The sequence below is a fragment of the Actinokineospora terrae genome, assembly GCF_900111175.1.
Taxonomy (GTDB): domain Bacteria; phylum Actinomycetota; class Actinomycetes; order Mycobacteriales; family Pseudonocardiaceae; genus Actinokineospora; species Actinokineospora terrae.
In genome coordinates, this window is record NZ_FOGI01000010.1 from 229789 (window position 1) to 287459 (window position 57671).

Genomic DNA, 57671 nt, shown 5'->3' on the forward strand with positions numbered 1-57671 from the left:
CGGCTCCCGGCACGGCGGCGCGCAGGCCAACATCGAGGCGTTCACCGAGACCCAGTGGGTGACCCTGCGCGGCGATCTGCCGAAGTACCCGTTCTGACCCCCGGGACCGGAAGGCAGTTGTGGAGGAATGGTGATGGCGTGCGGAGGGTCTGTGGTGACCCGCCCGCACGCCTGATCCCGCGCCGTATCCTCCGATCGCCCGGCTAGCGGCGGGCAGCTGACTTCTCCAGTCACGGGGGGCACCGGACATGGCCGACATCAAGGTTCTCGAGGCGCAGCAATGGGTCAACGCGACCTACGGCGCCGTCCCGGGGTACGTCCGCTGCCCCGAGGACGGCCGCACCGCGTGGAGCACGATGTTCTCGCTCACCCGGGCGCTGCAGCACGAACTCGGCATCACCTCGCTGTCGGACAGCTTCGGCCCGACGACGCTGTCGCTGCTCGCCCAGCGCGGCGACGTCGGCCCCGGCTACAGCAAGCCGAACATCGTGCGGATCGTGCAGCACGCCCTGTTCTGCAAGGGGTACTGGGGCGGCACGGTCAACGGCGTGTACGGCCAGCAGACCCTCACCGCCGTCGCGCAGCTCAAGTCGGACATGGGCCTCGGCGGCGACGGGACCGTGCCGCCCAAGGTGTTCAAGGCCCTGCTGACCATGGACGCCTACGTGCTGCTCTCCGGCGGCGACGAGCAGGTGCGGGCCATCCAGAAGTGGCTCAACAGCCGGTACCTGGCCAAGTCGACGTTCTTCGTCATCCCCTGCGACGGGCACTACTCCCGCGACGTGCAGAAGGCGCTGATGCGGGCGCTGCAGTACGAGTTCGGCGTCCCGGAGGACCAGGCGACCGGCAACTTCGGACCCACCACACAGGAGGGTCTGCGCACGCACCCGGTGTCGCAGGAGCAGTCCGGGGTGTTCGTGCAGCTGTTCAGCGCGGCCTGCGTGTTCAACGGGCCGGTGCCGGACGACACCATCCCCGGCAACAACTCGCTGCCGGTGCGCGCGGTGTTCAAGTCCACTTTCGACGCTGACCTGAAGCGGTTCGTCGAGTTCTTCCAACGGTTCTCGTCGTTGCCGGTCACCGGGTACGGCGACTACCCGACGTGGGCGCAGCTGCTCGTCTCCAGCGGCGACGACACCCGGCCCGCCACCGCGTGCGACACCCGGTTCCACATCAGCGTGACCCGCGCGCAGGCCCTGCGCGCCGCCGGGTACACAGTGGTCGGACGCTACCTCGACGAGGACGCCAGCAGCACGCTGGACAAGGAGTTGCAGCCCGGCGAGCTCGAGGCGATCTTCGCGGGCGGGCTGCGGGTCTTCCCGATCTCGCAGTACAACGCCCGACTGCTGGGCGACTTCACCTACGAGCAGGGCTACCAGCACGCCTTGCGCGCGCACGCCCGGGCGGCGGGCTACCAGTTCAACCGGGGAGCGGTGATCTACTTCGCGGTCGACTACGACGCCACCGACGAGCAGATCGACAGCAACATCATCCCCTACTTCCGCGGGGTGCAGGCGGGTCTGGCCAGCCAGGGCAAGTGGTACATCGCCGGTGTCTACGGGTCCCGCAACGTGTGCGCGCGGGTGACCGACGAGGCCTACGCCCGGTTCTCGTTCGTCTCCGGGATCTCGTGGGGCTTCTCGGGCAACCTCGGGTTCCCGCTGCCCGCGAACTGGTCGTTCAACCAGATCAAGGAGTTCTCCTTCGTCGCCGGGTCCGACCGGTTCGACCTCGACCGGGTCGTGCACCGGGCGGGCAGCGACCCGGGTGTCGGACCGGAGGGCGTCGGCGGGCAGCAGTCCCCTGTGGACGCCTACCTCCGGTACATCGACGACCTGTACGCGACCGCGGTTCGCTACGGCAAGGGGGATCCGAACCTGCGGGTCGCGGAGTTCCTGCGGTACCCGACCTATGTGGACCTGTACTCGGGCTGGCAGAACCTGATCGGCGACGTGGACCGGGACTGGATCGCGTACGCCGCCACCAAAGGGCCCGCCAGGGTGAACCGCTACGCCGACCCCGGCTACGGCGTGGACATCGGCGTCGACCACTTCGGGGCGACGGTGAACGCCGTGCTGCTGCGGGGAACCGGGTCGGGCACCACCGCCGACCGCGGCGACTTCGGCGGCTGGGGCGGGGACCTGGCCACCTTCTACGGCGAGTGGCGGGCCAACGGCACCGAGTACGCCTCCGGGTACGCGTTCTGCGCCGAGCGCCTCGCCAAGATCAACGTGTGCTCGTCGTTCCCGTTCAACGACCTGGTCGAGGACGTCGACGGCTACCTGGTCGGCACCGCCGTGCGCGCGGGCACCCCGATCAACACCGCCGTCCGCGATCACCTGACCGGCGGCTGCCTGTCCCGGTTCCGCCGCTTCGTCGACCTGCGCCACGGCGGCCGCGCCGACAACGTCATCGCCACCGCCCGCTCGCTGCTGGGCAACGCGGGCGACACCGAGCTCGCCGCACTGCGCACCGCGGCCATCAAGAAGACCGGCGGCTGGGACGCGCTGCTGCCCGGGCACATGCCCGACAGCAAGCTCGACCCGTTCCTGCAGGGCTACGCCGACACGCTGCTCGGCCTGGTCGGCCAGGAGAACGCGCGCAGGGCCCGGCTGGGCTGATGGACCTGCCCGGAGCCGTCGCCACCGCGGCACCACTGCTCGCCGTCACGGCTGTGGCGACGAGCCTGGTGCACCGCGCGCTGCGGCAGCTCCCGGGTTCGGTCCGGCCGTGGGTGGCGGTCTGCGCTGTGGCGGGGTTGCTGACCGTGGCGACCTACGGCTGGGGCGCGGCGCATCTGTACACACCGGACATCGCCGAGACGTGCGCCACCGTCCACCGGGTCGCGTGGGACGGCCACTTCGGCACGACGAGCCTGCTGCCGCTGAGCAGGCTCTGCGCGGCGGGGGTGGACCTGGTGCCGGGGTACGTCAACCCGGCCCTCGCGGCGTTGGCGGCGGCGGTGGTGGCGTCGCTGGGGATGGCCGTGCGGGCGCTGCGGCGCGTGGTCCGGGTGTGAGTTGGCGTGGCCGGTCTGGTGCCGGGCACGTGTTGGGGTGGAACGGGTCTGGAGGGGTTCGGGCATGGAACAGTTGGGGCGGCGGGGTTTTCTCGTCGGTGTGGGTGTGGTGGCGCTTTCGGTCGGGATGGCGCTGCCCGCGTCGGCCGACCGGTGGCCGGGGCGGTACTCGGCCAACGGCTGGCCGATCCGGGCGAAGGGGCTGACCGAGGTCGGGGTCGAGGGCTCGGCCGCCGCGATGACCGTCCTCGGCGGCGCCGTCGCCACCCTGCTCGGCCACGTCGCGCGCCGCTTCCACTACGAGATCGCCGAACTCGGCCCCGGCGACATCCACAGCCACACCACCGACCCGCGCGTCGGCGCGCCCCTGGAGTCCAACCACCTGTCGGGCACGGCCATCGCGATCCTGCCCACCCGCTTCCCCCTCGGCGCCACCGACGGCCTGTTCCCGCACGAGATCGCCCTCATCCGCGACATCCTCACCGACTGCTCCGGCACCATCCGCTGGGGCGGCGACGACCCCACCACCCCCAAACAAGGCCACTTCCAACTCGACGTCCCCCCACCCGAAGCCGCCAAAGCCGCCCACACCCTCACCGGCGCCGGCGCCATGCCCGACCCGTTCGTCCCCACCCGCCGATCCCGAGCCCTAGCCCTCGAACGCCGCCAACGCCGCCGCTGACCTGACGCCTTCGCGGGTGCAGTGGGTTGTCCCCATGGTGTCGGGTTGTCCACAGCCCCCTGCCGGGGCCTATTGACGGATCGGCCATCGCGATAGGTTCAGAGATGGGGCCCCGGGCCCCGGGAGGGTGGGCCCCCGGAGCCGAGTTGATCTTGATCCGGGACGGCGGATTGGGCTTGTAGGGGCCAGGAGCCGGTCGGGCCGAGTAGGCGCGAAAGGTCCGGGGCGCAGTAGGTCCGAGCAAGCATGTCCACGGCAAGGAATCCCTCGTCGTGAAGCCACGGGCTCCTTTGACCGAGTTCGTGGCGGGTGGTGAGCGTGAGTGGACTGGGTTGTCCCCATGGTCTTGGGTTGTCCACAGGGTGGTGTGTGGGCCTATTGACAGTTCGACCACCGCGATAGGTTCAGAGATGGTGCCCCGGGCCCCGGGAGGGTGGGTCCCCGGAGCGGAGTTGATCTTGGGCCGGGGTGGGGAAGTGGGGCTTGTGGGGGCTAGGAGCCGGTCAGGCTGAGTAGGCGCAGGAGGTCTGGGGCGTAGTAGGCCTTGGCGTAGGGCTTTTCGTCCAGGCGGTGGAGGACGCCTGCGTCTACCAGGCGGGCGCAGACGTCGCCCGCGTTCTTGGTGGTGATGCCGTGGCGTTCGGCTACCTGGCGGTGGTTGGTGACGGGGGTGGCGATCAGGGTGGTGAGGACCTTGCGGATGTTGCCGGTTCGCCTGCCGGGCAGTCGGCGCAGCAGGGCCTCGTGCGCGGCCTCCAGTTCGGTGATCAGCCGCAGTTCGTCGCGGGAGACCACGCGGATGCCGTCGGCGAAGAAGGCGATCCACTGCTCGTAGTCGCCCTCGTCGGCGAGGCGGCGGATGCGGGCGCGGTACTCGTCGAGGTTGCGGTCGATCCACGTCGACAGCGGCAGGACCTGGCCGCGCAGCACCCCGGACCGCGCCAGTTCGAGGCCGACGTAGAGCCGCGCGATGTGCCCGTTGCCGTGCCGGAACGGGCGGACCACCTCGTGGAAGAAGTGCCCCAGCGCGACCTTCGCGAGCACCGGGATCTCCGTCTCGCCCGACGACCACGCCGAGAACTGCTCGAACGCCGCCCGGCTCGCCGCTCCCGGTGGGCTGGCGAGCAGGAACGGTTCGGTGCCGCCGAGCCAGGAGTGGTGGGTGCGCCAGATCCCGGTCCCCGCGTGGTCGACCCCAGCGAACGCCTCCGCCACCGACGACATCAGCCGCACGTGGTCGGTGACGCCCGCGCCGACCGCCGCGAACCCGGTGTCACCCGCGCGCAGGTAGCTGCTGATCGCGGGTTCCACCGCCGTCTCCGGGCGCACGCCGGGCAGTTGCGAGACCAGCACCTCCAGCAGCGCCGTGCTGATCCCGTCCAACCGGGCGGACCGCTGCACCTCGCGCACCTGCGTGGCCCGCACCAACGCCGAGGTGTCGAGCAGCCGCACGGTCGCCTCGTCCAACCGCCCCAACGCCTCCTGCGCGTCGGCCAGGCCCCGGTGCGTGCGCGAGGACAGCGCGACGTCGGACGGCAGGGGTTTGGGGAGGAACGCCCCCTCGCCGAGCAGCCGCGCGGGCACCCCGTCCCACTCGTCGTGCACCGGGATCCACATACCCGCGGGAGATGACCGCGTCGTCGCCATGGCCGGAAAGCCTCCAAGACCCGCCCGGATATCCACAAACGGTGCGATCTCCACTTCGCCGCCCCGCCCTACCCGCCGAATCCCCGAATTGGTCCACCCGAAGATCCCGACTACCCCCAGATCACCTCACACATCTGTTCGCCGCACCCGGCAGGCGCGACCGGCAGTGGTCCACCCCGCCGAGTCGATCACCCGCCCCGCACGAGCCCTTTGCGTGTGCTCCTTCCCGTGCAACCTGCGAAGTTCACCCGAAGGACGCAATTGTCCCGCCACCGCCGGGCAGCCCCGGAGAAACGGCGCAACCCATTCGGCTTATCGCAGCACCACCCGCTACTCCCACTCCCTCCGGCCGCTTCCTCACTTCACGCCCCAACTCGACAGCCGACACACGACAAGCCCCAGATCCCCGCCGCCCTGGCGACTGCACCAGCCACCACACCTCGAGCGGTCATCGCGCACGAGCAGAACGCTCACGCAAGATCTGCCGAAAGCCACCCACGCTCATCCCGCCCGCCCCGCCGCGAAACAAGCCGCCCGGCCCCAGCGCCGCTCGCCGCCCGGCCCAAGATCAACTCTGCTCCGGGGGCCCACCCTCCCGGGGCCCGGGGCCCCATCTCTGAACCTATCGCGGTGGCCGATCTGTCAATAGGCCTCGCCAGGGGGCTGTGGACAGCCCGGGACCATGGGGACAACCCCACGCTCATCGGGCCACTCCCGCACCGGCCTGCCGCCCACTCCCGCGCCGACCTGCCGCCCGCGCCTGCTCTGCTCCGCCAGCTCCCGTCCAGTCCTGCCGGCCCCGCCCTGCCAGCCTCGCCCCGAGTTCGCACCACCTGCACCACTAGTAGCTCCGCGACCCCGCGAGCGGCCGGTGCGGGACGCGACTCGGCGTCCCGCACCGGCCTTCCCCCTACCCCACCAACCGGTCGAAGCGAGTCAGCACGTAGCGGCCCACCGCGCGCCCCAGGTCGGCACCAACCTCGTCCGCCACCCGCGTGTGGATGCCCGACCACACCCGGGCATCGATGTTGTCGCGGGTAAGGTCTCGCCAAGCCTGGTACTGGATCGTCACGCCAGGAGCCGTGGGGCTGGTCAAACTGAACACCTGGTGGGAGCGCGGACCGGTCAGCGAAGTCAGCACCTGCTCCGAGAAGCCCGCATACGTCGCATGGCCGCTCGGGTAGTCCGGATGCGCAGGAGTGACGTGCAGCGGAGTCCACGAAGGCTGCCCGCCCGCGCGCAACGCGGTCACCGGACGCCAGAGCTGGTACGCGTACTTCGCGTCAGACGTGGCGATCTGTGTGTCGACCGCGGCGACGTTGTAGGCGGCTACGAGTTGGACGCGGTCCGGGAGAGGGGCGCGGGACTCGGAGAGTGCCACTCGCAGCGGGGTGATGAAGGCTGGTTGTGAGCCCTGGTACCAGAACGACGCGATCCGGGTCTGGGACTCGGTGCGGACAGTGCTGTCGACCGAGCCGTAGTCGCGGACCTCGGCGAGGTCGCGGCGGTACCGCGCGGAGTCCAGGGCGGGCGGCGGCGCGGGGCGGAACTGGTCGGCGCGGCGCAGGGTGAAGGGCTTGGCCGCGCGGTTGCCGTACTGGATGGCCGGGGCGTACGCGGGCGGAGTCGGTTGCCACACACCGGGTCCGGCCGCCGGGCCGGGGAACGGCGCGTTCACCGACGCGGGGTCCAGACCATCGCCCTCGCGCTCGGCCAGGGTCCGCCGGGCCTGGGCCGAACCAGCCGCGACACCGCGCGCTCTCGCCGGACTCTCGGGGATGCGGGCCAGTGTGCGCGCCAACGCCCCGTCCACCTCCGCCGCCCGGCTCGGCACCAGGCTCACCAAGGAGTCGTGCACGGCCGAAGCCACCGCGGCGTCGGTGAACGCCCGGTCGTGGCCGTGCCGGACCGCGCGGGCGGCGGCCAGCCAGCCGATCGCCCAGGTCCGGTTGTTGGTGATCTGCGTCGGCGCGGGCGCGGCGGCCAGCACCCCCGCGGTGACGTCGTACCACTCCACCACCACGTCAACCCGTTGCCGCGCCTGGGCTTGCGGCGCGGCCACGACCGCGCTCACCACCACCGCGGCCGCCAACCCACCAAGTCGGTATCGCACGTGCCCTCCCCGTTTCCGAACACCCGTCGCCACCGTTCAACCACGCGCGGGCACCGCCCGTCCAGGCGGCCCACTGGGTGGATCGGGGTTGCTCGCGGCGCTGGGAACCGGCAAACGCGCCCGGCCGTCGGCCGCGCTCGGTAACATCGGCCACCCCTGGCGTGGCGGTCGCGCCGACGAGAGGAGCGGGTGCGGTGATGGCCGACAAGGCCCCGTTCAACCCGTTCGTCCCGCCGCAGCGCCGGGTGGGCAAGGCCATGCTGAGCCTGCGTCCCATCGACGACCCCGCGCACGACCAGCACTACGTGGACGTGTGCGGCAGTGCCCGGGCCTACCGGCGGCTCACCGACTCGCCGGACGTGGTCGAGGACATCCTGACCACCGGCGGGTACGTGCTGGCCTTCGGCGAGTCCGGCTGCGGCAAGACCGCGCTGGTCAACCGGTGCGCGAACTGGGTGCGCGCCGCGCTGCGGGAGGCGTTGGACGCCAAGGTCCTCGTCGTCGACCTGCGCCGCCACGCGTTGGCGCTGGAGTCCTCCAGCGTGGCGACCAGGATCGGCTGGGCGTGCGGGCGGCTGGTGCGGGCGTTGCGCGACGAGGACGCGCTGGTCGACCCGGCCGCCCCCGAGCTCGACTCCGGCGACCCCGACCTGATCCTCCCCGAGCTCGACACCCTGCTCGACCCCAGCCTCGCGCTGATCGTGCTGCTGCCCGACCACCTCGACCTGGTCCGCGAGGTCCTGCTCTACGCCAGCGGCATGCTCAGCCCCCGCGTGCTCTACCTGGCCGAGTCCGCGCTGCTCACCGACGCCCAGGTGCGCAAGATCGAGCTGGCGCTGGAGGACACGCGGCCGCCGATCGTGCTCCGGTTGCGCACTCTGACCAGGGCGGATGTGGCGCGGTTCGTCGACGACCGGCTCCGCCGCCACCGCGCCGCAGGCCGCTACCCGGGGGTCGCGCACACGGCGCTGACCGAGCTGGTGTCCACCAAGTCGGTCAAGACGCTGCAGCGGACCCTGGTCGGCACGTTCGAGATGTTGCGCGGAGAGGCCGTGAACTACAGTGAGTCCTACGCGGTGACCCTCGAGGATCTGAATCGATACACCAGAGGAATCCAGTCATGAGCGGCCTCGATCCGACCCGGGGGCGGGAGCACCGGCGCAACCCGTACACCGCGATGGCGGTCGCCACCACGTCCGTGGTCGACGGCGACGCGGACACCGCCGACGTCACGGTGGTCACCGACGCCATGCGCCGCGCGTACCGCACGCTCGACGACTACCTCGAAGCGGGCCCCGGGGCGTCCTCGGGCGTCGTGATGGCCCTGCTCGGCGACTACGGCCTGGGCAAGACGCACCTCGCGGTCCGGCTGGTGCGGCGCGCGCGTGCCGCGCTCGGCGGCCAGACGAAGGCGATCTACCTCGACGCCAACGCCGAGGACTTCCTGTCGCTGTACCTGCGGTTCATGCGGGAGGTCGGCAAGGAAGCCCTGGTGGCGCAGGTCCGCGACTACTACGCCGACGTGGTCGCCGCCGCGTTGCAGGAGACCGGGCTGTCCGGGGACGCGTTGCAGGCGCTGACCGCCGGGCAGGTGACCCCGCAGCGGGTCATCCGCGAGCTGGGGATGCTGGAGAGCGCGCTGCTGCGGCGGGTGCAGGAGACACTCGTCGGGGTCACCGGCGACCACGACTACAGCACGGTGCTGACCCTGTTGCTGCGCAACGGGTTCGACGACGCCGTGTGGCAGTGGCTCACCGGCGGCGAGCCGGACGAGATCCTCCTCGACCGGGGCATCACGCGCCGGATCGACGACGAACTCGTCGCGCTGGAGGCGTTGCGGGTCATCGCGCTGCTGTTCTCGGGGCTGCGCAACCGGTTCGTGCTGGTGATCGACGAACTGGACAAGATCTTCTCCGCCCGGCACCGTCCCAGTGAGACGCTGATGGCCCGGTTCCAGGACCTGCTGGCGGTCAGCGCGCGCACCGGCGCCTTCCTGGTCCTGTGTGGACTCCCCGATGTCTGGGAGGTGCTGACCCCGGCCGTGCGCGAACGGATCCCGGTGCGGGTCGAACTGGCCGGGCTCACCGACGCGGAGATCTCGGAGTTCCTGCTGGAGTCGCACCGCTCGGTGCTGCACCAGGACGGGATCGAACCGTTCACCGCCGTCGCCGTGCGCACCATCGGGCGGCTGACGCGGGGGTACGCACGGGACGTGATCAGGTTGTGCCGCAAGGCCTTCCGGCTCGCGGACAACGCCTCGGTCGCCGCGGGCGACGAGGTGCTCGTCGACGAGGCGGTGCTCCAGGCGGCGGCCGCCGACGAGTTCGGCGCGCCCAACCTCGACGACGTCGTCCACCAGATCTGGCGGCTGGCCGAGGGGCAGGGCTGGAACCCGCACCGCGACCACGTGCTCGGCGCGGCCCCGGCGGCCAGGGCGGACTTCTGGATCACCTTCCCGGAGTTCGACGGCGGCTGCGCGCTGCTGGTCACGCCGTCGCTGGTCTCCGCCGCGGAGGTGACCGGGCTGCTCGACCGGATCGCCGCCCTGCGCGCGGCGGCGCCGGGGGCCGAGGTCGTGGTGGTCGTGGTGGGCGTGCCGACCGACGTGGCCGTGGTGCGGGTTCGTGACGCGCTCGACCGCGACCCGCTGGTGGTTCGGCCGGACAGCGTGGCCGCGGATGTGCTGGCAGCGCTGGAATCCGCCCGCACCCGCCTGCCCCGACGCGACGACACCGACGACGTCAGCGGCCTGCGCAGGCAGATCGACACCTGGCTCGCCCGCATCGCCAACGGCCAGCGCGAACTGGCCGACACCCTCACCCGCCGCGTCGACGACATCGCCGCGACCGTGCACCCGGCCGCCGTCCAGGACGCCACCCTGCCCCCGACCCTGTCCGACCTGTTCGACGAGGCCACCGCCGCCCTCTCCGACCTCGCCGAGATCCGCGTCGCCCCGGAATCCTTCGCCCACGACGTCATCACCGCCGCCGACCCGCTGGTCGTGGACCTGCGGCAGCAGTCCGTGGTCGCCGCCACCGGCTCGGCAGTCCTCCTGCGCCAGGTCATCGAGGCGTTCCGGGTCGTCCTCGCCCAGTGGTACCGCGCCAACACGCCCTACGTGGACACCACGGCCCGCGCCGTGCTGGACCGCATGTGCGACACCTACGACAACATCGCCGACTCGCTGCCGTCCCGAGGCTCCCTTGTGGAACTGGTGCGGTCGGGCCTGCTGGCGGGGTCGGTGCGCCAGCGCGCGGAGCGGGCATTGGCGGACTTCAGCTTCCGGGTGCGCGAGGCCGTGCTGGACTCGGTCGCCAACCGCTGATTCCCGGGTCCACTGTGGATGTCCGGGTGCGGTCCTGCGCGCCCGCGGCCTTGTCGTCTCCGTGCCGGGAGTCAGGGGGAGGTCAGGTGCTCGGCCAGGGCGTGCATCCGGTGGTCGGTGTGGCGGACTCGGGTCTGGTCGAGGGTCACGCCGACGAGGTAGTGCTGGCGGGGGAGGCGGCGGTAGTAGATGGCGCCTTGTTGGACGTCCAGGACTATGCGGTGCAGGGGGCCGCCCAGGGCTTCCGAGGTGGCCTGGTTGAGCTGGTTGGCCAGGCCCGCGAGTTCGTGGCCGAGGGTGTTGTAGAGGGCTCGGCGGTCGTCCGGGGTGGCGAGTTCGTGGAAGCGGGACAGTTCGGGGGAGTCGAAGCAGTCGGCTGCCGCCAGGCGGTCGCCGCGGGCGTAGTAGGCGAGGCCGTGCAGGCCGTCCAGGCTCAGGGCGGGGAGCAGGGCGGCCAGGATGTCCTCGGGGCCGCTGGAGCGCAGGACGGGTTCGGTGGCGGGGATGGCGGGTCCCTCGTCGGCGAAGCCGCCGTGGTTCTGGGTGGGGAGGCGGTCCGCAGCGCGCAGGTGGTCGACGACGCCCGCCAGCGCCGCGTCGGCCCGTTCGCGCTCCGCCACCGACGCCGCGGCCGCCACGGTCCCGATCACGTGCCGCCCCGGCCGCACGGTCTCGCAGAACACCGCGCCACCCTCGGCGTCCAACACGGTCCGGATCAACCGCCCCGTCCGCAACGGCTGCACCTCCCGGTCCAACCCCCGCCACGCGACCGCCAACCGGACCCCGAGCCGCAGCAAGGCGTCCCACCGATCCGCGCCCGCCACCCGGTTCACCCCGTACACGAAGTCGTCCTGGTCGAAGAACCCGACGCAGTCCAACCCCGGCGCCGCCGCGATCGCCCCGCGCAACTGCTCCGGCACCTCGGTCGGCACCTCGGCCTGCTCATCCGCCGTCTCGACCCGCCAGCCCGGCTCAGACATCGGCCACCTCCCGGGACCCGGTGTTGGCACCGGCCTCAGATCTGCGGGATGTCGACATCGATCACCTGCCAGGGGCCGGGGGCGCCGTCGGCGACCTGGGTGTTGGTGGTGGCGGTTGTGCTGAAGGGGTGGTCGAGGGGGAGGTACTCCTCGCAGGCCGCGTGGGCGGTGGTGGCGATGGTGAGAGCATCGGGGCGGTTGCCGGTGGCGGCGGTGGCGGCGGCCAGGTTGATCGTGGCGGCCAGGGTCCACGGGTGTGCCCTGCCGAGGGCGGACTCCAGTGTGGACTGTGCGGCGCGGATCTCGACCAGGCCCGCGTCGGCCGCGCCCCTGGCGTCCAGCGCGAGGCCCAATCCCAGCTTGCCCAGTGCCACGAACGGATGCGAGGGAGCCAATCCGATCGTGTCCACCAGGCCGGTCAGCGCCGACCTGGCCAGGCGCTCGGTCTCGGCGGGTTCCCAGCCGTAGACGCGTTGGGTGGCGGCGAGGGACAGCATGCAGGCGAACCGGTCCGGGTGGGTGTCCCGGCGGACGGCGGTGAGGTGGCGCAGCGCGTTGGTGATGTCCGCCCGGGCCGACCGGGGGTCGCGGCCGCGCTTGGCGATGCCCAGGTGCCACTCCATGCTGCCGCGCAGTTGCAGGTCGCCCCAGTGCGTGTGCCGGGCCTGCCTGCTCGCCTCTTCCAGGTACGCCTCGGCCTCCGGCAACCCTAGCTGCGAGGCGTAGATGCCCGCCTTGCCCAGCGCCCACACCGTGTCCTTGTGGTCGTCGCCGTACAGGCGGGCCAACCGCTCCAGGTGCGCGCGCTGGGTGCGCAGCGCGGACCCGGCGTCACCGGCGAGGAACTCCGACACGGCGAGGTTGTTGGTCGCCCACTGGGTCTCCGGGTGGTCCGGGCCGAGCACGGCGACGTGGTGCTGCCGCGTCACGGTGTCCTGCACCAGGGCGTCCGCGAACCGCCCGAGGCCGCGCAGGTTGCCGCCCCGGTCGCGCGCGGTGGCCAGGGTGCGCGGGTCGGCCACCCCGTGCACCCGCTTCTGCACCCGCAGCACCGCCTCGTCCAGCGCCAGCGCGCCGTCGCGGTCACCCAGCTCGCGGCGCAGGTTCGCCAGCTGCGTGCCCATCCGCAGCCGCAGCTCGTCCTGCTCGCCGAAGCGCTCGGTCCACGACTCGAACACCTCCTGCCCGGACGCCAGCGCCGCGCGCCGCACCCCCACCCCGCCGAAGGCGAAGAAGAACCTGGCCTGGTTGACCAACCACCTGCGCACCGCGGGATCGTCGCTGCCCGTCGCCCCGGACGGCCCGATGTGGGTGCCCAGCTCGACGAACCGCGCCCGGTGCCCGGCGTTCACCTCGAACGGCGCGTACCCGGCCAGCGCCCGCAGCACCGCGGTCCGCCGCGCCCGCCTGGTCGCCGGGTCGATCAGCTCGGCGATGGTCGAGCGCAGCACGTCACCGACCCGCACCCGCTCCCGGCCCCAGTCGACCTCGAACAACCCGTAGCGCTCACCCAGCCACAACGCCCGATCGATCAACGGCGGGAACACCAGCAGCTCGTCGGCCGCCGACCCGATGCCCACCCCGAGCTCCGCCCGCCACGGCAGCGACCGCACCAGGTCCAGGGCCGCGCCGAGCGGCGACAGGAACGCGCCGAACTCGGCCACCAGCGCCGCCACCGCGCCCAGGTGGCGGTCGATCGGGGCCAGACCGGGGATGTCGTGGTCGCGGGCGGTGGCAAGAGTCAGCCGGGCCATTCGATGGATGGCGGTAGGGCCAGCGGTGTCCGCGCGTAGTCGGGACAACAGGTCCGTGCCCGCTACCTCGGCCGCTTCAAAGACGTCCAGGTAGCTCGACCTGGTGCCGTCTGTCAGAACGGTGATCTGCTCGCTGAGCCAGCACGCGGCCAGGTTCAGCGCTAGAGGCCAGTGGTCGAGCTCGGCGGCGACCTGCGCGGCCATCACGGGCGGCAACCCCGTCGCACCTCGGCGGACCAGCGCGGCCCCTTGCTCGGTGGACAATCCCTTCACCGGGATCTCGGCGTCCACCTCGTCGCCCTCGCCCACGCTCGCCACCGTGATGATCACGTGGCCCCGACCGCCCTTCGGCAGCAGGTCGACGATCGCGGACACCTCGGGCACGCCGTCGTAGACCAGCAAGAACCGCAAGCTGGTGTCAGCGGCGAACCGGTCGAGCGCGGCCATGCTGCCGTAGTGCTCCGGCTCGGCACGTAGGCGACTCGCCAGTTCCGCTAGCTGCACCAGGGTGGCTTGCGGCTCATGCGCTGGTAGCCACCACACGACGTCGTACGCGAAGGCGTTGCGGTGGGCGTAAGCGAGAGCCAGTTCCGACTTACCGACTCCGTGCGCGCCGGTCAACGCCACGGTGGTGACACCGTCCGACGCGGGTAGCGCTGTCCGCAGCAGATCTAGCTCAGCGTCCCGGTGGCCGAAACGAACGCTGGACGCGGGTAGCCCGAACACCGCAGACGGCAGGCCAGGCACCTTCGGCGGGACGTCCGGCGACAGCGGCGGTGTCGGGTAGCCGAGACCGCTGAACAGCCGCTCCCGCACCCCGTCGACCCGGTCGCGCACCGCCCTGAGCATGGCCTCGCTGATCCGCCCGCCGGGCACGGACACCGGGTGCAGCAGCACGTCCGCGCCACCCGGATCGGCCGACCCGAGCGCGGCGATCCGCACCACCGGCAGGTCGCCCGAGTCCGCGCCCGCCTCGCACACCGACACGTTGACCTCGGCCAACTCCGCCGCGACCCAGTCCACCCACGGCCGCAGCGCCGGGTCCGCGGTCACCACGACCCGCTGCTCGTCGCCCACGTCGATCCCGGCCACCCGGCGGTATCGACCGCGCACCAGCTCACTGACCTGCCGCGGCGCCACACCCCGGTCGGCGTCGACCATCGTCGCCAGCCGCACGTACCGGGACCACAGGTCGTCGGCTTCCTCCGCGACCACCGCGAGCAACGGCGCCGCGGTGACGTAAGACAGCTCGGGCAGCTCTACGTACGGGTCGGTCAGCCGCGAGCGGGGAGGCAACACGGGACCAAACGCCTGCCGGATCGCGGTGCGCAACCCGTTGACCCGATGCTCGGCGTCGTCGACCCGGAACCGGGTGGCCGCGACCACGATGTCGACCCGCAACGGCGCCGATCTGCGGACAGCGTCAACGGTGTCGACCGCGGCACCCAGCGTCGGCACCAGCGGCTCGAAGCACACGACGACCGTGTCCCCAAGAACGCTCGCCGCGCGCAAGGTGGCGCTGTGGCCACCAGAGGGCAACGCGACCAACACGTCGTCGTAGTCGGCGGTGGTCAGGGTCTTACGCAGATCAGCCAAGGCGTGTTCGTCGACCGTGGTGTGCCGCAGCGACGGCAGGCCGCCATCAAGGGACAGCACGTCAACCGACCCAGGCAGGCTAGGAACCACGTGCGCGGCTAACTCCCGCTGGTCACGCACTCGACTACCGCCAGCGCCTCCGACCGCCTGCGCCGCCGCCCACACCTTGTCCGGGCAGGCCTGCCGCCCGGTGTGGAAGACCCGCAGGTAGTCGCGCACGGAGGTCAGCTCGTCCGACCAGTCGAGCACCAGGACCCGCCGACCGGCCCCGGCGAGCACACCGCACAGGTTCGCGACGGCGTCGACCCGGCCCGCGTTGTCCACCACGGACACGAACACGGTCACCACGGCCTGGCCACCGGTCGTCGGCACGCTCATCGCGGTCCCCTCACCCGGCCGTTCCACCCGACAGCGAGCTCTGGTGCGCCTGGTAGCGGGTCGGCAGCGCGGCGAGCTGACCGAGCACCCCGGCCAGCGACTCCCGCAGCACGCACTCCGGCAACGCCGCCAGCTTCGCGAAATCGAGGGCGGAAACGTCGATCAGGTGTGAGCGCAACACCCCCGAATCCCCCGGGGACGGGTTTTCCGAGCCGTCCATCCGCACCCCCTCCGGCGAATCCTGGCGCACCCGACCCGATACCCGGCCCGCTCGAACCCCCGATCGGACCGGCCTGCCTCCCCGACCCTATCCGCCGGTGCGTCGCGGAGTGGTCACGCGGAGCGAAGATACACCGATCAGCCGACACCCGTGGCCGCGTCGGGCGTGTTAAGTGGAAGTCGGACCCGGGCCGCCGCGCGCCGCCCGGGACTTCGGCGCGCGGGACTTCGGCGCGCGGGATCGCGGGAAGCCGTGCGCGGGAACGGTGTGCGCGGGGGACGGGGAGGCGGATGCGGGCACGGCTGCCGACGCGCCAGTTCGTCGTGAAGCTGCACGGCCGCTGCGACCTGGCCTGCGACTACTGCTACGTCTACGAGATGGCCGACCCGCGGTGGCGCGCCAAGCCCGCGGTGATGGCCGGGGCGACCGCGGACGCGCTGGTCGACAGGGTCGCCGAACACGTGGTCGCGCACGGGCTCGATCACGTCGACATCGTGCTGCACGGTGGTGAACCGCTGTTGGCGGGACCGACGCGGATCGAGTCGTTGGTGCGCGCTGCCAGGGAGCGGATTCCGGCGCGGGTCGCATTCACCGTGCAGACCAATGGGATGCGGTTGGACGAACGATTCCTGGCGCTGTTCGCCGAGTGGGACGTCCGGGTCGGGGTAAGCCTCGACGGGACGAAAACGGGACATGACCGACATCGGGTCCGCCGTGACGGCCGCGGAAGTCATGACGTGGTCACCGCGGCACTGGGAAAACTGACCGGGCCCGATTTCCGGCACCTGTTCGCGGGCCTGCTGTGCGTGATCGATCTGGCCGCCGACCCGCTGGCGACCTACCGGGAACTGCTCCGCTTCGCCCCGCCGGTCGTCGACTTCCTGCTGCCGCACGGCAGTTGGAGCCGCCCGCCGCCCGGCAGGCACCCGGGCGACCCGGCGACCCCGTACGCCGACTGGCTGATCCCGGTGTTCGACCAGTGGTACGGGGAGTCGCCGCCGCGCACGGTGGTGCGGCAGTTCGCCGAGGTGATCACCCTGTGGCTGGGCGGGACGTCCGGGGTCGAGGGGCTGGGCGCGCAGGTCTCGCCGCCGCTGGTCGTGGCCACGGACGGGGCGATCGAGCTGTCGGACATCGTCGCCGCGGTGGAGCCGGACGCGGTCGACACCGGGCTCAACGTCCTTACCGACCCGTTCGACGCGGTAGCGCTACCGCCCGCTGTGTTGGCGCACGAGTGCCTGACGTGCCCGGTCTTAGCCGCGTGCGGTGGAGGCCACCCGGCGCATCGCCATCGCGCGGGAGAGGGGTTCGCGCACCCATCGGTGTACTGCCCCGACCTCTTCCGGCTGACCAGTCACGTGCGGGCCAGGTTGGTCGACGACCTCGCCGCGCTGACGTGAGCGCCGAGCTGGTCCGGCACGCGCTGTCCGAGGCGGTGTTCGACGACCTCGCGGCGGGCGGCGGCGGGCCGGACGTGGCCCGGGCGCTGGTCTGCGCGCGCCGGAGCCGGACGGTGGCGTTCCTCCGGCTGCTCGCGGCGGATCCGGCCTCTACCAGGGCGTTCGCGGTGTTGGGGGAGCTGCACGCGCACGATCCGGTGGCGGTGAACCGGGTGCTGGACGATCCGGTGGCCGGTCTGTGGGCTACCTCGGCGTTGCTGCGGCGCGGGATGCCGGGGTGTTTGCCGCACGTCGTGGCGGCGGCCGCGATCCGGGCGGGAGTCGTGGTGGACGTGCGGGAGCCGCTGACTGCTGTCTTGCCCTCGTTGGGGACGCTTGAACCTGCCACTGGGGTCGTCAGCACGGATCGGTTGCGGTGGAAGGCCTTTCCGGCCGTTCGGCTGGCTCCTGGCGTGACGTGGACCTTGGGTGAGTGGCCGTTCGGTCTGCTGCCGGAAGGGTTGGGGGTCGTCGCGGCGCCGGACTTGGGTCGGTGGCGGGAGGGGTTGTCAGGGGCTTGGGAGTTGCTGAGCGCCGATCACCCCGTACTGGCTGACGAGCTGGCCGTGTTGGTCACCGCTGTGACGCCATTGGAACCGTCGGACGTAGGGGAGGCCAGCGCGACCGTGGGAGACGCGCTCGGGTGTGTGTTCCTGTCCCTTAGCGGTGACGCCGAGACGATGGCGGTAACGCTGACGCACGAGTTGCACCACGCCAAGCTGACCGTGCTGATGGACCTCTTCCCCTTGTTTGACCTCACCGACACGCGCCTGTTCTCCGTCCCGTGGCGGACTGACCCTCGTCCTATCGCGGGCCTACTCCACGGCACTTACGCGCACCTGGCCATCACCGCCTTCTGGCACGACCGGCGACGGATAGCGTCATCTCCCAGAGCCCACCGGGAGTTCGCCCGATGGCGTGAGGCGACGTGGACCGTGGCGCGGACCTTGCTCGACAGTGGGGCGTTGACGCCGCTGGGGCGGAGGTTCGTGCTGGGGATCGAGGAACAGGCGTCAGGGTACGACGGGTAGCGACGTCGGAATCCGGTCCAGGATGTGGGCTCCAGCGGTGAACAGGAGATAAGTCACGACGATGGCGGGGGCCACGACCGTGACCGTGCCGGGAAAGCTCGGCTCTAGGAGCAACGCCAGGACGATCGCGGTTAAGCCGTTCTGCTGGCTTAGGGCAAGACACCAGCGGTCGTACCGGGGGAGGCGGATCGCGATAAGAGAACCAATTAACATCTGCGCCCCGAACGCCGCGACGCCCAACAGCATCCCCTTTAACAGCAACCCCAATGACCCTGACCCCACGACGCCGGCTAGTACGACTCCCAGCGCGACCCCTGCCAGGAGCAAGGCTCCGGTCATGGTCCGCTCGACCGCTTTCTCCACGCGCGGCTCGCCTTCGAACGGCCGCACCACGAGCCCGGCCAACGCGACGCCCAGCATCAGGCCCTGCGTTGCCGCGACCGCGAGGGCCGCCAGTGCTGCCAGGAGAACCAGCCATCCGGGTAGCCGGGATCGGAGCAGCAGCCACAACCCGGCGACCACGACTGCGTACCCGGCGTTGAGGAGCAGGCTGGTCCCGAAGTCCGCCAAGCCCGCGGAGAGGACGCCCGGCGTCCCGAGCGCGAACGCGGACAGGTAGACGACGAGCAACACGGTCACCGGATCGTCGAACGCCGCCCACGCCGACAGGATCGCCTTGGCCCTACCCGACATCCGCCGATCCATCGTCGCCGCCACCGACAACGGATCAATCTGCGCGACCGCCACCCCCAGCACCACACTCACCGGCCGCGAATCAACCAAGTACATAACCCCGGCAATCAACGCGGTCTTGGCCAGCACGCCAACGGTCACCGCGAGCACAACCACGCCTACATTGCCCCGCAACTCCTCTAGCGGGATACCCCGCGTGCTCCCGTAGAGCCCAACGGCAAGCAGCACCATGACGAACAGGTGGTAGGCCGCGCTCGTGTGCACCCCACTGACCCCGAACAACCCCGCAACAGCCCAACAAACCCCGATAACCCCCACCAACACCAGCGGCAGCCGCACACCCCCCGACAAGACCTCTGCCACCTCATCCCGCACCCGACGAACCCCCGATCCTATCGCGCTTCGCCACCGCACCAGTGCCACGACAGACCTCCCCCACTAGGCCGACCGGGCAACCGCCATCCCAGCCCCGGCGACCGTCCCGCCGCCTGACGCCCGCCGCCCACTGCTTGCTGCCCGCCGCCTGACGCCCGCCGCCTGACTTCCGCTGCTGCCTGCTGCCCGCTGCCCGACGCCTGTCGCTCGCCGCCCGCTGCTGCCGCCTGACTCCCCCTGCTGCTGCCTGCTGCCTGACTCCCGCTGCTGCCGCCCGACGCCCGACGCCTGCGGGCCCGCCGCCCCGACTCCTGCTGCCCACTGCCTGACGCTTTCCGCCTGGCGCAAGATCAACTCCGCTCCGGGGGCCCACCCTCCCGGGGCCCGGGGCCCCATCTCTGAACCTATCGACCCCGGCGGTTTGTCACTAGGGCTTGGCCGGGGTCTGTGGATGGTTGCCGGGGTTGTGGACAGATCGCTGTCGCCCGGTCGGTAGCACGAGCTGCTGCGGGCGAAGGGACCTCTCGGCGGCCGTGGTCCACAGCGGACGGTCAGGGCCGGTCGAGGAGGCGGCGGAGGCGGCTGGTCATGATGGCGTCGAGGTCGACCTCCGGGGTGCCGCGGTGGTGGGCGTCCTCGTAGGCCTCGTGCAGGAGTCGGCGCAGGGAGTCGGCGGAGAGGCCGATGGGGGACCAGCGCTGTTCGATCCAGTCGATCGCGGCGGGGCTCAGCGGGGGGATCGGGGGCGCGGCGGCGGCGAGGCGGGAGGTGACGAAGCGGGCGATGTCGCCCGCGACCAAGGGGCCCAGCGGCAGCACGACGGCGTCGTCGGGGGCCTCGTGGAGGTGGGACGACTCGGTGAAGAGGATCATCCGGTCCCTGGCCGCGCCCGCGTACCAGCGGAGTTCGGCGGGGAGTTCCACCGGCGGCAGCAGCACGACCAGCAGCGCGTCGGCGGGCAGCACCGCGTCGACCTCGTCGAACACCCGGCGCGGGTCGTCGCACGGGACCCCGAAACGGGCGGCCAGCCCGCGGCACACCGAGTCGATCCGTTCCCGCACCGTCAGCGCCAACGGCTCCCGGGACAGGTCCACGCACACGACCGGGTCGCCGGTGTCCAGCAACCACCGGGCACACCGCTGCGCCAACGTCGACTTCCCGCACCCCGACGGCCCCGTGACCAGCACCAACCGCGGCGGCGCCTGGGTGAAGGCGCCGGTGAACCGGGTGAAGCCGGCCGCGAAGTGGTCGATCTCGGCGACCACCGCCAGCAGCTCCGGCCGCTCGACCAGGGGCAGGGCCGCGGCGGTGAACGGGTTGGTCCACCGCGCGTGGGTCATCTGCCCGTCCCTGGTCGGCGTGCCGAGCGAGCCTGCACGCCGATCCAATACCACCGGCGCCCGGTGATCAAGAGACCGCGCCGCACCTCCACAGTGGACCACGCGCCACCCGCGCCCGCGCGGCTCGACCCGAGCGGCTCCCCGCCCACCCGGGCGCGAGTCCCACCCGTCGAACCCACCGGACAGCGCCTAGGGCAGCAGCTCCGCCGCGTGCTCCAGCAGCCGGTCGTAGGCGGCCGGGTCGTCGGCGTCGATGACCGGGAAGCCGACGCCGAAGTCGCCGTTGACCCACCTGGCGGACACCCCGGGGTTGGCCTCGTCGGTCCCGTCGTGCAGGAACACGTGCGGGCTGCAGTTGACCCTGCCGCCGCCCGCGGCCTCGAACTGGTCCATCACCGCGCGCCGGGCACGGCCGTCGTCGAGGGCCTCGGCCAGCGCCGTCACATCCACCACACCCGTCCCGCGCGCCACGTCCAGGATGACGTGCCGCATCGAGATCGTCCGACCCCCGGCCCAGAACGCGACCCGCAGCGCCAGGTCGAGCGCCTCGCTCTCGGGCAGCCCCTGCGCCTTCGCCGCCTGCACCGCCTCCAGCGCGGGCAGCGTCGTCACCGGGTACGTCCAGTCCGGGCCCTGCCAGAGCCGCCAGCCCGCCTCGGGCTCCAGCGCGCCGACCACGGCGATCTCGGAGTCCACCCCGGGGCGCTCGTTGACCGAGTGGTTGAACAGCTCCAGCGGGAACGCCCGGTGGTCGAACCACAGCCGCCCGGCCAGCCCCAGCCTGCGGCGCGCCTCGTGCAGCCGGTACACCCCCAGGTGGGCGAACGAGCAGTTCAGGTCGCTGTACACCACGATGCTGCTCGGGGCCTTGGGCAGCCGCGGGTCGACCCCGGACCGGTCGGTGCTCATCGGGTGTCCTCCTTCACCGGGTCGCAGGCGCCAGGGCGGTGGGCCTGGGCCACTTTGAGCAGGCCGGTGGCGCAGACCTGCTTCTCCTCGTCGGTCAGGTGCGCGGCGAAGTGCTGCTCGATGCCGCGCAGGTAGACCGGGACCGCGCGGCGGAACGCGGAGCGGCCCTCGTCGGTCAGCACCGCCCACACCACGCGGCGGTCCTGCCCGTCGGTCTCCTTGCGCACCAGCCCGTCGGCCGCCATCTCGTCGACCAGCCTGCTGACCCGGGTGCGGCTGAGCACGACCCGGTCGGCCAGCTCGCGCATGCGCAGCCCGGGAGCCTCGGCCGCCTGGAGCTCGAGCAGCACGTCGTACCAGGTCAGCGGGACGGTGCCCGCCCTGTCCAGCTCGGCCTCGATCGCGCGCAGGGCCGCGTTGTAGGCCAACAACACGGACCGCCACGCCTCGATGCCGAGATCGTCGGTGCGCAGGGGGAGTCGCATGCCGATGAGTGTAGGCGATTGCGTGCGTCCGCACATATCTGTTACGGTGCGTGCAGACGCACATTTCTCGGACCGTCACCGAGCACCGCGTCGCGACCGCACCACCACACGCCCGGCCCGCCGCACCCGGCGCCGCCGGTCACACCAGAAGGGGGGCCGTCATGGCTCGCGTCATCACCACCGACGAGGTCAAGCAGCGGATCGACACCGGGTCGGCTGTCGTGCTGGAGGCACTGCCGCAGTCCTACTACGACGAGGCGCACCTGCCCGGCGCGAAGAACCTGCCGCTCGACGAGGTGGACGACCGCGCCGCGGCGCTCATCCCGAGCAAGGACGCCGAGGTCATCGTCTACTGCTCCGACGACACCTGCTCCAACTCGGGCATCGCCTCGGAGCGGCTCGCCGAGCTCGGCTACACGAACGTGTTCACCTACGTCGCGGGCAAGCGGGACTGGGTCGGCTCCGGCCTGCCGACCGAGTCCGCCGAATAGCCGCCGAGCGCACCGAGAAGGAGACAGTCATGACCAACACCGAATCGGCAGGCACCGCAGCGGGCCGCGTGCTCGGCGGCGTGGAACTGCCCGTCGCGGGCACCTGGAAGGTCGACCCGGGGCACGCCGAGGTCGGCTTCGTCGGCAGGCACTTCATGCTCACCAAGGTCCGCGGCCGGTTCACCGGCGTCGAGGGCGTGGTGACCGTCGCCGAGCGGCCCGAGGACAGCTCCGTCGAGGTCACCATCGACATGGCCTCGGTCACCAGCGGCGACCAGACCCGCGACGACCACCTGCGCTCCGACGACTTCTTCGACGTCACCGAGCACCCCACCGCCACCTTCCGGTCCACCTCGGTGTCCTGGATCGGCGCCGGTGGCGTCCTGGAGGGCGAGCTGACCATCAAGGGCCTCGCCCGCCCGGTGACGCTCAAGGTCGAGCACCTCGGCCTGGTGCGCGACCCGTGGGGCAACGACCGCGCGGTGTTCTCGGCCAAGGGCCGGATCAACCGCGAGGACTGGGGCCTGAGCTGGAACATGGTGCTCGAGGCAGGCGGCATCCTGGTCTCCAAGGAGATCGACCTCGAGCTCGAGGTGGAGCTCATCCACGAGAAGGACTGAGCGGGACCGGCCACCGGGGCGCCGCGCCGAACCAGGGCGCGGCGCCCCGGCGCGCCGAGGGGTCGGGAGACGTGCGCTCCCCGCGGCTGAGGGGCCCGCGGGGAGCGTTTGTCGTATCCGGACCCGCGACCGTGAGGGGGTGCGCCGGGATGTGGGCGGATCGGATGAGGGGAATCAGCCGCTTGGCCAGTTGTTGTCCATCCGAAGGGTGTTGTTCGTCGTTTGTGGGACGCGCTCGGTGGACATTGCGGAAAGCGACAACGGACGTTCACAGCGTGATTTAGCCAGCTTCCGGCCTTGTCCGATGCGTCCGGCTCGGGACACCCGACAAGGTGTGGCGGACTCCTTATCGAGTGAATTCCAGACAGCTTGTTGCCCGGTGCGGTGGCGTGTGGCATCGTCTGCGGCATCGGTTTCGACTCGATTAAATGGGGGTCTCCGGTTCGTTGTCACGCGAACGGATCCCGGTGCGGGTCACAGCTCGGCGCCGCGTTGTCCAGCGCCCCGACCAGCTGGGATGGCACCTGACCGGCCGCGTGGACCGGAGGCGGGGAATTCGGCTGCACGATCATCATCGCGTTCATGCACGCGCGCTCACCGCAGCGCACTGACGTGGTGAGGTGGGGCACGAGGGGGTTAGGGGCGCCGTAGGCGCAGGTGCGGGGGAAAGCGCAACCCGGGCGAGCGGACCGGGACGGTCGTGTCGATCACGGCCGTCCTGCTTTCGCGCGCCGGAGGTCGTGTGGTCATTTCCGCGCGCCTCCGCCGCGGTGTCGCCGCGCCGTCGAGTGCGGCCACCGGCCACAGGGGGAGGAAACTTAGCGTGAACACCACGCCGACCACCACAGAGGTGTTCTCGACCGGGTTGGTCGACCTGACCCAGCACGAGATCCAGGCGCTCAAGACCGAGTTCAACCTGGCCGACGCGCACACCCACCAGCGGCAGTCGCCCAGCCAGCGCGCGATCGTGGCCCGGCTGCCGCAGCTGTGGTACGAGGCCGAGGAAGGCACACAGGCCGACTACGAGCACCGCTTCACCGAGGCGTTCTTCCGGCTGCACGGCCAGCACACCGCGCTGACGCTCAACCGCACGCTGCTGTCCTACGCGGCGTCCATCTCGACCCTGGTCGCCGCCATGTACCTCAAGCGGCACCGGATGTCGGTCTCGCTCGTCGAGCCCTGCTTCGACAACCTGCACGACGTCCTGGGCAACGTCGGCGTGCCGCTGTACCCGGTCGCCGAGTCGCTGCTCGACGAGGTCGGGTCCATCTACGACAACCTCGCCGCGCACGTGCGCACCGACGCGCTGTTCCTGGTGGACCCGAACAACCCGACCGGCGCCACCCTGCTGCGGCACGGCAGGCGCGGGTTCGAGGAGGTGCTGCGGTTCTGCCGCGACCACGACAAGCTGCTGCTGATCGACTTCTGCTTCGCCTCGTTCACCCTGTTCGACGACACGCTGGAGCGCTTCGACATCTACGAGCTGCTCGAGGACTCCGGCGTCACCTACATCGCGCTGGAGGACACCGGCAAGACCTGGCCGGTGCAGGACGCCAAGTGCGCGCTGCTCACCAGCAGCCGCGACATCTGGCTCGACGTCTACAACATCCACACCAGCGTGCTGCTCAACGTCTCGCCGTTCGTGCTCAACATGCTCACCCAGTACATCGAGGACTCCGCCGCCGACCGGATGGCCTCGGTGCGCTCGGTGCTCGACACCAACCGCGACGCCGCCATCCGCGCGCTGGCCGGGTCGCCGCTGAGCTACCAGGAGCCGGTCGCGAAGGTGAGCGTCGCCTGGTTCCGCGTGCTGCCGCCGCTGTCGACGGCCAGCAGGCTGCAGAGCGTGCTCGCCGACGACGACCTCTACGTCCTCCCCGGCCGCTACTTCCACTGGAGCGAGCCCAGCCGCGGCGAGGAGTACGTGCGGGTGGCGCTGGCCCGCGACCCGCGCATGTTCGCCAAGGCGATGACCAGGCTGCGGGCCGCCGTCGACGCGCAGGTCCGGTAGTGGCGCCCGCGACGCTGGTCGCCGAGTTCGTCGACGCCGCGCTGTTCATGGGCATGCACAGCGCCGACGAGCGGATCCGCCTGGCCTGCAAGGGGTTCTTCGTCGACCGGCTGGCGACCGGGGTGGTGATGAGCCTGGAGCAGGTGGGCCGCTGCGACGACATCGTGTGGTCCTACCCGCGCGAGGTCCAGGACGCCTACTACCCGTTCATGGACAACCTGCACACCGACATGACGGTGTCCAGGGTCGGCTACACCGCGACCGACGTCACCGCCGCGTTGGGGTTCACCGACCTGGCGCACCTGCCGCTGACCGAACGGCTCACCGTGAGCCAGGTCGTGGCCAGGGGCGGCACGCTGTTCACAGTGGACAGTCGATACCCGACCGGCGGCGGGCTGCCGGTGCGCGGACCGGACCGGGTCGACACCGAGCCCGCGTTCCCGGACAAGCTCGAACAGCTCTACCGGGAGTCGCTCGTGCTGCGGGTCGCCCATTCCCCCGGCGCGGGGCGGTGACCCGGCGGTGGTGACCGCTCTCGGTGTCCCCAGCGGCGGCGTGATCGTCCCGCTGGTCACCCCGCTGGCCGCGGACGGGTCGGTGTCCGGACCGGACGTGGCCAGGCTGGTGGCGGCGGTGGCCGGGCACGTGGTGGCCCTCGTGCCCGGCCTGAGCACCGGCGAGGGCTGGGCGCTCGACGACGACCGCTGGTCGGCCGTGGTCAGCCACACCCTCGCCCACCGCAGGGGATTGCCGGTCCTGGCGGGCACCCAGCGGCGCACCACCGCCGAGGTCGTGGCCAGGGCGGCCAAGGCGGTCGCCCTCGGCGCGGCGGGTGTCGTCGTCCCGACCCAGTCCGGGCCGGGCGTCACCCAGCGGGAGATGTACGAGCACTACGTCGCGGTCACCGCGACCGTGGCCGCGCCTGTCGTCGTGTACCACGAGTCCGCGGTGACCGGGAACCTGCTCGACCCGGCCACGCTGCTGCGGGTGTGCGAGTTGGAGGGGGTCGTCGCCGTCAAGGACAGCGGCGGCGACCCCGCCGCCACCCGCGCCCTGCTGGCCGCCGCGCCACCGGTCGCGGTGTGGCAGGGCTACGAGGACCTGGTCGCGCAGACGCCCGGGGTGGACGGCTGCGTGCTGGCCCTGGCCAACCTGGAACCGGACCTGTGCGCCCGCTACCTCGCCGGGCAGGCGGCCGCGGCCGACCTGGACGCGGCGTGCGCCCGCTACCGGCTCACCGAGCCGGACTGGTACCGGCACGTGAAAGCACACCTGTGCCGCCGAGGGGTCATCTCGACCGCGGCGGCCGTGACCCCGGTGGGGGAGGAACCTTGACGACGGCGGTGGACAAGGACCTGTCCCTGCTGCGGACCGGCGACCGGCCGCAGCGGGACCTGTTCCTGGACAACAGGAGCGTGCCGACCGCGGCCCGCTACGCGCGGATCGAGGCGGCCGAGGCGGACTGGATCGTCCCGCTGGTCGCCGACATCGAGGCCGACACCGCGCCGCTGGCCACCAGGGCGGACTGGGTCGCCGCGCTGGCGGTGCTGCTGGCCGAGGAGCGCGACGGCGCGCCCAGCAGCCGGTACCTGGCCGACGAGGCGACCAGGGAGCAGTTCGCGGTCGTGGTCGAGGAGTTCGCACCGGACGGGCTGACCGAGGCGCAGAACTTCTTCCCCGCGGTGGCGCGGCTGCCGATCCGGGCGCAGATGGCGGTGATGCGGGTGATGATCGACGAGTTCGGCTGCGGCAACATCGCCCAGGCGCACTCACAGCTCTACCGCGACCTGCTCGCCGAGCTGGACCTGCCCGACGAGCTGCCGGAAGTGCTGCGCGACACCAACGACGAGACCTACGCGTTCCTGAACTCGTTCTACTGGCTGGCTTCCCGCGCGGTCGACGTCGAGTACTTCCTCGGCGCGCTGGCCTACCTGGAAGCCGCCATCCCGGACGCGTTCGCCTTCCAGGCCCGCGCCTGCGAGCGGTTGGGCATCGCCAACGGCCGCTACTACACCGAGCACATCCACATCGACGACTTCCACATGAGGGAGATGCAGACCGCGATCAAGGAGTACGAGGCGGCTCGCGGGCTCGACCCGACCAAGTTGCTGGTCGGCGCGACCCTGCTGTCGTCGTTGCTCGGCGCGGCGATGGACGCCGCGGTGGCGAAGGCGGTCGCCAAGACCGCCGGGCGGTGACCGTGGCCGGGGAGCCCGTGGTCCGCCAGGTGTCGGAGCGGGAGGTGGCGATCACGGTGGGGGAGCGGGAGTTCCGGATCGCCGCCGAGTGCCCGCACCGCAAGGGCCGACTGGTGCACGCGCACGTCAACCCGCGCACTCTGCGGGTGACCTGCCCGCTGCACAAGTCGGTGTTCGACCTGGCCACCGGGTGCCGGGTCGCGGGACCGGTCAGCGGCGACCTGCCGGTGACCGAGGTCGTCCCGGAACACCGACCCGGTACGTGAAGGGGGAGAACAACAGCTATGAGCCAGACATACTCCGCCGAGGAGGTGTGGCTGCCCGCCTCGGAACTGGTGGCGGACTGGGACTCCGGGTTCCACGACCTGCTGCTCGGCGACCGGCTGCGGATGAGCGCCTACGCCGAGGCCATCGCCGAGGTGGTGCGCCCGGGCGCGGTGGTGCTCGACCTGGGCACCGGAACCGGGATCCTGGCCAGGTGGGCGCTGGAGGCGGGCGCGGCCAGGGTGTACGGGCTCGACTTCGCCGAGTCGGTGCTGGCCACCGCCGCGGCCCGGCTCGCCGAGGCGGGGTTCGCGGAGCGGTTCGTGCCGGTCGCGGGCCTGTCGTTCGAGGTGGACCTGCCGGACCGGGTCGACGTGATCATCTCGGAGACGCTGGGCAACCTGGTCGACAACGAGGGCTGCGTGGCGATCCTGGCCGACGCCCGGCACCGGTTCCTCGCCGAGGGCGGCGTCGTGCTGCCGCGCTCGGCCGAGTGCTACCTCGTGCCGGTCGCCGCGACCACCGCGCACCAGCGGGTCACCGCGGGCGACGTCCACGGGGCGCAGTCGATCGCGGGCAGCGACGGGGGACTCGGGTCGCGTGACCCGTTCTCGCTCTACTACGACGCGATCGTCCCGATCTCGACGCACCTGGCGTCGCCGCGCGTGGTGATCTCCCAGGTGTTCGGCGCGGACGCGGCCGCCGCGGGCACGGTGTCCACTCCGTACACGGTTCGCCGGGACGGGGTGTTCACCGGGTTCAAGGGGTACTTCGTGTCGACCCTGTCACCCTCGGTGGCACTGGACCTGTCGGGCGACGACATCGCCGCCGGGTCTACTTCGGACAGTTGGAAGCACGCTTACCTGCCGGTGCGGGAAGCGGTCGAGGTGCGTCAGGGGGATCGGCTGGTGCTGGACTACTCGTGGACCCCGCGGGGTTCGCTGGGCAACGACTACCGGTGGAGCGGGCGGGTGCTGCGCCGGGGCGAGGTGGTCGCGGAGTTCGACCACGGGACCGCGGCGCTGGTGCGGGGTGCGGCATGATCGACAGCCCGACCTCGATCGACAGCGCCGCCCTGGCCGAGAGCGGTGAGGTGACCGTCGCGCAGCGCAGGCCCCGGGTGCGGGAGTACGACGTCGTCGCGCTCCAGGTTCCCATCGCCTACAACGCTTTCGGCGACCACGACCGCCGCGGCGCGCTGTACGTGCTGGCCGAGAACGCTCCCGTGCTGCGGGCGGTCGCGGCGGACTGGCCGGACCCGTTCCCCAGCTACCTGACCGACCCCGACCTGGTGCCCCAACCGCACCCGTTGGCCGTGCCGCTGGTGCTGCGCGCCCGTCGTGGTGAGCTGGTGCGGGTCCGGCTGACCAACGAGCTGCCGCGCCCGGTCGGCATCACCGCGCAGGGCGTGCGCTACGACGCCCGCCGCCACGACGGCCTCGACGCGGGCGCCAACCCGGACAGCTCGGTCCGGCCGGGCGGGACCCGGGTGTTCGAGTGGCTGTGCGAGCACGAGGGCGTGTTCCACTTCGGCGACATGGCCGACGTGCGCGGCGAGGGCACGCAGAGCCGCGGCCTCAACGGCGCGCTCGTGGTCGAGCCGCACGACGCCACCTGGACCGACCCGCGCACCGGCGGTCCGCTGCCCAGCGGCATCTCCGCCGACGTGCACACCCCGCGGCGCAGCTTCCGCGAGCACGTCATCTCCATGATGGAGTACCCGAGCAACGACAACCCGGTCAGCCCGCCCGCGGGCCACGACCACGGCGGCGGGCACGACCACGGCGCGCCGCTGCTGGCCGGGATGGCGCCGTTCGCGGTGCCCACCGCCGAGCGGCCCGACGACATCGGCGACCTGGAACCGGTCAGCAACGCGATGCTGCCGGTGAACCTGCGCATCGAACCGCTGGGCTGGCGCCAGCACGTCTACAACCAGCTCATGGAGCAGCACCGGCTGGACCCGGTGCGCGACGCGCAGACCGGCGAGGAACTGCACCACAGCTCCTGGGTGTTCGGTGACCCGGCCACCCCGGTGTTCTTCGGCTACTGCGGCGACGACGTGGTGCTCCGGTTGGTGCACGGCGGGATGCGCGACACGCACGTCTTCCACACCCACCTGCACCAGTGGCGGGTCGACCCGGACGACCACGGGTCGCCGGTGGTCGACTCGGTCAGCCTCGGGCCGCAGCAGGGGCTGACGCTGGACCTGGTCGGCGGGGCGGGATCCACCCAGCACGCGGTCGGCGACGCGGTGTGGCACTGCCACCTGTACCCGCACTTCCACATGGGCATGTGGGGTCTGCTGCGCGCGTTCGACACGCTGCAGGACGGGTCCGGGCACTATCCCGATGGGACGGTCATCGAACCGCTGGTCCCCCTGCCGGGCAACCGACCGCCGACGCCGACCGCGCAGCGGCCCGGGTGGCCCGCGTTCATGCGGGAGGCGGCGACCTTCCCGCGGAAGTCGCCGCGGCCGCCGCGCACGCCGGGGATGCCCGCGGGGATGGGGCGTGAGCCCACCGCGTTGGAGTCGGCGGCGTTCGTGCCGGACGCGCAGCCGGGGGAGGCGTTCACCAAGATCGGGCCGGTCGGTGCCCCGGTGCGGCGGTACCACCTGGTGGTCACCACGGCGACCCTGGTGCAGACCGGGGACGTCCACGACCACGGCAGTCCACTATGGCATGACCACAGTGGACACTTCTTCGCACTGCACGACGACGTGGAGGCGGCGGGCGGGATCGAGGAGTTCCGGCGGCAGGTCACCGCCGGTGAGCGCACGGTCGAGCCGCTGGTCATCCGGGCGCGCAAGGGCGAGGTGCTGGAGATGACCCTCACCAACCACCTGCCGACCGGAAAGCAGGCGGCGACGGCGTTCGACCCGGAACTGCCCTACCAGGCCGAATGCGGCCTGCACTCGCACCTGGTGAAGTACGACCCGCTGGTCTCCGACGGCGCCTGCATCGGCTGGAACTACCTGTCCGCGACGACCACATCGGACTTGCGCGACGAGCACGCCGACGGCTACCACTCGTGGGTGTTCCGCTGGTACGTCGACGACGACTTCGGGACCGTGCTGTTCCACGACCACCTGCTGCCCAACTACCGGCAGCGGCACGGCCTCTACGGCGTGCTCGTCGCCGAACCCGAGGGCGCGACCTGGGTCGACCCGGCCGACCACGGCCGGGAACTGCCCTCCGGCAGCCAGGCCGTGGTGCGGCTGCCGGACGGTTCGGCGTTCCGCGAGGCGGTGCTGGCGGTCGCCGACTACGTGCCGTCGTTCGAGCACTCCGAGCACGGCCACGGCGGGGCCATCAACCCCCCGTCGGCGCCAGGCGGGATGGACGAGCAGGGCGTCATGACCGTCAACTACCGCAGCGAGCCGCTCGACCTGCGCGGCGGCGACCCGGCCGACTGGTTCTCCAGCGAGGTCCACGGCGACCCGACCACCCCGCTGCTGCGCGGCTACCCGGGCGAGTCGATCCGGCTGCGGCTGGTCGACGGCTCGTTCGACAAGCAGCACAGCTTCGTCACCCACGGCCTGCGCTGGCGCGACTGGCCCGACCGCGCCGACACCCCGTGGCGCTCCCAGCAGACCCTCGGTGTCTCCAACGCGGCCGACCTGCACCTGGAACCCGCTGCGGCGCCTGGTGATCACCTGTGGTCGTTCGCTGCCGCGGACGACCTGTGGCTGGGGTGCTGGGGGTTGATCCGTCTCCATGAGACCGAGCAGGGCGACTTGCCCGCGTTGCCCGGCGCGCACCACGGCGGGGCTGTGCTGCCCGAGCGCGGTGCGTTGCGGCGGTTCACGGTTAGGGCGCGGGCGCGGACGTTGGAGTACAGCGGGGAGCGGTTCGACCCGTTCGGCCTGGTGTATGAAGTGGACGGTGCGGAGTTCGACGGTCCGCTGGTGCTGCGGGCCAGGGTGGGGGAATGGGTCGCGGTGACGCTGGTCAACGAGCTCGACGGGCCGCCGCCCGCCAGTGAGTTCGACCCGGTGCTGCTGGCCCGCGACAACCCGGCCCGGCGCGTGGTGTCCGAGCGGGTGTCGCTGCACCCTGTCGGGCTGCGCTACGACACTGCCGAGCACGACGGCACGCGGGTCGGTGAAAACCCGGACAGCACAGTGAAACCGGGCAGCTCGCACACGTACTGGTGGCATGTGGACGAACCGGGTGTGGTCCTGCTGCGCGACCACGCCGACCCGATCACCCACCTGCGGCGCGGCCTCATCGGCGCGCTCGTCGTGGAAGAGGCGGACGCGACGCCGTACGACCTGCACGGCCACCGCTGCTGGACCGGCGCCCAAGCCGTCATCCGCCGACCGGGCAGGCCGCGCACGGTCGAACAGGTCATCATCGCCCAAGACGGCCTCCGCCTCTTCCACGACGGCGACCTCACCCAACCGGTCCGCGACCTGGTGTCCGAGGCCAAGGACGACCTGGGGCAGAAGGCGTACAACTACCGCTCCGCCCACCTGCACCCGGTCAGCCCGGCCCTGGACGACCGCACCCCGCCGACGCCGCTGGTGCGCGCCGAGGTGGGGGACGAGGTGGTGCTGCACCTGGTGATCGCCGGATCCCGCATCCGCAACCAGGGCTTCTCGGTCCACGGCCAGGTGTGGGACGTGTCCGAACGCGGCCGGGGGCCGTACGTGTCCACTTTGGGCGCACTGGCCACGGGATCGGCCCGCACCGTCCGGTTCACACCACGCCACCCCGGCGACTACGTGTACCGAACCCCCAACCTGCACTGGGGCGTCAGCGAGGGCTGGTGGGGCCTGATCCGGATCTCCTAGCGCGCGCCCGTCTCCCCCGTACCGCTGCGGTGGTGCGGGGGAGACGGACATGGGGGACCCAGCAGCTCCCCCATGTCCTGACACACCGTCGTCCCGGCCACCCCGCGCCCCTCCTTCGGGTGGAGTCCCACCACCGGGGTCGGGAGTGTGGTCCCCTGGGGGTACCGACCCGGGTCGAGCCCCGGGGCGTCACCCAGGGACGGCGCCAGGGGGTGAATGTCTCACCCGGTCGGGTAACCCCGCCCGCCGTGGCGGCGGGGGTGGCGCACGCTCGGCTGGTGACAGCATCACCGGTCAAGCGGGTGCGCGGGCTGCAGTGGACCTGGGTCCTGCTGCACGGGCTCGCGGTCGTGGTCGCCGCCCTGTTGCCGGGGGATGGGGCCAGAGTCGCGCTGGTGGTGGCGCTGGTCGCGGTGGACCTGGTCGCGTTGAACCCGTACCGGTTGTTGGTCGGGGAGCGCGGGTGGCGGGGGCCGTGGGGGCTGCTGGTGCTCGCGCAGGTGGTGGCGACCACGGCGTGGGCGGTCGGCGGGGTGTGGTTGGCGGCGGCGGCCGCGGTTGCGGCGTTGGGCGCGGTGCTCGTGCTGGGGACGGCGTACCGGGCGCGGCACGGGGTGCTCACGTACATGGACGCGTGCGTCGTCGTGGTCGCGGTCGGGGTTCTGGTGTGGACGATCCCGGGCACCGGGTCGACGGTGCCGCTGTGGCTGTGGGTGCCGGTGTTCGCCGGGATGGCCGCCCGGTTCGCGCACACGGGCTGGCGGGCGGCGCCGTGGCTGCTGGCGTGGGCCGCGGCCTGGTTGCTGGGCGGGGTGTTGGCGCGCGCGGGCCTGGGCGGGCAGTTCGCCTGCGTGTTGCTGTCGGCGGCGTTGCTGGTCGGCGCGCGGTTCGCGGTGCGGGTGCCCTCGGCGCGCAACCGGCCGGAGTGGGCGACCCAGACGACGCTCACCCTCTGCGTGCTGCTGCTGCCCGTGGTGCTGCTGCTGCGCGCCTCGCACGCGACCACCCGGGACATCGTGGTGATCGCGGCGGGGTCGTTGGTGGTGACCGTGCTGCTGCTGGTCCGGCTGCCGCTCTCGCACCGCAGCGGACCCACCGACCCGGCGCTGCGGGCGGAGCTGCGCAGGCGGCTGGTCCGGCTGTGCGCGCTGTTCGTGCTGCTGGCGATGCTGCCGGTGGTGCTGCTGGCGTACCTGTCGATCAGCGTGGCGAACGGGATGATGAGCGGCGAGGTCGACCGCAGGCTCACCCACAGCACCGACGTGGTCTCCGCCGAGCTGGAGGACCGGCTGACCGGGATCGGCTCGCTGGTCAACGCCTACGCGCAGCGCCCGACCCTGCGCGCGGCCTCGTTCTCCGCCGCGACCCCGGACCCGGCGATCTTCGACGCGGTGCTCTCGCTGCAGGGCCAGCAGCCGCCGTTCCTGGCCGCGTGGGTGCTCGACGCGACCGGCCGGCTGGTCACCATCGCGCCGCCGACGGTGGTGGTGCAGGGCACCCAGTTCGCCGACCGGGACTACTTCCGGGGAGCGATCCGCCGCGGCGGGCCGTACGTGTCGAGTGCGTTCGAGTCGGCGGTGGTGGGCAACCCGGACGTCATCGCCATCTCCGCGCCGATCACCGACATGGGCGGCCGGGTGCTCGGGGTGATCGCGGTCAGCTACCCGGTGGGTCCGCTGACGAACCTGGTGGACCGGGTGGCCGCGGCGCAGGACGTGTCGGTGGTCGTCGCCGACACCCGGGGCACGGCGGTCGGGCGGGACCCGGGGCCGGGGCTGGTGTCGGCGTTGAGCACCGCCGGGGTCGAGGCGGCGCTGGGCGGCAAGAGCGGCGCGGCCACCACGGCGGAGGGCGAGACCGAGTACCAGGCGGTGTACCGGCCGATCCCGGCGTTGGGCTGGGCGGTCGTGGCCCGGGTCGACGCGGCGAAGGCGTACGCGGGCACGGCGCTGCTGACCGGCCGGATCGTGGCGATCACGACGCTCATCGTGCAGGTGCTGCTGGGCGCGCTGGTGCTGGCGGCGCGGACCGAGCGGCGCAGGCGGCTGGCCGAGGTGCTGCTGGCGGCGCGCGGGGAGCAGGTGCGGGAGATCCTGCAGGCGGCCGGGGACGCGTTCGTCGCGATGCGGCCGGACGGGCGGGTGTCGTCGTGGAACGCGCGGGCCGAGGAGATCTTCGGGTGGACCGCGGCGGAGGCGCTGGGGGTGCCGCTGGTGGAGCTGGTGGTGCCGCCCGAGCAGCGCGACGCGCACACCGACGGGGTGCGGCGGGTGGTGGGCGGCGGTGAGCCGCACCTGCTGGGGACCACCAGCGAGGTCGTCGCGCGGCACAAGGACGGGTGGACGTTCCCGGCCGAGCTGACCGTGTGGCGGTCGGGGGACGGCGCGGAGGTGGTGTTCAGCGCGTTCGTCCGCGACATCACCGAGCGCAAGCAGCACGAGCGGGACCTGGCCGACGCCCGCGACCAGGCGCTGGCCGCGTCCAGGATGAAGTCGGCGTTCGTGGCGAACATGAGCCACGAGATCCGCACCCCGATGAACGGCGTGCTCGGCCTGTCCACGCTGCTGCTCGACACCGACCTCGACCAGCGCCAGCGCGACTACGTCTCGACGCTGCGCCGGTCGGCGGACGCGCTGCTGGAGGTGATCAGCGACATCCTGGACTTCTCCAAGATGGAGGCGGGCAAGCTGGAGATCGACCCGGTGGACTTCGACCCGAGGTCGGTGGTGGAGGACGTGGTCAGCCTGCTCGCGCCGACCGCGCGCACGCCCGGCCTGGAGATCGCCGCGGTGGTGCACCCGGCCATCCCGCCCGCGCTGCACGGCGACGCGCACCGGATCCGGCAGGTGCTGATCAACCTGGTGTCCAACGCGATCAAGTTCACCCCCGGCGGCGAGGTCGTGGTGTGGGTGTCGATCCCGCCAGCCGAGAAGTCCGACGGTCGACACCGGGTGACCTTCACGGTGACCGACACCGGTATCGGCATCCCGGCCGACCGCCAGGAGCACCTGTTCGACGCCTTCACCCAGGTCGACGTGTCGACGACCCGCCGCTACGGCGGCACCGGGCTGGGGCTGGCGATCTGCAGGCAGCTGGTGGAGCTGATGGGCGGCACCATCGGGATGCGCAGCAAGCCGGACGAGGGCAGCGCGTTCCACTTCACCCTGCCGCTGCCGCCCGCCACCGCCCCGCTGCCCGCCACCCGCACCAGCGGCGCGGTCACCGGTGCCGCGGTCCTCGTGGTCGACGACAACGCCACCAACCTGCAGGTCGTGGCCCAGCTCCTGCGCACCTGGGGCGCCCAGGTGGCCACCGCCTCCACCGGCGCCGAGGCCATGGCCATCCTCCGCGCCGCCGCCGAGGCGGGCCAACCGTTCGACGCGGCCCTGCTCGACATGCGCATGCCCGACCTCGACGGAATCCAACTGGTGGCCCGGATCCAAGCCGACCCCGCCACCGGCTCCCCCCGCCTCGGCATCCTCAGCTCCACCACGGAAGCAGAGGAATCCCGCCGAGCCCGCCGCATGGGCGTCGAGGTCTACCTCTCCAAACCCATCCGCGCGGCCGCCCTGCGCGACGCCCTCGGCCGCCTGCTGGCCGACGAAGGGCCAGTCGTACCACCCCAACAGGCACCGGTGCCCCGTCTTGAGCCGCGTCGGCCGAGTGTGGGGCGGGTGCTGGTGGCTGAGGACAACGACATCAACCAGCAGGTGGTGGTGCAGATGTTGAGCACCCTGGGGTACAGCGCGGATGTGGCGGAGAACGGGGAGCAGGCTTTGAGCATGCTCAGCACGGGGGACTATGACGTGGTGCTGATGGATTGCCAGATGCCTGTGCTGGACGGGTATCAGGCCACTACGCAGATCCGACAGCTTCCTGCGCCGCGGAACCAGGTGCCGGTGATTGCGTTGACGGCGTCGGCATTGGCCTCGGATGAGAAGCGGTGTCGGGATGTGGGGATGGACGACTTCCTGACCAAGCCGTTGCGGCGGGAGCAGTTGGAGGCCGTGCTGCGTCGCAACGCCATGCCGGGGGCGCCGCAGCCCCGGCGGGAGAATGATCAGATGTAGGTGGGTGGCCGTTCACCCGGCTCGGTGGGTCTCGAGTCGGACAGGGTTGGCGCTGTCCCTCGGTGTCAGGGGCCAGTGGGTCTAGGTCAGGCGACCAGCCAGGCGAAGCGGGTGCGGGTGGTGCCGGGGGTGGCGGTCTTGACCGCCACGCGCAGGACGGAGATCGGGATGACGCTGTGGCCGTCCGGGCCCGGTTGGGAGATGTAGGGCTTGCCCGCCCAGGCGTCGCCGGAGACCTCGTAGCCGAGGGGGTCCTCGTGGTACTCCCAGGTGGTGGCGCGGTGTTCGCGGGCCACCTCGCCGAGGTACCAGGCGGCGCCTTGGACGAAGTCGGCGTTGGCCGGGGCGGTGAAGTCGTCCAGGGTCGGGGTCCTGGTGAGGACCAGGTGCTCCACGGCGTCGAGCGACTCCACCGAGAAGTCCCACTCGCGCCCCGAGTCGGCCGCCCACCGGTCCCACTTGGCCGCGCGCTCGTCGAGCCACGCCGCCAGCCACGGGTGCGTCGAGCGGGTGACCGCGCGCTCCGGCAGCGGCGGCAGGCTCTCGGCGACCTCGGTGAAGATCGTGCCCGCGCGGGTCTGGACCGCCTGGCCCATCAGCAGCGTCGGCACGATCAGACCCGGGCCGACGTGCGCGCCGGGCACCACCACCGGCACGTCCGCGCGCTCGTCCCACTCCCACTCGCCGCCGCTGAGCCTGCGCAGCGCCTCGCCGAGGTAGGCCACCACCGACTCGGTGAACGACGGGTCCTCGCCGGGCACGAACCGCTCGACGAACGCCGATTCCAGGTGCCGCAACGACTCCACCGAGTAGTCGAGCGGGAATCCGCCGCAGACGTAGAAATCGCGCAGGCGGTCGACGAACGGGTCGACGTCCGCGCGCCACTGTTCCCCGGGGTCCGTCACACCCGCGAGCCTACCAACTTCCCGCCACGCCACGGTGTCCGCGCGGATACCGGGCGCTGACCAGTCAACGCCGACCCCGGTCCGCGAAACTGCCGGTGGGAACGCCGGGAATCGCCTGCCCGCGGCCGGGTGCCGGGTGTACGGTCCGGTGATTCATCGAGGTGGCAGGGGGTGCCGCCGTCGACGACGCCCCGTGCCGGAGGGGACCCGCTTTGAGTTCTGCCAAGGGGGGCTCGCTGTCCCGGCGAGTCACAGGAGCCGCTGCCGCGCTGGCGGTGCTGGCCACGGTCGTCACGTGGTCGCCACCGGTCGCCGACGCCCAGGCGGCGCAGCGGTGCGCGGACATGTTCAACGTCACCAAGCCCACGCCCGCGCGCAACCAGCTGCCCGGCTTCGGCAACAACGTGCCCGCGCCCAAGAACGCGAGCCGGTACGACTACGACAACCCCGGTGAGGCGGCGCGTGGACTCGGCCTGCCCGACCCGGAGGACCTGGCGGACTACGGCGAGGACAGCTCGCCCTACAAGCCCGGCAGCAAGGAACACGTCTACACCACCTGGAACGCCTACCAGAAGCGCAAGGCCAAGGAGCTCAAGGACTGGAACGACGGCGGCCAGGTCGGCAAGAAGCCCAGCGAGGCGCTGCCGTACCAGAAGTGGCTCAACCGCTACGTGCCGAACATGGGCAACGACAACAAGGGCACCGCGTTCGAGGGCCACGCCACCCGCGACATCGGACTCGGCGGCGCCGACTGGATGTGCCAGGACCGCATCCGCGACGCCCAGGGCCGCCCGGTCAGCGGCCGGTTCTACGACGCCATCAACCACCGCGAGAAGCTGATCTACGAGTTCAAGGCGGGCAGCGGCGTCGACCGCGAGCAGGTGCGCCGCGACCAGGAGTTCGCGCGCCGCCACGGCTACCGCATCCAGTACGTCTTCGGCCGCAACCCGAGCAGGGCGGCCCGGCAGGCGCTGGTCGACGCGGGCCTCGAACCCGCCGAGACGCGCCGGGCGACCGGGCGGGTGCTCAAGCCCGGTGTGCCTGCGCCGGGACCGTCCTCCGGGCTGCTGAACCCGACCCCGGCGAACCCGGGCAAGGGCGCGGCCACCGACCTGTTCGACAGCGCGGGCCGCAACCGCGAGCAGGCGCGCTCGGTGCAGGACGTCGACGACGACTTCGCCCGCCGGTCCGGCAGGCCTGACGGCAAGGTCGACGGACTGCCCAGGCGCCCCGGCGGCATCGACTTCTCGACCATGGAACTGCGGTACCTGGCCGAGCAGCCCGAGGGCGGCGCGGTCGAGTTCGCGTTCGAGGCCGACGAGAACGCCAACGAGGAAGAGGAGCCGTCGTTCGGCGGGTTCGAGGTGGCGCAGCTGACCTCGGACTCGCTGTTCACCTGGCTCGCGCTGCCGGAATCGTCGTTCTGGGTCAACCTCAACCCCGACCAGCCCGACCAGATCCTCGACGACAAGCTGGCGAGCACCGACGCCGGTCGGGTCCTGCTGGAGGCGGACCTGCGGATGAAGCACGTGCTGGCGAAGGTGATGGTGCCGGACAACCCGATCGGCACCCGGTTCTGGGACTCGCTGCGCCACGTCAACGGCGCGCCCTGCTGGGTCACCTACCGGGTGTGGGCCGAGGCCGCGCCCGCGTCGGTGCGCGAGGACGGCGGGCAGCTCTACATCCTCGACGCGCCGCTGAAGGTGCAGGCCGAGCCGCTGGCCATCACCGTGCCGCCGGGGCGGGAGTGCACCCAGCCGGAAGAGGTCCAGGAGTACAACTTCGGGCGCATCAAGGACATCCTGATCCCCGAGGTGGAGAAGGCGGTCAACACGACGCCGGACTTCCAGGACCTGCGCAGCGTCTACCACGCGCGGGTCGCGGCGGCCTGGCTGCGGCAGCGCAACGAGGTCAGGCCCAACGCCTACGACCCGATCATCGACAGCGGTGACGTGACCAAGTGGCCGGCGCGCACACAGTGGAGCAAGCAGAAGGTCTACGAGGACTACCTGAAGTCCTTCCGCGACGGCGACTACACCTTCACCCGGGAGTACGAACAGGACGGTGAGGTGCTCACGTTCACCTTCGCCACCGGTGGCGTGGACTTCGGCAAGTCGCCGCGCGCGCCCATCCCCGCGGAGACCTTCACCGCGCAGTACCCGACGCTGCCGGACACGGTCACCGACGCCCGGGCCGACGTCGTCGAGTACGAGGACACCACCGCGTCCTGGCTCGGCGCGGACAACGCCCGCCGGGCCGACCCGCCGACCACCCGGCCGCCGACGACCCAGCCGCCCACGCAGCAGCCGACGGTGAACCCACCGGCGCCGAACCAGCCCGCACCGAACCAGCCCGCGCCGCAGGGCAGTGCGTCGCCGCCGCTGGCGCAGACCGGGGCAGCGCCGCTGGGGCTGATCGGGGTGGCGGCCCTGCTCCTGGCCGCCGGTACCGCGCTGCTGGTCTGGCAGCGCCGCCGTCGCAGGAGTTGACCGAGCGCTGGTCGAGGGGGCGGCCCGTCCGGGTCGCCCCCTCTCGCGTTGACGCAGGTCAGGCGTGCGTTCCCTGTCACATGGACTCCGGCGACGGACAGGTGTAAGCAAGGAGCCACCCGAGGACTGGAGACCCGACATGCGGTACCTGATGACGAGCAAGGCAGGCGGCCAGGCCCCCGACGAGCGCCTCTACCAGGAGATGGGCAAGTTCGTGGAGGAGCTGACCGCGGCCGGTGTGCTGCTGGCGACCGGGGGACTGGCGCCCGCCGGGATCCGGGTGTCCTCGGTCGGCGACGAGATCACCGTGACCGACGGCCCGTTCGCCGAGGCCAAGGAGGCGGTGGCCGGGTTCGCCCTGGTCGAGGTGCGCTCCGCCGAGGAGGCCCTTGAGCTGACCAAGCGGTTCCGGCGCATCGTCGGCGACGGCGAGAGCGTCATCCAGCAGGTCTTCTAGTCCCGTGGTCGACGTCCACCGCACCCTCGACGCCGCCTGGAAGCTGGAGGCGGCGCGGGTGGTCGGTGCGCTGACCAGGATGGTCGGCGACGTCGGGCTCGCGGCGGAGTTGGCGCAGGACGCGCTGGTCGCGGCCCTGGAGCAGTGGCCGCGCGATGGGGTGCCGGACAACCCGGGGGCGTGGCTGACCACGGTGGCCAAGCGCCGGGCGGTCGACCACCTCCGGCGGGCCAAGCGGACCGTGGCGGCGGGGGAGGACGAGCAGGCGCAGGAACCCGACAGCGGCGACGACGTGCTGCGGCTGGTGTTCCTCGCCTGCCACCCCGTGCTGCCCACCGTGCAGCGGGTCGCGTTGACGCTCAAGCTCGTGTGCGGGTTGACGACCGAGGAGATCGCCAGGGCCTTCCTGGTCGACGCGCGGACGATCGCGGACCGGGTGGCCCTGGCGAAGCGGACCCTCGCGTCGCGGCCGCCGCGCGCGGCCGGGCAGCTCGGGTCGGTGCGGGAGGTCATCTACCTCGTGTTCAACGAGGGCTACTCGGCGACCTCGGGCGACGACCTGCTGCGGCCCGGCCTGTGCCTGGAAGCGCTGCGGCTGGGCCGGGTGCTCGCCGAACTGGTCCCGGACGACCCCGAGGTGCACGGCCTGGTGGCGCTGATGGAACTCCAGGCGTCCCGGTCGGCGGCGCGGACCGGGCCCGGCGGCGAACCGGTCCGGCTGCACGAGCAGAACCGCGGCCGGTGGGACCAGCTGCTGATCCGGCGCGGGTTCACGGCTCTGCTGCGGGCGCGGGGGAGCGGGCCGCCCGGACCCTATGTGCTGCAAGCCGCGATCGCCGCCTGTCACGCGGGTGCGCGATCGGCCGAGGAGACCGACTGGGCGCGGATCGTGTCGCTGTACGACGCGTTGGTCCACTTGGTACCGACGCCGGTGGTCCGCCTCAACCGCGCCGTCGCCGTTGGCATGGCCCACGGCCCCGAGGCGGGCCTGGCCCTGGTCGACTCCCTCACCGACGACCTGCGCGACTACCACCTGCACCCCGGCACCCGCGGCGACCTGCTGCTGCGCCTGGGCCGCCACCCGGAAGCCGCCCGCGAGTTCGAACGCGCCGCCACCCTCACCGACAACGCCGCCGAGCGGGCGTTCTTGCGCCGCCGCTCAACCGAAGCCGCCGCCCCTGTCGGCCGCGTGTTGGTCGACGTCGCCGACGAGTTCCTCGCGAGAACCGACCTCGACCGCTCAACCCTGCGCTCTTACGCCCAAACCCTGGCGAGACTCCGCAAGGCAGTCGGCGACCGAACCCCGATCGCGGCCCTGACACCCCAGGACATCGCCACCATGTTCACCGCGGCATGGTCCACCGCGTCCCCGAAGACCTGGAACCGACATCGGGCCGCGGTACGCTCCTTCTGTTCCTGGTCGGGTATTCCAGACCTGACTTCCACTGTGGAGAGACGCAAGGAAGTCAGGAACCGCGCGCAGGCGGTCGAACTCGATCGCGTGTGGCAGCTGCCCGACGCCCCGGTGCGTGAACGCCTACTGTGGACACTCCTGCACGAGTCCGGCGCTCCGGTCCGAGCGGTCCTGGACCTCGACGTCGAGCACCTTGACCTGCCCGGCCGCCGCGCCACCGGCCCGATCTCCTTGCGGTGGCGCGAGAACGCGGCCCACCTCCTACCGCAAGTCCTGGCGGGCCGAACCGCGGGCCCGCTGTTCCTCGCCGACCGCCGCCCCGGCCCCGGGCGCCCGCCGCGAGAAGGAGACCTCTGTCCCGTCACCGGTCGAGGCCGGTTGTCCTACGAGCGGGCCGAGTACCTGTTCAAGCGCGCCACCGGTCTCACCCTGGGCGCGCTGCGCCACTAGCCACCACCGGTAGGGGTGCGGGAAATGGGGATGAACCACACCCCTACCGGCGCGACACCGCAGGCGGGCGGCGTCGGCGGTGGTGGCTACTCGTCGAGGAAGTCGGGCTGCTCGGCGACGATCTCGTCCCAGAGCAGCTGGAAGCTGAACCAGCCCAGCTGCCGGTCGCCGAAGCCGTCCTTGGCGGCGACGGCCTGCTCGTGCGCCATCGGCTTGGGGTCACCGGCGGCCAGGGCCAGCAGCTGGACCTCGGCGCAGCTGTCGAAGGTGAAGAACCAGTGCACGGCCTCCTCCAGCGACCCGCCCACGGTGATCAGACCGTGGTGGCGCAGCAGGATCGCCCGCTTGTCGCCCAGCTTCTCGGCGATGTCGCGGCCCTGCTCGACGGCGACCGACGGGCCGCGGTAGTCGTCGTAGAGGACCTGGTCCTGGTAGAACGCCGCCGACTCCTGGTCGTAGGGCTCCAGCAGCCTGCCCAGCGCGCCCAGCGCCCTGGAGTGCGCGGTGTGCGCGTGCGCCGCGGCCTCCGCGTGCGGACCGAGGTCGTGGATCGCCGAGTGGATGACGAACGCGCTCGGGTTGACCGGGTGCTTGCCCTCGACCACGGTGCCGTCGCTGTCGACCAGGATCAGGTCGCTGACCTTGACCAGCTTGAACGACACGCCGAACGGGTTGACCCAGAACAGGTTCGGCTGCTCGGGGTCGCGCACCGAGATGTGCCCCGAGATGCCCTCGCCGAAGCCGTACTTGCCGAACAGCCGCAGCGCGGCCGTTAACCGCTGCTTGCGGTGCTTGCGTTCAGCGGCTGGGTCGTCGAAGGTGGCGGCCGAGGGCATCGGCAGGCCGGTGTGGGTGTCGGCGAGGTAGCCGGGCTTCACTTGCTCCACAGTGGACATCAGAGAAACTCCTCCAGGCTCAAGGGGGTGTCAGGCGGGCAGCAGCTCGTCGGCGCGGACCGCGGTCGCGCTGCTGTGCTCGCTGATCGCGGCGGCGATGTCCACCGCGCGGTCCACCAGCGACTGCACGCCGAAGGTGAAGAACAGGCTGCCCAGGGTCGGGTCGCCGAGGCCGTAGAGCCGCGGGTTGGGCACGCCGTCGACGGTCAACCGGCTGGTCGCCCGCTCCACGTGCAGGCCGCCGCGCGGGTGCGGCTCGGCCGCGCCACCGGCCACCAGCGAGCTGAACAGCGGGGTGGCCTTCTCCGAGAGCTTGCGCAGCCGCGCGTTCACCGCGTTGACCACGACATCGGCCCGGTGCTCGGTGGTGTGCTCACCGCGGGCGGTGGCGAGTCGGAAGCCGTGTCCGGTCGGCTCGATCCCCACCAGCCCGCTGACCAGCTCCACCTGGCCCGCGTCGATCAGCCGCAGCAGCACCGCGGCGTTGCCCGGCGGCATCGGGCAGCACAGGCTCATCAGCGCGCGGTCGTTCTCCGCCAGGACGAGGTTCTTGTCCTGCTCGGTCAGCAGCGGCCAGATGTCCGGCCCCGCCTCGGGCACCGCCTGCTGCACGATCCGCATCGCGATGCTCGGCGAGTCCACCTCGGCCAACTGCCTGCGCAGCCGGTCGACCGCGTCCTCGGAGCGCACCGCGTCGATCTCGCGGCGCACGGTCGCGATGTCCTCGCCCGCCTCCGCCAGTTCCGCGGCCATCACCGCGACCAGGTCGGTCAGGGTGAGCCGCTCGCCCTGGGCGGCCAGCGCCCGGAACCGCGCCGGGGTGAAGTGGCGCAGCACGTGGTGCACCGGCCGCTGGCGGACCCCGGGCAGCACGTTGCGCCGGGAGAACAACCGGATCCGGCCCTGGTGCCCGCGCGCGGCCAGCGCCAATACCACGTCCACCGCGGTGAGCCCAGCGCCGATCAGGGCGATGTCGGCGTCGGGAGCGATACCACTCAACGAGTCCCGAACGGGATACGGTTCCCCGATGAATCCAGGATGTCCGGAAAGCGCGTACAGGTCGGCCGGTCGGCCCGCTCCCACGCTGAACACAGCATAGTCCACATCGTGCCGGACTCCCTTGTCCGTCCACATGCTGAGCCCGTCCGGAGTGGACTGCGCCCGCTCCACCCGGTTGCGTACCAATTCCACCCGCCAGCCGCGCCGCACTAGTGCCAAAAGCGCAGCGCGGGCCGACTGTTCGAGGTAATCCCCGTAGACCGCGCGGGGGACGAACTGGGCCCCCGACAGGGGGTCGGCATAGGCCGAACGTGAACCCTCGAACAGGTTCCGGCCCGCCAGCCACTCCGCCATGTGGTGATCATCACCCGCCCGCACCGACATGTCCTGCGGGGTCGCGTTGACCCGGACGACATCGAGGTCAGGCTGGTACGGCCTGCCCCGCCACAGGTGCTTCGACGGCTCGAACACGGTGATCGCGCCCGGTGCCAGGTCGGTCCGCGCCGCGAGCGCGTCGAGCAGGCACACCGCGGACGCACCGCCGCCGACCACGCCAATTCTGGATAAGGACGACATGTCCCCCCTTTGTTATCCGAACCCCCGGTGGTGTCAAACGCCAGCCCGGCGTAATCAGTGCGCGCAAAAAGAGCATCGTTGTCGCACTGTTCGGCCTCACATTACCGCCGGGGTTGGGGTCGGGTTAGCGATCTCGCGCGCAGTCAGTTGCGAATAAGCGCAGCGGTACCCCTGTAGACGACGAGTTACCCCCTGTATACCTACAGTGATCGTATTGTGATGCATCTGGCTGTACGGTTTTGGGTGATTCCCAAAAACCAGTCACCGGGTTAGTCGGCTCCGGTACGCTCGCGGGCGGAGTTTGCCCGGCCATGGTCCAACAGAAGATCCCGGGGGTCGGCCAGTGACCAATGCGTCCGTCGCGGTTGCCGCGTCGCCGGTTATCGAACCGGCGCGCGCGTTCGACCTGTGGGGCGACGAGGTCCGCCGGGTCTGCGGCACGCTGCAGGTGATCGGCGACCGGGACCGCTTCGGCGCGGGCACCATCGCCACCAGGGTGTTCGGCGCCATGCGGGTGTCGCGGATCACCGCGGACCCGCACGCGGTGGTGCGCCACGACCGGGTCGCCAGCAACGAGGGCGGCCACGTCTACGTGGTGACCCTGCTCAACGGCACCGCCCGGCTCTGCCAGGACGGCACCGACATCACCGTGCGCACCGGCGACCTGGTCGCCTTCGACAGCAGCAGGCCCTACACGCTGGCCATGCCGCAGCCGTTCACCATGGTCGGGGTGCGCGCCCCGCACCGCTCACTGGGGATGACCCCGCAGAAGACCAGCTCCATCACCGCGGCGCCGTGGAACGGCAAGACCGGGGTCGGCGCGCTGGCCAGCCACACCTTCGCCGCGCTGGGCTACCACCTGGCCGAGCTCGACGACGCCGCCCGCGAGCCGCTGGGCACCACCGTCAGCGGGATGATCACCACGCTGTTCGCCGAGCGGCTGTGCTCGGCGGTGGTCGACCCGGCCGCCGCCAGGCAGCTGCTGGTGCTGCGGATTTGCGGATACGCGCAGGAGCACATGGGCGACAGTGCGCTGAGCCCGGCGATGCTGGCCCGCCGCCACAACATCTCCCTGCGCTACCTGCAGGTCCTCTTCGCCGAGCAGGGGTCGAGCCCGGCCCGCTGGATCCGCGACCAGCGGCTGGAGCGGCTGCGCACCGACCTGGTCAACCCGCGCTACGACCACCTGACCGTCTCGGCCATCGCCGAGCGCTGGGGTCTGGTGGACGCCTCGCAGGTCAGCAGGCTGTTCCGGATGAAGTACGGGGTCTCGCCGCGCGAGTACCGCAGGACGCGCGGCGAGACCGCCGGGCTCAGCCCGCTCAGTCCTCTCGGTCGTGTGGCACCGGGTTGGCGCTGAACCGCTCGGGTCGCACGAACACCGCGGCCCTGCGGTCGGCGGCCATCTCCCGGTCGTAGACCTCGAAGTCGTCGTGCTGCCCGCCCGCCGCGGTGTAGATCTCCCGCAGCAACGACGGCAGCCGTTCGGCGGACACGCCCTCGTGCGCGTCGTCGGGTCCGGCGATCTCCACCCCGCCCGCGACCGCGATCCAGTCCCACCCGGCGCGGAACACCAGCGTCGCCCTCGGGGTTCGCCGCAGGTTGCGCAATTTGGTGGTACCGCCGCGCGAGACCAGTGCCAGCACGCGCTCACCGGTGACCGGGTGCTCGACCAGCCCCACGTTCACCACCGAGGTCGCGGGCTCCCCGTCGGCGCGCTGCGTCACCAACACCGCCAACCAGTCCTGTGTGGACGCCAGCGCGACCACCCTGGCCAGCCCTGACTCCGTGTCGAACCCCTTGCCCGCCATGCGGACCACACCCCTCGTCCTGTGCGTGAAATGAGCAGAGAGCGTGCGCGCAAGCACCACGGCAGGCGCACCCCGCGCGGATACTATCGGTGGCGACGGGATGGGGCAGCGCAGGTGATGGGGATCGCCCGCCGCCCACGGCGCGCACGCGGCCCCCCGGTACGGCATCGACCGAGCACAAGACTTCCGAGTAGGAGCCTGCGGTGGGCGTTGACTTGCGCGTAGCCATGCGGAACTTCGCAACCGGTGTGTGCGTGATGAGCACCAAGGTCGACGGTCCGGACGGTCCGGAGCACGACGCGGTGACCGTCAACTCGCTCACCTCGCTGTCGCTGGACCCGCCGCTGGTGTCGGTCTGCCTGCGCCGCGACTCGGTGTTCCTGGCCGACCTGCTGGTCAGCGGCAGCTGGGCGGTGTCCATTTTGGACATCGGGGCGTCCGACGTCGCCAGGGCGTTCGCCACCAAGCGCGAGCACCGCAGGGCGGCGCTGGCCACGGTGTCGGCGGTGCCCGGCGAGCACACGGGCGCGCTGGTGCTCGACGGGCCGAGCTGGCTGGAGTGCGGCCTGCGGCAGGTCGTCGAGGTCGGCGACCACACGCTGCTCATCGGCGACGTGCTGGCCACCGGCAGCCAGGACCGGCGCCCACCCCTGGTTTTCCTGCACGGCGAGTACCACGCCGTTGGCGCAGGCGGCGCCAACCGGCACGACAGGGAGGTTCGCACCCGATGACCAGATCGGAAACGGCAAGCGCCGCACCTGAGGCGGGAAGCGCCGAGTCGCGGGCGGCCGGTGTTGCGGCCGCACTGGCCGCGGCCGAGGGCATCGTCGGCGCCGACCGGGTGAGCGGGGGCGGGCCGGGCGACAACACCGGGCTGTTCCGCAGGCGCGACACCGTCGCCACCATCAAGCCGAGCACCGCCGACGAGGCCCAGCGCGTCGTCCAGGCGTTCGCCGCGGCCGCGGGCGGGGTGTCGCTGCACGCCTACAGCACCGGGCGCAACTGGGGTCTGGGGTCGCGGGAGTCCGCGACGGACAACGTGGTCGCGCTCGACCTGTCCGGGCTCTCGGCGATCCGCGACATCGATGTCGCCGCGGGCTGGGCGGTCGTCGAGCCCGGTGTCACCCAGGGCCACCTGGCCGGGCTGCTCGCCGACACCGACCGGATGGTCAACGTGACCGTCTCCACCGCGCACTCCAGCGTCCTGGGCAACGCGCTCGACCGCGGTGTCGGCCTGCGCCACCAGCGGGTCGAGGACCTGGTCGGCCTGGAGGTCGTGCTGCCCGACGGCGAACTGGTGCACGTCGGGTGGTGGCCGGAGGCCGAGCGCAAGACCCCGGTGTACCCGCACACGCTCGGCCCGTCGCTGGTGCAGCTGTTCGTCCAGTCCAACCTGGGCATCGTCACCGGCGCGACCGTCCGGCTGCTGCCGCGGCCCGAGGCGCTGCGGGTGGTCCGCCTCAACTACACCCCCGAGAACCTCGGCCCCGCCACCGCGCTGCTGCGCCGCTGGGTCTCCCAGGGACTGGCCTCGGGCGTGCCCAAGTTCTACAACCCCACCGCCGCGCGCGGGTACGGCAGCGCTCCCGGCCAGTTCCTCGCGCACGTCCCGGTCGACGGCACCGAGGCCTCGGTCGCCGCGCTGAGCGCCATCATCGCCGACGAGGCGGTCAAGTCCGGTGTGTTCACCGAGGTGTCCACCACCGACGCCACCGACCCCGGCGCGCCGCACCACGAGGTCACCAGCCTCGTGGAGCGCTCCTACCTCGGCGACCCGGACGTCTCCGACCGGGTGTTCGAGCAGAAGATGGGCATGCGGGCCGACCAGCTCGACACCGACCTGGGCTTCCTGTTCTTCCTGCCGCTGCTGCCCTTCACCGCCGAGGCCGTGGTCACCGCCGAGCGGCTGCTCGGCCAGGTGCACACCGAGACCGGGATCCTCGCGGGCGGCACCGGCAACGTGCTCGGCGACGACCTGGTCGACCTCGTGGTCGCCATGAAGTTCGACCGGGCCGACGCGCAAGCGGCGCACCGGGCACTGGACCGGTTGTACGAACTGTTCGCCGAGCAGGGCTTCCTGCCCTACCGGCTCGACGTCGACCACCACGAGTGGATCGACCGGGTCGGGGGCCGACCGAGCGCCAGGGCGTTCGCCAGGCGGCTCAAGGATTCCCTCGACCCGACCGGGGTCATCGCGCCCGGTCGCTACCTCTAGGCCAGGAAGGGCACGCAATGACCATTGTCGACACCGTTGAGACCACCGCGCCGCTGACCGCGCAGGACGTCCTGGCCAGGGCCAGGGCCGCGGTGCCCCTGCTGCGCGAGCGGTCGGTGGACATCGAGCGCGAGCGCTGTCTGCCCGCCGACGTGGTGGAGCTGCTGCGCTCGACCGGCGCCTTCCGGGTGGCGCTGCCCAAGGACAAGGGCGGCCCCGAGCTCAACCCGATGGAGCAGACCCAGTTCATCGAGACCCTCGCCACCGGCGACATCTCCGCCGCCTGGTGCGCCATGATCGGCATGGACACCCCGCTCTACGCCCGCTTCCTCGGCGAGGAGGTCTCCGCCGAGCTGTTCACCGACGACGACACGGTGACCGCGGGCCTGATCCTGCCGATCGGCCGCGCCGACCGCGTCCCCGGCGGGTTCAAGCTCAACGGCCGCTGGGGCTTCGGCAGCGGCATCACCCACGCCGACTACGTCGTGGCGGGCGCCTTCGTCCACACCGACGGCGAGCCCGAGGCCAGCCCCACCGGGCAGCCGATGCACTGGCGCATCCTGATCGCCAAGCGCGACCAGTTCGTCGTGCACGACACCTGGCACACCACCGGCCTGGCGGGCAGCGGCAGCCGCGACTACGAGGCCGTCGACCTGTTCGTCCCCGAGGCGCACTCGTTCAGCTTCGCCACCGCCACGGTCTCCGGCCCGAACTCCACCCCGGACGCCATCCTGCGCAACATGCCCGGCGTCCCGCTCGGCCTGGCCCGCGCCGTGCTCGACTTCGTCCGCGAGCTCGCGGTCACCCGCACCGACCGGATGAGCGGCGTGCCGTGGTCGGAGATCTACCGCATCCAGTACACCATCGCCGAGGCGGAGATGGAGCTCGGCGCGGTCCGCGAGCAGGTCTACGGCTCGCTGCGCACCCAGTGGGAGCTGCTCAACGCGGGCATCGAGCTCACCCCGGACCAGCGGGTCGCCACCGTGCTGGCCCGCACCAACGCCTTCCGGGTCGCCCGCTCGATCGTCATCAAGCTCGCCGACCTGGTCGCCACCGCGTCCATCTACAAGCCGTCCCCGCTCGACCGCTGGCTGCGCGACGCGCAGACCATGCGCCAGCACGTCATCGCCCAGGACCAGGTCCTGCAGTCGGTCGGCGCGCACCTGCTCGGCGGCACCCCCAGCAACCCGTTCAGCCTCGGCATCGTGCAATAAGACACCGCGCAGTAGGCGTCTTCCACCAAGGCGTCGTCCTTGTGGACACCAGTGCGAAACGCAACGGCCCCGCGATGGTCATCGCGGGGCCGTTGTGCTGTCCGTCCCCGGCGGGAGGACGGCAGACCTCGTTGGTGCTACTGGGCTATCACAGCGGTGTGGTCGGGAACCTGTTCATGTGGCTGGGTTCCGTTGCCTGTATCGGTTCCGGAACGCTTCGCTGTCCACTCCAGCTCCCGTAACACTCCGTTGTCGCGTTACGCCCCGACGATCACCTGGGGGTCGCCGGTGTACCACACGTTGTCGATCGTCACGTGCTTGATGCGCCAGCGCTTCCCGTCGCGCACCAGGGTCGCGGCGTAGAGGTTCTTGAGCAGCGCGTGCCTGCTGTGGTCGTCGGCGGGCAGGTGCTGCGCCTCCACGATCGCCGACAGGCTCGCGGTGTCACCGTCCACGCTGACCCGGGTGTTGGTGACGCTGTGCGTGGTGTGCAGCCGCGGGTCGAGCACGATGCCCGCGATCATCTCGATGCCCTCGAACAGCGGCACCTCCAGCCCGCACTTGGTCGCCGCGGGCCGGAAGTCGAACTCGGCGTCGGTGGTGAACGCCGACTCGAACAGCGCCCGGTCGCCCAGGTCGCGGCCGAACGCGAAGCGGTGCAGGGTGTCGACGATCTCCTGCCGGTCGACCAGTTCCTGCAGCGCGGACGCGGTGTCGGCGGCCAGCGCGGTGTCCGTCGTGACGTACACGGTTCTCCTTCTTCGGTGGGGGTGTGTTGCTGACTGACTGTCCGGTGTGGAGGTCAGATCGCGGCGAGACCGCGCAGGGCGGCCCGCCGCGGCTTGCCGGTGCGGGTCTTGGGGAACTCCCCGTCGGCCAGGTAGACGACCCGGCTCGGGTCGACCCCGTGCCCGGCCCGCACCGCGGAGCGCACGGCGCCCTCGTCCGGCGCGCCCTCGACGAACAGCACCAGGCCGTCCGCGCCGACCGCGGCGCCCACGGACCCCTTGCGGGCACCGGGGAGCTCGGACACCGTCGCCTCGATCGCGCTCGCGTGGTGCGACCGCCCGCCGACGCGCAACGCGCCCGCGGTGGTGCCGGTGATGGTGAGCAGTCCGTCGCGCACCAACGCGATGTCACCGGTGTCGAGCCAACCGTCCACGGTGAACGGTGTGCTCCCGGTGTCGGTGTAACCGGGGGTCACCGAGTCGCCGCGGACCTGCATCCGGCCCTCGGTGCCCGCCTCGACGACGACGCCGTTGTCGTCGACGACCCGGACGGAGATCCCGGCGTGTGGCCTGCCGACCGGGACCGGGTCGGTCACCGCGGCCGGGTCGACCCGCAGGTCGATCACCCCGGCCGAGGTCTCGGACATGCCCCAGCCCGGCCGCACGGCGTCCGACGGGAGGCCGAACGGCGCCAGGGCCGCGGTGAACCGGCGCAGCGTGGCGGCGCGCACCGGCTCGCCGCCGTTCATCACGTAGTGCAGGCCGGTCAGGTCCCAGGTGCCGGTGCCCGCGCGCTCGGCGATCGCCTCCAGCGCGGAGGTGGTGCCCCAGGCGACGGTGACGCCGAACCGGTCGGCGATGTCGAGCCAGCGCGCCGGGTCGGCGGTGATCCACAGCCGGTGCGCGTGCACCTGCGTGCAGGCCAGTTGGGTGTCGCGCAGGTGGAACATCACCAGGCCGCCGACGTGGTCGAGCGGCATGGAGTTGAAGGTGACCTCGTGCTCGTCGAGGCCGTTGTCCTCGATGGTGGCCGCCGACCGGCTCAGCACGTTGCGGTTGGTCAGCGGCACCGACTTCGGCGCCCCCGAGCTGCCCGCGGTGCTGGTGAGCAGGACGGCGTCGTCCAGCTCGGTCTGCACCCGGTCCTCGTCGGGCGGGCCGTCGACCAGCTTGGCCACCGGGCCGACCCACCTGGGGCCGCGCGGCAGCGGCTCGTCGGCGACCAGCCAGCGGTACTCGGGCCCGAGCCCGCTCGGCGCCGCGCCCGTGGGCACGGCGACGAACCCGCCGAGCACGCAGGCCCAGAACGCGGTGACCAGGTCGCGGTTGTCCGCCTGGTGCACCACGACCCGCTCGCCGACGCGCACCCCGGCCCGGCGCAGCCCGCCGAGCACCCGCGAGGCGGCGTCGAGCAGGTCGGCGTAGGACAGCCGCGACTCGGTGCCGTCCGCGGCGATGAAGTGGATCGCGGTCCCGATCGAGCGGGCCGCTGCCCTGGTGAGCACCTCGCCGAGGCCGTGCGCGTCCAGTTGCGGGGACGGCCCGCCGTGGATGACCGACAGCTCCGACATGGAACCCCTCCTTCTCCGCAGCAGTGCGGGGCGCGCCGGTCGGCACGCCCCGCACTGCGGTGGGGTACTAGGCGGCGACGCGCTTCTTGCGCAGCGCCGAGACCAGGGTGGCCAGCAGCGTCAGCGCCGAGACACCCGTGATCACGTACATGCCGTTGTGGTAGCTGTCAATGGTGTTCGTGGCACCCGCGCCGCCCTGGCCCGCCGCCATGGTGGCGGTGACCACGGCCAGCAGCAGCGCCGCGCCGACCTGGTAGCCGGTCTGCAGCACACCCGCGGCCAGGCCCTGCTCCGAGTCGGCCACACCGCTGGTGGCCTGCACGTACGAGCCGGTGAACGACAGCGGGAAGGCCACGCCGATGAGCAGCATGGTGGGCAGCAGCACCGCGACGTAGCTGGAGTCGGTGTCGATGCGCAGGAAGGAGATGTAGGCCAGGGTGTAGGCCACGAAGCCCGCGAACATCATCCACTTCGGGCCGAACTTGCCGAGCAGGCCACCGGCGCGCGGGGCGATGATGGCGATCAGGATGCCGCAGGGCAGGAACGCCAGCGCCATCTCCAGCGGCGACCAGCCCCGGGTGTCCTGCAGGTACAGCGAGCCGATGAACTGGAAGCTCATGTAGGTGCCCAGGATGGCCGCCGCGGTCAGCGCCGCGCCGATCAGGCCGCCGTTGCGCAGGAAGCCCAGGCGGATCAGCGGGTTGGCGGTGTTGCGCTCGATCAGCGCGAAGGCCACGACCAGCACGATGACGCCCGCGAACTGCAGCAGCGTCTGCGCCGAGACCCAGCCGACCTCGGGGGCGCGCACGATGGTGAAGACCAGCAGCAGCATCGCGCCGGTCACGCTGATGGCGCCCGGGATGTCGTAGTGGCGCTTGCCGGTGGCCGCCTCGTCCTTGCGGACCAGGACGGAGGCGCCGACGAGGATGGCCAGCGCGATCGGCACCGGCAGCAGGAAGGTCCAGCGCCAGCCGATCTCGGTGAGCAGACCACCGGCGACCAGGCCGAGGGAGAAGCCGAACGCGCCGCAGGCGGTGTAGATGGCGACGGCCTTGTTGCGCGCGGCGCCCTCGGGGAACTGGGTCAGGATGATCGCCAGACCCGCGGGCGCGGTGAACGCCGCGGCCACACCCATGACGAACCGGGCCGCGATGACCAGGAACCCGTCGTTGGCCAGGCCGCCGATCAGCGACGCGATGCCGAAGACGGCGACGGCAACCAGGAACACCTTGCGCCTGCCGACCAGGTCGGCCATCCGGCCGCCGAGCAGCAGGAACCCGCCGAAGCCGAGCACGTAGGCGCTGACCACCCACTGCACCGACGAGGTGGACATGCCCAGCTCCTGCTGGATGGGCGGCACCGCGATGCCGACCATGGCGTTGTCCAGCGCGTCGAGGAACATGGCGCTGCACAGCACGATCAGGGTGGCCCAGAGCCTGCCACTCCACTTCTCGCCGTCGGTGGCCTTCGGCTCGGTCACCTCGGACTTCGGGTCCACCACCGGCGGCGGCGTCTCCTGCGGCGTCGCTTCCTGTGACGCGGTCATGGCTTTTCCCCACTCCAGGTTGAACTACAGGGTCTCGGACGGAAACAATTTTTGAACTTGAGGTACAAAACTCCCGCGCGGTCAGCCGCCCCGGTGACCGCGGGGGATGACCGTCAGATCGCCATGATCGCGGCGTCGATCGCGGCGTCGAACCGGGAGCGGTCCACCCTGGCCTTGGCCAGGACGCGCAGCCCGATCATGGTGCTCTGCATCAGGCAGGCCAGCGCCTTGGGGTCCTTCTCGGCCGCGATCTCGCCCGCCTGCTGCGCGGCGATGAACGCCGTGTGCAGCACCGCCTGGGACGAGTCGAACGACCGGCCGAGCAGCCGCGCGGCGTGCTCGTCGTGCGGACCTATCTCCACCGCGCTGTTGACCACCAGGCAGCCGCACCGGTCCGGGTCGGCCAGGTCGGCGTCGACGAACCCGGTGAGCATCGCCCTGATCCGGTCCCGGATGGTCCCCTCGGTGTCGAGCACGGCCCTGAGCTCGTGCAGCGACACCCCCGCGTAGTGCTCCAGGCTGCGCAGGAACAGCTCGTGCTTGCTGCCGAAGGTGTTGTACAGGCTGCCCTTGCCGATCCCGATGCTGTCGGCGAGGTCCTGCGGGGAGGTCTCGGCGTAACCGTTGACCCGAAAGGTCTCGGCGGCCTGCGCCACCGCCCGATCAGGGTCGAATTTCCGGGGTCTCCCCATGGTCGGGAACGGTAGACTGTTTTAGACCTTGAGGTCAAGTATTCGGCGAGGAGAGCGCTCATGACCTACACCTTCAGCGACCGACCCGGGTGGGACGCGATGTTCCGGCAGGGCGAGCTGACGCTGGGGCTGATGTACCCGCTGGAGTCCTACTCCGGTGCCGTCCCCCGGCTCGACGTCGCCGAACAGGTGGAGCAGTCGGTACTGGCCGACCAGCGCGGGTTCGCCGCGCTCTGGGCGCGCGACGTGCCGCTGCTCGACCTGTCCTTCGGCGACGGCGGGCAGCTCTACGACACCTGGGTCTGGCTGACCCACATCGCCGCCAAGACCAGCCGCATCGCGCTGGCCACCGGCTCCACCGTGCTCCCGCTGCGCAACCCGATCGACGTGGCCAAGGCCGCCGCCTCGCTCGACCAGCTCAGCGGCGGGCGGCTGGTCATCGGCGCGGCCACCGGCGACCGCGGCGTGGAGTTCCCGGCCTACGGGCTCAACCGCGACCACAGCGGCCAGTTGTTCCGCGAGTCGGTCACCACCATCCGGCGGCTGTGGGGCGAGGACTTCCCGGACGTCGACTCCGTCTACGGCACCCTGCGCGGCACCGACCTGCTGCCCAAGCCGGTCGGGCGGCGGATCCCGCTGCTGGTCACCGGCAACAGCCGCCAGGACGTCGAGTGGATCGCCGAGCACGGCGACGGCTGGCTGATGTACCCGCGCCCGATCGTCCAGCAGCGGATGATCACCACCGCCTGGCAGCAGGCGACGCCGGAGTGGAAGCCGTTCGCCCAGTCGCTCTACATCGACCTGGAGGAGGACGCCAACGGCGTGCCCAAGCCCATCCACCTGGGCTTCCGCTCCGGCTGGCGCGCGCTGGTCGAGCACCTCGGCCAACTGCACGACATCGGCGTCAACCACGTCGCGATCAACCTGAAGTACGGCCGCAGGCCCGCGCCGGAGGTGTTGCAGGAGATCGCGGAGAACGTCCTGCCGCACTTCCCGACCGTTTTCCCGGAGACGGCGAAGGTCCACTGAAGGTCCACTGAAGGTCCACTGAAGGTGCGCTGAGGGTCCCCGCCGGGTCGGGGGAGCGGGGTTCCCCGACCCGGTTCGGCATTCGGCGGACGTGGCGGCCGTCACTGTCCGCGAATGCGAACGACTGTGCACGACCGGGCCATTTCCCGCCATTTCCGCACGTCACGAAACAAAGGGGAAGGAGTTTCAGCAGGGCGCGAGCGGATTTCGTGAACCAGTGAAACGAAGTGCGCCGAGCAGGTCCGCTTCCCGGTGCCCGCGCGCGACGACCTGCACCCCGACCGGACACCCGTCGGCGGTGAACCCGACCGGCACACTGGCGGCCGGGTGGCCGGTGAGGTTGAACAGCCAGGTGAGCGCCGTGCTCATCCGCTCCCCGGGTCCCGCGTGCCCGTGCGGCCCGCTCGGCGTCGTCGGGGTGAGGATGAGGTCCACCCGCTCGAACACCTCGGCCAGCCGGCGCCGGTTCTCCTCCAGGTCGACGGCCTCACCCGCCCGGTGCGCGAACCAGGCCTCCCGCGGGTCGAGCAACTCGACCGGCACCTCCACCAGTGGCAGCTCCACCGCCGCCCTCGCGACCTCCGCCTGCTCTTGGTCGGTGTCGGCGAACCCCAAGGTCGCCGACCACGCCGCCCTCAGTCCGCCCACGTCCGTGCGGGTCATCGGGTCGCGTAGGGGTAGGCGACGGCGCAGTAGTAGTTCGAGGGCGGTGTGTATGTCTGCCGACCACGCGCCGAGGATGCCTGGGGCCACCGTGGTGTCGGAGGTGATCTTGACGCCGGTTACCCCGCACCACGCCGCTGGGATTCGGATCGATCCCGCGCCGTCCGCCCCCGTGGCCAGCGGCACGATCCCCGCCGCCACCGCCACGCCCGAGCCTGCCGAGGAGCCGCCCGGTGTTCGGTCGGGCCGCCACGGGTTTCGAGTCAGGCCTTGGGAGGTCTGCCCCCAGGTCCGCCAGGGCGTGCCCGGGCCTGGCACGCTCGTGGTTCCCAGCACCACGCATCCCGCTGCTGCCAGGGCTTTCCCCACCCGGCGCTCGCCGAACTTCACCCCGATCGGCACTCCGGCGAGCGGCAGCACCTCGCCGTCCCGCAGCCGCCGGTCCACTTCCCGCGCCGCCGCGACGACCTCGTCCTCCGCCACCCGCTGGAACGCGTTGAGCCGCCCGTCCACCTCCCGCCAGCGGCCCAACGCCATCCGCGCCACCTCGACCGCCGACACCTGGCCGCCTGCGACCAGTCGGGCGATGTCGGTGCCCGAGGTGGTCAGGTAGTCGGCGATCACCGCCGGTGCCCTCCGTCGCGTGTGGATCGACTCACTGTCCACACGCGACCGAGCGGGTCAGGCTCCCGCGGTGGGCAGTGCGCGGACGGTGGTCGTCCGGCGGCTGAAGCCTAGCTCGGACTCCGCCTCCACCAGCAGTTCCCGCACCTCCCGCAACCGGCCCGCCACCGAGTCGCGGTGCCGGTGCAGCGCGCGGACCTGCGCCTCCGCGCTGGAGACCACCCGCTGGGCCTGCTCCTCGGCCCGGGCCCGGGCCTCGGCCAACGCCGTGGCCTGCTCGGCCCGTCGCGCGGACATGGCCAGGTCGAAGTCGGCCATCACCCTGGTGCGCAGGCTCTCGGCCTCCTCGTCGAGCTCCTGCCTCCGGCGCTCGGCCGCCGCGGACTGGGCGGTGATCAGCGTGTGCGTGCGGGCCGTCAACGCGGTGTGCTCGGCTTCCGCGACCCGGTTGAGGCGTTCGTGGCGGTCGCGGGCGGAGGTCTCCATCGCGCGGACCGTCGACCAGCTCCTCGCGGCCACCGCCCGTGCTCGCGCCAGCAGTTCCTCGGCCTCCGCCTGGGCCAGCTGGAGGACCCGCCGCGCCCGGTCCTCCGCCCCCGTGAGGTCCACAGGTGCTCGGCAGATCCGGTCGATCCGCTGCCGCAGCACCAGGTTCTCGCGCCGCAGCCGCTCCAGCTCGTCCGCGACCCGTTGCGCCTTCTGCAGCGCGGCGTCACGGTCCTCGCTCACGCACCGCAGATCCTCCTCCGCGCAACGGATGTAGTCGCGTACCTGCCGCTTGCGGTATCCGCGCCAGGCGAGGTCGAAGCCGGTGGACAGCGGCACTATCTCGGACATCGGGAGCCTTCCTCAGAGCAGGATGAGCAGGACGAAGAACAGGCACACCACCACGTTGACCAGCCAGGTGTGGCTGGTCAGCCACTCCCGCACCCGCGGCATCGCCCGCCGGGCCCGGTC

46 protein-coding genes (2 of these 46 only partly in view) are annotated in these 57671 nt (G+C 71.7%); 26 read left to right on the plus strand and 20 right to left on the minus strand.

The window, feature by feature from the left end; translation table 11 throughout:
• The 4 genes from BMY07_RS23675 to BMY07_RS23690 form a co-directional block, all read left to right on the plus strand.
• Window positions 1-97, plus strand: the 3' portion of a protein-coding gene (locus BMY07_RS23675; RefSeq protein WP_092782813.1) for an aldehyde dehydrogenase family protein. Its footprint begins 1364 nt before the window's first position; the window shows 97 of its 1461 coding nt (coding positions 1365-1461); the start codon falls outside the window, past its left edge; the stop codon is at window positions 95-97.
• A gap of 151 nt (window positions 98-248) precedes the next feature.
• The gene (locus BMY07_RS23680; RefSeq protein ID WP_092782816.1) at window positions 249-2621 is read left to right on the plus strand and encodes a glycoside hydrolase domain-containing protein; all 2373 of its coding nucleotides are present in this window, start codon (window positions 249-251) and stop codon (window positions 2619-2621) included.
• Window positions 2621-3019 carry a hypothetical protein gene (locus tag BMY07_RS23685; RefSeq protein WP_092782819.1) on the plus strand — a complete coding sequence of 133 codons (399 nt, stop codon included), beginning with the start codon at window positions 2621-2623 and terminating at the stop codon, window positions 3017-3019. Before BMY07_RS23680 ends, BMY07_RS23685 begins: the two co-directional genes overlap by 1 nt.
• Window positions 3020-3128: 109 nt before the next feature.
• The gene (locus BMY07_RS23690; protein WP_218150739.1) at window positions 3129-3701 is read left to right on the plus strand and encodes a hypothetical protein; all 573 of its coding nucleotides are present in this window, start codon (window positions 3129-3131) and stop codon (window positions 3699-3701) included.
• Between the two features lie 492 nt (window positions 3702-4193).
• Here the strand turns inward: BMY07_RS23690 and BMY07_RS23695 are convergent, their stop codons facing one another.
• Complete coding sequence (locus tag BMY07_RS23695; protein WP_092782825.1) at window positions 4194-5348, minus strand: Fic family protein; 1155 nt, start codon at window positions 5346-5348, stop codon at window positions 4194-4196.
• A gap of 910 nt (window positions 5349-6258) precedes the next feature.
• Window positions 6259-7461 (minus strand): vanadium-dependent haloperoxidase, encoded by a 1203-nt coding sequence (locus BMY07_RS23700; protein ID WP_245782604.1) that lies wholly within the window; start codon window positions 7459-7461, stop codon window positions 6259-6261.
• A 197-nt stretch (window positions 7462-7658) separates the two neighbouring features.
• Here BMY07_RS23700 and BMY07_RS23705 point away from each other — a divergent pair, with 197 nt between their 5' ends.
• Both BMY07_RS23705 and BMY07_RS34500 read left to right on the plus strand, forming a co-directional pair.
• The gene (locus BMY07_RS23705) at window positions 7659-8585 is read left to right on the plus strand and encodes a hypothetical protein (RefSeq protein WP_092782831.1); all 927 of its coding nucleotides are present in this window, start codon (window positions 7659-7661) and stop codon (window positions 8583-8585) included.
• Complete coding sequence (locus BMY07_RS34500; RefSeq protein ID WP_092782834.1) at window positions 8582-10786, plus strand: hypothetical protein; 2205 nt, start codon at window positions 8582-8584, stop codon at window positions 10784-10786. Before BMY07_RS23705 ends, BMY07_RS34500 begins: the two co-directional genes overlap by 4 nt.
• Window positions 10787-10857: 71 nt before the next feature.
• Here the strand turns inward: BMY07_RS34500 and BMY07_RS23715 are convergent, their stop codons facing one another.
• The 3 genes from BMY07_RS23715 to fxsA are packed head-to-tail and all read right to left on the minus strand — an operon-like array spanning window position 10858 to window position 15714.
• A complete protein-coding gene (locus BMY07_RS23715; protein ID WP_092782837.1) occupies window positions 10858-11766 on the minus strand; it encodes a hypothetical protein in 909 nt (302 codons plus the stop codon).
• 35 nt (window positions 11767-11801) lie between these two features.
• Window positions 11802-15494 (minus strand): FxSxx-COOH system tetratricopeptide repeat protein, encoded by a 3693-nt coding sequence (fxsT, locus tag BMY07_RS23720; protein WP_092782840.1) that lies wholly within the window; start codon window positions 15492-15494, stop codon window positions 11802-11804.
• Window positions 15495-15504: 10 nt separating this feature from the next.
• The gene (gene fxsA, locus BMY07_RS23725; protein WP_143073611.1) at window positions 15505-15714 is read right to left on the minus strand and encodes an FxSxx-COOH cyclophane-containing RiPP peptide; all 210 of its coding nucleotides are present in this window, start codon (window positions 15712-15714) and stop codon (window positions 15505-15507) included.
• Window positions 15715-16004: 290 nt separating this feature from the next.
• On the opposite strand from fxsA, the gene BMY07_RS23730 reads away from it, so the two are divergent.
• Together BMY07_RS23730 and BMY07_RS23735 are read left to right on the plus strand one after the other, a co-directional pair.
• A complete protein-coding gene (locus BMY07_RS23730) occupies window positions 16005-17114 on the plus strand; it encodes an FxsB family cyclophane-forming radical SAM/SPASM peptide maturase (protein WP_092782844.1) in 1110 nt (369 codons plus the stop codon).
• Window positions 17111-18184, plus strand: a complete 1074-nt coding sequence (locus BMY07_RS23735; protein WP_177215735.1) for an aKG-HExxH-type peptide beta-hydroxylase — start codon at window positions 17111-17113, stop codon at window positions 18182-18184. The genes BMY07_RS23730 and BMY07_RS23735 overlap by 4 nt, the downstream gene beginning before the upstream one ends.
• Here BMY07_RS23735 and BMY07_RS23740 read toward each other — a convergent pair.
• The 4 genes from BMY07_RS23740 to BMY07_RS23755 form a co-directional block, all read right to left on the minus strand.
• Window positions 18167-19252, minus strand: coding sequence for a cation:proton antiporter domain-containing protein (locus BMY07_RS23740; protein ID WP_092782848.1), 1086 nt, complete (start codon window positions 19250-19252; stop codon window positions 18167-18169). The genes BMY07_RS23735 and BMY07_RS23740 overlap by 18 nt on opposite strands.
• Window positions 19253-19803: 551 nt before the next feature.
• Window positions 19804-20592 (minus strand): ATP-binding protein, encoded by a 789-nt coding sequence (locus BMY07_RS23745; RefSeq protein ID WP_092782850.1) that lies wholly within the window; start codon window positions 20590-20592, stop codon window positions 19804-19806.
• Window positions 20593-20781: 189 nt separating this feature from the next.
• Window positions 20782-21501 carry a DsbA family oxidoreductase gene (locus tag BMY07_RS23750; protein WP_092782852.1) on the minus strand — a complete coding sequence of 240 codons (720 nt, stop codon included), beginning with the start codon at window positions 21499-21501 and terminating at the stop codon, window positions 20782-20784.
• Window positions 21498-21986, minus strand: a complete 489-nt coding sequence (locus BMY07_RS23755; protein ID WP_092782854.1) for a MarR family winged helix-turn-helix transcriptional regulator — start codon at window positions 21984-21986, stop codon at window positions 21498-21500. The genes BMY07_RS23750 and BMY07_RS23755 overlap by 4 nt, the downstream gene beginning before the upstream one ends.
• Window positions 21987-22147: 161 nt before the next feature.
• On the opposite strand from BMY07_RS23755, the gene BMY07_RS23760 reads away from it, so the two are divergent.
• The 10 genes from BMY07_RS23760 to BMY07_RS23805 all read left to right on the plus strand — a co-directional run bounded on the left by BMY07_RS23760 (window position 22148) and on the right by BMY07_RS23805 (window position 36435).
• Window positions 22148-22477 carry a rhodanese-like domain-containing protein gene (locus BMY07_RS23760; protein ID WP_092782856.1) on the plus strand — a complete coding sequence of 110 codons (330 nt, stop codon included), beginning with the start codon at window positions 22148-22150 and terminating at the stop codon, window positions 22475-22477.
• A 29-nt stretch (window positions 22478-22506) separates the two neighbouring features.
• Window positions 22507-23097 carry a YceI family protein gene (locus BMY07_RS23765; RefSeq protein WP_092782858.1) on the plus strand — a complete coding sequence of 197 codons (591 nt, stop codon included), beginning with the start codon at window positions 22507-22509 and terminating at the stop codon, window positions 23095-23097.
• An 823-nt stretch (window positions 23098-23920) separates the two neighbouring features.
• Window positions 23921-25108, plus strand: a complete 1188-nt coding sequence (locus tag BMY07_RS23770; RefSeq protein ID WP_245782605.1) for an aminotransferase class I/II-fold pyridoxal phosphate-dependent enzyme — start codon at window positions 23921-23923, stop codon at window positions 25106-25108.
• The gene (locus tag BMY07_RS23775) at window positions 25108-25623 is read left to right on the plus strand and encodes a DUF6190 family protein (RefSeq protein WP_245782606.1); all 516 of its coding nucleotides are present in this window, start codon (window positions 25108-25110) and stop codon (window positions 25621-25623) included. Before BMY07_RS23770 ends, BMY07_RS23775 begins: the two co-directional genes overlap by 1 nt.
• Before the next feature lie 10 nt (window positions 25624-25633).
• Complete coding sequence (locus BMY07_RS23780) at window positions 25634-26443, plus strand: dihydrodipicolinate synthase family protein (RefSeq protein WP_092783050.1); 810 nt, start codon at window positions 25634-25636, stop codon at window positions 26441-26443.
• Entirely contained in the window at window positions 26440-27306 is an 867-nt protein-coding gene (locus BMY07_RS23785; RefSeq protein WP_092782860.1) for an iron-containing redox enzyme family protein, read from the plus strand. Before BMY07_RS23780 ends, BMY07_RS23785 begins: the two co-directional genes overlap by 4 nt.
• Complete coding sequence (locus tag BMY07_RS23790; protein WP_245782607.1) at window positions 27303-27572, plus strand: Rieske (2Fe-2S) protein; 270 nt, start codon at window positions 27303-27305, stop codon at window positions 27570-27572. The genes BMY07_RS23785 and BMY07_RS23790 overlap by 4 nt, the downstream gene beginning before the upstream one ends.
• An 18-nt stretch (window positions 27573-27590) precedes the next feature.
• Entirely contained in the window at window positions 27591-28613 is a 1023-nt protein-coding gene (locus BMY07_RS23795; protein ID WP_092782862.1) for a methyltransferase domain-containing protein, read from the plus strand.
• Complete coding sequence (locus tag BMY07_RS23800) at window positions 28610-32365, plus strand: multicopper oxidase domain-containing protein (RefSeq protein ID WP_092782864.1); 3756 nt, start codon at window positions 28610-28612, stop codon at window positions 32363-32365. Before BMY07_RS23795 ends, BMY07_RS23800 begins: the two co-directional genes overlap by 4 nt.
• Window positions 32366-32643: 278 nt before the next feature.
• Window positions 32644-36435, plus strand: a complete 3792-nt coding sequence (locus tag BMY07_RS23805; protein WP_245782608.1) for a response regulator — start codon at window positions 32644-32646, stop codon at window positions 36433-36435.
• A gap of 86 nt (window positions 36436-36521) precedes the next feature.
• Here BMY07_RS23805 and BMY07_RS23810 read toward each other — a convergent pair whose 3' ends face one another.
• The gene (locus tag BMY07_RS23810; protein WP_092782866.1) at window positions 36522-37340 is read right to left on the minus strand and encodes a hypothetical protein; all 819 of its coding nucleotides are present in this window, start codon (window positions 37338-37340) and stop codon (window positions 36522-36524) included.
• Between the two features lie 212 nt (window positions 37341-37552).
• On the opposite strand from BMY07_RS23810, the gene BMY07_RS23815 reads away from it, so the two are divergent.
• From BMY07_RS23815 to BMY07_RS35930, 3 genes are all read left to right on the plus strand, one after another.
• Complete coding sequence (locus BMY07_RS23815) at window positions 37553-39829, plus strand: hypothetical protein (RefSeq protein ID WP_143073613.1); 2277 nt, start codon at window positions 37553-37555, stop codon at window positions 39827-39829.
• Window positions 39830-39968: 139 nt separating this feature from the next.
• Complete coding sequence (locus BMY07_RS23820) at window positions 39969-40286, plus strand: YciI family protein (protein WP_092782871.1); 318 nt, start codon at window positions 39969-39971, stop codon at window positions 40284-40286.
• Window positions 40287-40290: 4 nt separating this feature from the next.
• On the plus strand, window positions 40291-42150 hold the full coding sequence (locus BMY07_RS35930) for a DUF6596 domain-containing protein (RefSeq protein ID WP_092782874.1): 1860 nt from the start codon (window positions 40291-40293) through the stop codon (window positions 42148-42150).
• An 86-nt stretch (window positions 42151-42236) separates the two neighbouring features.
• Here the strand turns inward: BMY07_RS35930 and BMY07_RS23830 are convergent, their stop codons facing one another.
• Complete coding sequence (locus tag BMY07_RS23830) at window positions 42237-43046, minus strand: class II aldolase/adducin family protein (protein ID WP_092782877.1); 810 nt, start codon at window positions 43044-43046, stop codon at window positions 42237-42239.
• Between the two features lie 30 nt (window positions 43047-43076).
• Window positions 43077-44621: an FAD/NAD(P)-binding protein gene (locus BMY07_RS23835; protein WP_092782880.1), complete on the minus strand. Its 1545-nt coding sequence runs from the start codon at window positions 44619-44621 to the stop codon at window positions 43077-43079.
• A gap of 343 nt (window positions 44622-44964) precedes the next feature.
• Here BMY07_RS23835 and BMY07_RS23840 point away from each other — a divergent pair, with 343 nt between their 5' ends.
• On the plus strand, window positions 44965-45981 hold the full coding sequence (locus tag BMY07_RS23840; RefSeq protein ID WP_177215736.1) for an AraC-like ligand-binding domain-containing protein: 1017 nt from the start codon (window positions 44965-44967) through the stop codon (window positions 45979-45981).
• Here the strand turns inward: BMY07_RS23840 and BMY07_RS23845 are convergent.
• Window positions 45944-46432, minus strand: coding sequence for a TIGR03618 family F420-dependent PPOX class oxidoreductase (locus BMY07_RS23845; protein ID WP_092783059.1), 489 nt, complete (start codon window positions 46430-46432; stop codon window positions 45944-45946). The genes BMY07_RS23840 and BMY07_RS23845 overlap by 38 nt on opposite strands.
• A gap of 227 nt (window positions 46433-46659) precedes the next feature.
• On the opposite strand from BMY07_RS23845, the gene BMY07_RS23850 reads away from it, so the two are divergent.
• Genes BMY07_RS23850 through BMY07_RS23860 form a run of 3 tightly spaced genes read left to right on the plus strand, consistent with a single transcriptional unit; the run spans window position 46660 to window position 49861 of the window.
• Window positions 46660-47163, plus strand: a complete 504-nt coding sequence (locus BMY07_RS23850; RefSeq protein ID WP_281245084.1) for a flavin reductase family protein — start codon at window positions 46660-46662, stop codon at window positions 47161-47163.
• Complete coding sequence (locus tag BMY07_RS23855; protein WP_092782889.1) at window positions 47160-48647, plus strand: FAD-binding oxidoreductase; 1488 nt, start codon at window positions 47160-47162, stop codon at window positions 48645-48647. Before BMY07_RS23850 ends, BMY07_RS23855 begins: the two co-directional genes overlap by 4 nt.
• A gap of 17 nt (window positions 48648-48664) precedes the next feature.
• Complete coding sequence (locus BMY07_RS23860) at window positions 48665-49861, plus strand: acyl-CoA dehydrogenase family protein (RefSeq protein ID WP_092782892.1); 1197 nt, start codon at window positions 48665-48667, stop codon at window positions 49859-49861.
• A gap of 257 nt (window positions 49862-50118) precedes the next feature.
• Here the strand turns inward: BMY07_RS23860 and BMY07_RS23865 are convergent, their stop codons facing one another.
• The 4 genes from BMY07_RS23865 to BMY07_RS23880 form a co-directional block, all read right to left on the minus strand.
• Complete coding sequence (locus BMY07_RS23865; RefSeq protein ID WP_092782895.1) at window positions 50119-50610, minus strand: nuclear transport factor 2 family protein; 492 nt, start codon at window positions 50608-50610, stop codon at window positions 50119-50121.
• Between the two features lie 53 nt (window positions 50611-50663).
• The gene (locus BMY07_RS23870) at window positions 50664-52160 is read right to left on the minus strand and encodes an AMP-binding protein (protein ID WP_092782898.1); all 1497 of its coding nucleotides are present in this window, start codon (window positions 52158-52160) and stop codon (window positions 50664-50666) included.
• Between the two features lie 67 nt (window positions 52161-52227).
• The gene (locus tag BMY07_RS23875) at window positions 52228-53706 is read right to left on the minus strand and encodes an MFS transporter (RefSeq protein WP_092782901.1); all 1479 of its coding nucleotides are present in this window, start codon (window positions 53704-53706) and stop codon (window positions 52228-52230) included.
• Window positions 53707-53819: 113 nt separating this feature from the next.
• On the minus strand, window positions 53820-54398 hold the full coding sequence (locus BMY07_RS23880) for a TetR/AcrR family transcriptional regulator (protein WP_092782904.1): 579 nt from the start codon (window positions 54396-54398) through the stop codon (window positions 53820-53822).
• A gap of 60 nt (window positions 54399-54458) precedes the next feature.
• On the opposite strand from BMY07_RS23880, the gene BMY07_RS23885 reads away from it, so the two are divergent.
• Entirely contained in the window at window positions 54459-55427 is a 969-nt protein-coding gene (locus tag BMY07_RS23885) for an LLM class oxidoreductase (RefSeq protein ID WP_218150741.1), read from the plus strand.
• A gap of 186 nt (window positions 55428-55613) precedes the next feature.
• Here BMY07_RS23885 and BMY07_RS23890 read toward each other — a convergent pair whose 3' ends face one another.
• The 3 genes in view from BMY07_RS23890 to BMY07_RS23900 are tightly spaced (at most 57 nt apart) and all read right to left on the minus strand, a layout consistent with a single transcriptional unit that may run on beyond the window.
• Window positions 55614-56714: an amidase gene (locus BMY07_RS23890; protein WP_218150742.1), complete on the minus strand. Its 1101-nt coding sequence runs from the start codon at window positions 56712-56714 to the stop codon at window positions 55614-55616.
• Between the two features lie 57 nt (window positions 56715-56771).
• Window positions 56772-57551: a coiled-coil domain-containing protein gene (locus BMY07_RS23895; RefSeq protein WP_092782907.1), complete on the minus strand. Its 780-nt coding sequence runs from the start codon at window positions 57549-57551 to the stop codon at window positions 56772-56774.
• Between the two features lie 12 nt (window positions 57552-57563).
• Window positions 57564-57671, minus strand: partial view of a GAP family protein gene (locus BMY07_RS23900; protein WP_245782609.1) — the 3' portion only. The gene runs 504 nt beyond the window's last position; the window shows 108 of its 612 coding nt (coding positions 505-612); the start codon falls outside the window, past its right edge; the stop codon is at window positions 57564-57566.

Excerpts from the sequence above, each read along its gene's own strand:
- BMY07_RS23680 (WP_092782816.1), top strand. The coding sequence starts at position 249 with ATGGCCGACATCAAGGTTCTCGAGGCGCAGCAATGGGTCAACGCGACC.
- BMY07_RS23685 (WP_092782819.1), top strand. The coding sequence starts at position 2,621 with ATGGACCTGCCCGGAGCCGTCGCCACCGCGGCACCACTGCTCGCCGTC.
- BMY07_RS23695 (WP_092782825.1), bottom strand. The coding sequence starts at position 5,348 with ATGGCGACGACGCGGTCATCTCCCGCGGGTATGTGGATCCCGGTGCAC.
- BMY07_RS23705 (WP_092782831.1), top strand. The coding sequence starts at position 7,659 with ATGGCCGACAAGGCCCCGTTCAACCCGTTCGTCCCGCCGCAGCGCCGG.
- BMY07_RS34500 (WP_092782834.1), top strand. The coding sequence starts at position 8,582 with ATGAGCGGCCTCGATCCGACCCGGGGGCGGGAGCACCGGCGCAACCCG.
- BMY07_RS23715 (WP_092782837.1), bottom strand. The coding sequence starts at position 11,766 with ATGTCTGAGCCGGGCTGGCGGGTCGAGACGGCGGATGAGCAGGCCGAG.
- fxsT (WP_092782840.1), bottom strand. The coding sequence starts at position 15,494 with ATGAGCGTGCCGACGACCGGTGGCCAGGCCGTGGTGACCGTGTTCGTG.
- fxsA (WP_143073611.1), bottom strand. The coding sequence starts at position 15,714 with ATGGACGGCTCGGAAAACCCGTCCCCGGGGGATTCGGGGGTGTTGCGC.
- BMY07_RS23730 (WP_092782844.1), top strand. The coding sequence starts at position 16,005 with ATGCGGGCACGGCTGCCGACGCGCCAGTTCGTCGTGAAGCTGCACGGC.
- BMY07_RS23745 (WP_092782850.1), bottom strand. The coding sequence starts at position 20,592 with ATGACCCACGCGCGGTGGACCAACCCGTTCACCGCCGCGGCCCTGCCC.
- BMY07_RS23750 (WP_092782852.1), bottom strand. The coding sequence starts at position 21,501 with ATGAGCACCGACCGGTCCGGGGTCGACCCGCGGCTGCCCAAGGCCCCG.
- BMY07_RS23755 (WP_092782854.1), bottom strand. The coding sequence starts at position 21,986 with ATGCGACTCCCCCTGCGCACCGACGATCTCGGCATCGAGGCGTGGCGG.
- BMY07_RS23760 (WP_092782856.1), top strand. The coding sequence starts at position 22,148 with ATGGCTCGCGTCATCACCACCGACGAGGTCAAGCAGCGGATCGACACC.
- BMY07_RS23765 (WP_092782858.1), top strand. The coding sequence starts at position 22,507 with ATGACCAACACCGAATCGGCAGGCACCGCAGCGGGCCGCGTGCTCGGC.
- BMY07_RS23795 (WP_092782862.1), top strand. The coding sequence starts at position 27,591 with ATGAGCCAGACATACTCCGCCGAGGAGGTGTGGCTGCCCGCCTCGGAA.
- BMY07_RS23800 (WP_092782864.1), top strand. The coding sequence starts at position 28,610 with ATGATCGACAGCCCGACCTCGATCGACAGCGCCGCCCTGGCCGAGAGC.
- BMY07_RS23820 (WP_092782871.1), top strand. The coding sequence starts at position 39,969 with ATGCGGTACCTGATGACGAGCAAGGCAGGCGGCCAGGCCCCCGACGAG.
- BMY07_RS23830 (WP_092782877.1), bottom strand. The coding sequence starts at position 43,046 with ATGTCCACTGTGGAGCAAGTGAAGCCCGGCTACCTCGCCGACACCCAC.
- BMY07_RS23835 (WP_092782880.1), bottom strand. The coding sequence starts at position 44,621 with ATGTCGTCCTTATCCAGAATTGGCGTGGTCGGCGGCGGTGCGTCCGCG.
- BMY07_RS23845 (WP_092783059.1), bottom strand. The coding sequence starts at position 46,432 with ATGGCGGGCAAGGGGTTCGACACGGAGTCAGGGCTGGCCAGGGTGGTC.
- BMY07_RS23850 (WP_281245084.1), top strand. The coding sequence starts at position 46,660 with ATGCGGAACTTCGCAACCGGTGTGTGCGTGATGAGCACCAAGGTCGAC.
- BMY07_RS23855 (WP_092782889.1), top strand. The coding sequence starts at position 47,160 with ATGACCAGATCGGAAACGGCAAGCGCCGCACCTGAGGCGGGAAGCGCC.
- BMY07_RS23860 (WP_092782892.1), top strand. The coding sequence starts at position 48,665 with ATGACCATTGTCGACACCGTTGAGACCACCGCGCCGCTGACCGCGCAG.
- BMY07_RS23870 (WP_092782898.1), bottom strand. The coding sequence starts at position 52,160 with ATGTCGGAGCTGTCGGTCATCCACGGCGGGCCGTCCCCGCAACTGGAC.
- BMY07_RS23875 (WP_092782901.1), bottom strand. The coding sequence starts at position 53,706 with ATGACCGCGTCACAGGAAGCGACGCCGCAGGAGACGCCGCCGCCGGTG.
- BMY07_RS23880 (WP_092782904.1), bottom strand. The coding sequence starts at position 54,398 with ATGGGGAGACCCCGGAAATTCGACCCTGATCGGGCGGTGGCGCAGGCC.
- BMY07_RS23885 (WP_218150741.1), top strand. The coding sequence starts at position 54,459 with ATGACCTACACCTTCAGCGACCGACCCGGGTGGGACGCGATGTTCCGG.
- BMY07_RS23895 (WP_092782907.1), bottom strand. The coding sequence starts at position 57,551 with ATGTCCGAGATAGTGCCGCTGTCCACCGGCTTCGACCTCGCCTGGCGC.